The following is a 56,294-nucleotide window of genomic DNA, read 5'->3' as shown; positions in this document are numbered from 1 at the left end:
TCCCGAATTTGATTCCGTGCTTCCATATGCTCAGGCTCGCTTCCCCAATGCTGAATCAGCGGAGGCATTGCTTTTGCCATTGTCGTGTACAGGCACCATACTTTTACCATTTCTACGCGCTCAGGAGTCGCTTCTCCTGTCAACAGCTCTGTAAATTTACGAACTAGATCCTCCAGTTCAGGGACCAACGCTTCTTTTTTCTCGTCCATGTCAGTTACCTCACTTTCAGGAACATTTCTATTTGTATCCTTGGTTTATTTTACGAAAAAACACCCACGCAGAAAAGGAAGATTTTTCAGGAACGATCGGTTACGCTTAAGCTACCAAGATGATCGAGGTGAAGACTTATCAAAGACATTTGCATTCGATTGGTTCCAACGACCAGAGATAACTGGCAAGATGCATTACGCTTGCTGGTACAAAATGAGCAGCAGCGATTTGTCCCGTCTGTTGCCGTTTCATTGGCAAAGGTCCATATCCGTCCTGATGGTGACAACTGCGCATATGAACCATTCTGTTTGTATGACGCTGATGAAATGGTTGGGTTTGTCATGATTACCTATGACGCCTCAACAGATTGGTGTTTCTGGTTCAACGGTTTTTTGATCGATCACCAGTACCAAGGCAAAGGATATGGCAGAGCGGCTCTCGCAGCGATCGTAGATACGGTACGGAACCGTTTCCCGCAAAGCCGATTTGTCAACCTGACCGTATGCCCGGACAATACAGGTGCAAGACATTTATACAGTCAATCCGGTTTTGAAGAAACTGGGGACGTATACGGTGGAGAGATTGTCTACAGACTCACGTTATGAAGAGCATGAACAAAAACCGCCAGAAATTGGCGGTTTTCATGCATATAGCTATTTCGTTTCTGGTACCATGAATTGCAAAAGACCAAAAGCCACTCCTGCGGTCAATAACACACTCCAGATAATGATGCCTACCGACATCCACAACATGAGCTTTTTCGTAGGGGCTCCCAGCGAGATACCAATAGCAGCTCCCAGCGGGGCTCCCGTTAAAAGCGGCGAAGCGAGACCAAGTCCTACCACTCCGTATTTATCCCATATCTGCCACATACGCCCCTGACGCTTGCTCCGTTTCTCTACACGCTTTAAAAGCCAGGCGCGTAATGAACCTCCCAGAAAAATGACGATACCGGCGCTGATAATTGCACCCACCGCACTAAATATTCCGATCAGAACCGGTGGTAGCTGCAACATAAAACCTACAGGGATCGCTGCCCACAGCTCAAACATGCCAGATAGCGTCACCGAGCCTGCTTTCCATAATACATCCATTCTGTTTCGCCTTTCTCCTCTCGCTGTCTTTTTCATTCGTCATGGTAAAGACGAGCAGACATGTAATAAAGTAACGAAAAAATGTCAAATTAGGATGTGACATCCCTACGGATAAAGGTCGTGTACGCAATGATCAGCGCTGCGATCGCCCATACACTCAACACGGTCAATGAAAACGGCAACGTCATCCCCTTAATCGGAGGCAGTGTTCCATTGAGATAATCCGTAAGCTGCAAATTTACCACGAACAAGTATTTGGCCGATTCCCAGGAGGATGCCATCTGCGTCAGGATCGTTCCGCTAATTAGCGCTGCCATCATAATCCCCATCCCCGCAGCTGCACTCCGAACCAAAACAGAGACCATAAGTGTTACCGTTGCAACCACGACGCAAACAAACCAGCCTAGCCCATACTGCATCAGTAAAAATTGCCACTGTGGCAGCATGAAAGCGCCAGATGTCTCGAGCTCTCCTCCCGCTACTTCAAAACCAGTCAAAATGGGCAGGTCCCATCCTGAATAGCCAAACACGACCCCAGAGAGCAAATAAGCAAGAATCAGTGTCGTGAGAACCGTGAGAGAGGTAAACAGCAGCAGGGTGATGTATTTGCTGGTCAGTACCTTCCAACGCCGTACGGGTCGCGTTAATAGCAGCTTGACCGTCCCCTCGCTAAACTCAGAAGATACGAGGTCGACCGCGAGTACGACGATTATCATCGGCAAAAACATCGAAATGGCTTGGTCCATAAAACCACGGGCGAATGTAGGTCCACCCGGTGCCATCGGGTTAATGTCGTGATCCAAATAATATTGCTGCTGCGCGATCCTGACCTTGATAAAATCCCGCCACTCTTCAGGAAGACGGCTTGATGCCAGCCTGTTTTGCATATCGACGATTTGTTGGGTTAATAGTGGTCGCCAGTCGGTCGTCCCCATTCGTTCTTGTGCAGTGACAACCGAACGATACTGCGCGTATGTAAAAATCGGGATCAGAATCGCCAAGATCAGCACAACGACGAGAAAACGGCGCCGACGCAGCAATTTTATGGTTTCATTCTGTACGAGCCCCACCATGCTCTGCTCCATGACTTCCCCCTCCTCCCGTCAATGTAAGGAACAGGTCTTCCAGTGTAACCGTCTTCGTTGCAATCCCCATCACAGGTATGCCGCCATTGACCAACGCTTGGTTAGCCTCGCTCACTTTTTCTATATCCATGCGTGTTTTCAGCCGCTCTTCACTAACCATCCACACATCTGTCACTGCTGGTAGTCTTCGCAGGACTTCCTCGGCCTTTTGTATATGGGAAGACGGGATTGTCCAATCTACCTGATCAGCAAACTGTTCCATCAGTTCTTTCACTAATCCAACCGAAATGACCTTCCCTTGACTGATAATCGCCACTCGGTCGCACATCATCTCGATTTCACTGAGAAGATGACTCGAAATGAAGACAGCGAGCCCTTCTTCCTCAGCAAGCTTGCGAATAAACTGGCGCAATTCACGAATCCCCGCCGGGTCCAAACCGTTCGTCGGTTCGTCCAGAATCAATATTTTCGGCCGGTGCAAAAGTGCCTGCGCGATCCCCAGGCGCTGCCTCATTCCAAGCGAGTACGTTTTTACCTTATCATCAATCGCCCGCTCCAAATCAACGAAGCGAACGATTTCCTCAATACGCTCAGGTGTAATACCGCCACTCATTCTCGCAAACTGCTCCAGATTCTCTCTGCCCGTCAAAAACTTGTACAGCTCCGGGTTTTCGACGATACAACCAACCTGCGCAATCGCTTGTGGAAACTGTTCCTGAAGGGAGATGCCTCCGATGCGAATATTTCCCCCATCCGCTTTTGCCAATCCAACGAGCATGCGGATCGTCGTGGTTTTGCCTGCGCCATTCGGCCCGAGAAATCCAAATACCTCTCCGGCGAAAACGTCAAACGTAATATCATGAATGATCGGCTTTTTGCCAATCGCTTTTTGCAATCCTTTTACTGAGAGGACCGTTTCGGCCAATGTGCGCCCTCCTATCTGGGTCACGCCTCGTCAACTGACGATGGCGTTCTGTTTATGGTACACTGTCATAAGATGTCCATCCACATTATACCATGACCATATACTTTAAAACGAATAGGAGGATACCCGATGCGCACATCCGGCCAATTTCTTTGGCGCACGGCAGGTCTCTTGTCTTTACTCTCCTTTCTCTTATTTGCGACAGGGTTTGTCCTCGCGATGAATCCGCAGCAGTTGGCACCATCCACAGCAGCCCCACCTGTGCAAAAAGAGCAGCCACCCTCGCCTTTGCCAGAAAAGGGTGTCCATAAAGTAGTCGCACTAGGGGATTCCCTCACGCGCGGTGCCGGAGACGCAAACGGCCAAGGCTATGTCGGACTCGTTCGCCAAGCATTGGAGAAAAAATCGGGCCAGTCTATTACGTTCACAAACCTCGCAATTAATGGACAGGAATCATCTGAGCTGCTTAAACAAATGTCCCAGGAGCAAGTGAAGAAGCTGCTCGCTGAAGCCGATCTGATTCTTTTTACCATCGGCGGCAATGACTTGTTCAGGCAGACAGGCGGGCTGTATACCATTGAAAAAGAAAAAGTGACCACGGCTCTTAATAAGCTCGCGGTCAACTATGAAGAGATTCTCAAACAGATTCGCAGCGTCAACAAGACGGCGACGATCGTTTACACTTCCCTGTACAATCCTTTTGGCAACACCGAAGCTGCCGTCGACACCATTGGGCCCGTGCTCGACTGGAACAATCAGGCATCCCAAATCGCCTCACGGTACCCGCAAGTACTCGTGGTGCCGACCTACGACTTGTTCTTGCGTAAGGAACAAAACTACTTGTATACAGACCACTTCCACCCGAATGCTGATGGCTATAAACGGATGGCAGATCGTATCTTGCAAGCGTTAGAGTGATTCAGCCCTCACCTCATTCATGGACTTGCCACGGGTTGCCTCAAAGGCGCGAGCACCCGCCCATTGGAAGGCACTGCTCATCATCGAGGTAGCTGCTACCACCAGGAACAAGGTCGTACCTCCATAATGTGCCAACAGCAACCCGCCCATCCACGGACCGATGAACTGGCCGAGGTTGCTAAAGCTTTTCGCACCGTAATAGCTGCCCCGCATACTCTCTGGGGCCATTCGGTCGATCAGAACGTCCCCTGCCGTAAACGTAAGGATTTCACCTATTGTGAAAAATACCATCGCCACGATGAATATCAGCCACGAATTGGCAAAGGCATAACCCACGTCACCAACCGCATACATGGCGTTTCCCACCAAAATTGCGGTGAGAGGCGTCTTTTTTTCTGCCCAAGTCGTCAACGGAAGCTGCATCACAACGACGACAATCGCATTGACTGTCATCAGGATGGCAAACAGCTCTGTTCCATTCACGACCGTCATTTCTGCGAATTTGGCCAGCGTAGAAGACATCTGCGAGTAGCCAATCGCTCCTAAAACACCTGCGAGCATGTACAATCGAAACGCCTTGTCGTTCACGACTACGCTGAATGCACGGCTGAATGTAACGACTTCTTTCTTTTGGCCTTCAATTTGTTTAATGCCGAACCTCTTCAATAATCCTTGCAAGCTAATCACATAGATAAGATAAATCAGTGCAGTCATCAGAAATGGCAGGGCTACAGAGCTTTTCGCTAGCACTACCCCTGCGATAGGCCCAATCGCTACCCCCACGTTAATTGCCATGTAACGAATACCGAACACACGAAGCCGCTTCTCTTGCGGCGTTACATCTGCCATCAGTGCCTGTGAAACGGGTTCGTAGAAGGATCGACAGAGTCCCCCTGCTATATTGAGCAAAAGCAGAATCCACGGGTCTTTACTAAGCGCAAACCCGACGAACACGAACGTCCACACATACAACGCACCAAGCATGACTCGCCTGCGCCCGATCCTGTCTGACCATGTTCCCGCAATAAAGCCTCCGATAGTACCTGCGAGCGGCCCTGCTCCAATAGTCAATCCGATCATTGCCAAGCTCATATCTGTTTGATTGGACAAGTATAAAAACAAAAACGGCATGCTCATCGAGCTGGCGGCCCGGACGAACACGGTCCCGACGACTAATGACCAGACGATCGGGTGAAACTCCTGTAAACGCATCTTGATCCAGCTCATTGTCTCTCTCCTCACCACTGTTATGCTTTCTCACCGCTGCCAGAACAGATGCTCTGTGATGTTCCCATTGTAGAGAGGCAATGGTCGTTCGTCAATGAGCATTCAAAATTTTTTGATTATGAAACATTTCTATGAGAGTAATCAAAATTTCGATAGGGTTGGACACAGTAACCCTAGACAACGCAAAAGACCGCCAGAAATCGCTGACGGTCTTAGCCTATCCCTTTTTACAAAACAACTTCTATACGATCAACCATTTCTCCCTGCTCGTTCCATTTCACCGCACGGTAAACGCTATCGTGGTAAAACGTGAACCAAGCTCCTTGCTTGATCCCGTTGTTGATCCATTCTTCTTTGGCATAGATGGATGTCATCGGATAGTCATCATAAGCCATCACCCATAATGGATTTTGATGAGCGTGTGTAGGCATGATGTCCGCTAGATGCAAAAGCAGCTGCCCCTCTGTCTCCATCCGGACGATAGCATGTCCCTGGCTGTGACCGCCTGTATGATGAAGCGTGATTCCTGGCACAACTTCGTGCGTAGCTCCATACGTCTTCACCTGATTCTCAATCGGGCGCCAGTTTTCTTCCCAATATGTATTCTTCGAGCGAATATTCGGCTCTCTCATCTCCGCCCATTCCTGCTCCTGCACGTAGATGACAGCTTGTGAAAACGTAGAGACAAGTTGTCCATCACGAAGAGAGACAAGTCCGTTGGCATGATCGTAGTGCATATGCGTCATGATGACGATATCAATATCGGCAGGAGTCAACCCTTTTGCAGCGAGGGAGTCCACCACTTGAGACTCTTCTTCCAAGCCAAAATTGCGCTTCTGTTTTTCCGTTAGCCGATCATTTCCCATACCCGATTCAATCAAAATATGCTTGCCATGAGCTTTTACCAGGATCGGGTCAGCACGCAAAGGGATTTGATTGAGATCATTCGATGGGTATCTTTTGCTCCAGAGTGGCTTGGGCACTACACCAAACATTGCGCCTCCATCCAGCTTCGTGAGTCCACCTCTCAGCCAAGACAATTGAAACTGACCTATCTGCCATTCGTTCCCTACCATGATCCTGTCGCCTCCTCGATTGCTCGGAATGATGTTTGAAGTTCGAAAGCGAAAAGCACCCCGTTCAGGGTGCCTTACAGCTTTTCTGATACATTTACAGTTCTAGTCGCCGGGGCGATTTCTAACAGGAGATCACTCGATACAGCCTGCACAGTGACATCTGAATCACTTCGTCTATGATGAAGCACGAGTTGCGCTACCTTTTCATTTTCTCGGTAAACGCTGATTAATGTCTGTAATGGATTGGCACTCCCGCCTGCGATCATCTTAAACCCCGGGGCTATCGTAAACGTCCATCCCTCCACCTCTACTAGCGGTGCTAACGAGTACAGGAAGTAACGTTTCCCTAAGAGAATGCCATTATGGTTCATCAAGGCGAGAGCCCCCAATCAAATGAATTTGAACAGTATAACTTCATTTTGCAAGAATTAGCGGAGGTTGAAAAGCGATTCGACAAAACTTCTAAAAAGACGACATACTTTTCTTAATCATATCCGATTACCCTTGTTTTCGAAATAGAAAATCTCTTCAACGCCTTAAATCGCTCTTCCTACGGTCGCACCCTCCAAAATGGCTCGCTTGGCATCGAGCTCTCCCGCTTCTTTCGCCCCGCCTATGAGGTGCACAGGCAGCCGATCCAGCAATGCGTGGTATAGCGAATTGTTGGAGGTCGCTCCAGCCGCTACAATGACCGTATCAGCAGGTATCATACGTTCCTCTCCGTTTTGAATGAAATACACCCCTTCTTCTGCAATCCGGCTGTACTCAATTTGTGTCAGCATCTCTACGCCACGTCGCTTCAGGTTGGCGAGAACTGCCCAGCGCGTCGTTTTACCCAAGCCCGATCCGACATGCTTCCCACGCCGCAGCATGCTGATTTTTCGTTTTCGCTGTTGCAGTTGCTGTACAGCTCTTCCATCCAGAATCCGATACTCCTGCAAGTATTCCGCTGCCTTCGGTGAGATCGTTTCGTCGTGCATCAGCAAATGGGACAAATCACATGCGATTCCTCCCGCACCGACGATGACTACTTGTCTACCGACCTTGGCGCGCTTCTCAAATACCGCATCATATCCCTTCACATGTCCGAGCTCCACACCTGGAATCTCTGGACGCCGAGGGATGACTCCCGTTGCTACCACAACTTCTGCAAAGCCTTCTTCGATTAGGGCATCTGCCTCTGCCAGTGTTCCCAGCCTAATTTCGACACCAAGACGTGCAAGTTCTGTCCGATAATAGCGAAGCGTTTCATTAAATTCCTCTTTACCTGGCACCTGTCTGGCGTAGTTTAATTGTCCACCGATCTGTTTTTTGGCCTCCATGATGACCACCTGATGCCCTCGCTCTGCCAGCACACGAGCTGCCTCCAAGCCGGCTGGCCCCGCACCGATTACAGCCACCTTCTTACGGTTATCCGCCGAAACCAACCGCCACTCTGCTTCCCTGCCCACAAGAGGATTGACCAGACAGGAGGCTACCTTCCCATCAAAAATATGGTCGAGACAGGCTTGATTGCAAGCAATACATGTATTTACTTCATCAAAGCGTCCTTCTTTACTTTTTTGAACGATGTAAGGGTCCGCTAAAAATGGACGAGCCATTGAAACCATATCACTGCATTCTTCATACAAAATTTTTTCTGCCTGGCGCATGTCGTTAATTCGATTGCTGGCGATAACTGGGATGTTCACGACCTGCTTGACTTGGTGCGCCACCCATACATATGCTCCACGCGGCACCATCATGCCAATCGTCGGTACTTGTGATTCATGCCAGCCAATTCCGATATTAAGAGCATCAGCTCCTGCCTCTTCCAGCATTTTGGCAAATTGCAATGTCTCTTCCATCGTCGTACTATCTGGCATCAAGTCCAATCCCGACATCCGGTAGATGATCGGATAATCCGGTCCCACTGCTTGGCGGACACGGTTAGCCACCTCAATACCAAAACGAGCTCTACGTAAAAAGTCCCCACCCCACTCATCTTCTCGCTTATTGGTCACAGGGGACAAAAATTGATTGATCAAGTATCCTTCCGAACCCATAATTTCTACGGCATCAAAGCCAGCTTTTTTAGCACGGACGGCGCCATCAGCAAAGCATTGGATCGTTGCTTCGATCTCCTCTGCGGTTAACTCTCTCGGCTTCCAACGGTTAATCGGCGCCTGCAATGGCGATGGCGCTACCGGGTCTAATCCTGTTGCTTCCTTGTACGCATAACGGCCAGCATGGAACAGCTGCAGCGCAATTCTCCCATTGGCTTGATGAACCTCTTTCGTGATTAGTAGCAATTTCTCGATATCCTCGTCATGGTATACATTGCAATACTCGTCGCCCATGCCGCCTTCTGGATGTACAGCAGCCCCTCCTGTCACGATCAGACCTGCCTCTCCATTTGCACGCTCTGCGTAAAAGGTAGCAAGCCGCGCTACACCATTCTGAAGCTTTTCAAATCCAACGTGCATGGACCCCATCATAATCCGATTTGGTAACATCATCGAACCAATTTGAATCGGTTCCCACACTTTTGAAAGTTCCACGTTAAACACCCTCCTAACGAGTGAATGCTCATTCATTTTTCATTACCTATACGATTCTCTCTCTTCTCCTCATATTCCTCCTTCTTCATCTTTTATGCAAAAAGCTCAGGACATTACTCCTGAGCTTTCCTTATGTACAACCTATGTTTTTATTTGCCGAGTTTGACAAGCATCCCCAAATCTGCGGAAAATCTCGCGATGGTTTCTGTAAATGCGATTTCCTCAGCTTCTGTTTGCGGCATCTGCACGACAAAGTGATAATCCAGCACGACATTCGCTTCTGCCTGCTTGCCAGGCTCCACAAAGCGACGCTTTTCTGTCAGCGAGCACTCCGCTACCAAGCTTTTTGCTTGCGTCCATAATTGTTGGATCTCCTCATCTTGCAAGCTATAAGGATAGTCAATTTCCACCTCAATTTCACAGCTGTCCTCTTCCGCAAGCGAAAACAGATGGATGGTAGCCGTTGGTTGCTTCTCATCCTCCGCCTCGGAAAACGTGATCAGAACCTCTTGCCCTTCCGATTCTTCCAACAACGAATGATCGGAGCGCAAGACGATATTCGAAATCATTCCATGCGTATGTAACTGTTGATTTAGTTTTTCCACCATAAATTGTAGCACGTACTTCTTTCCTCCTGTTTCACGATATCCTCTCGTAGCAGTATAGCACGAGTTCTACAGATGCGAAAAACCCCTTCATGAGGAAGGGGTCGGTGTATTGTTCATATTTTTTTGATTCATGAATTCTGACAGCCACGCACGACGTACTTCTTTGTTAGGACAGTAACCTAAAATGTAGCTTTCTCCGCGCATATATTTTTCCTTAATCCACTCTTTATGCTTGCGGAAAAAGGCATGCTGGAAATCAATCGGCATCTGCTGATATTCTTCCAAAGCTGAAGGGTTCTGGAGGAAAAAATCTTCATCGTACACAAACTCTTCGTTTTGTTGGCGGCTGATCAGGTACACAAAAGCAATCACCAGGAACAGGTTCACCAAGAAAATCGTCATAGAAATCCCTCCAGTCAGTAATAATTATCTGATTAATCTGTCTTATCAGCATATTATTATTGTACCACGAAATTGGTGTTTTCTAAACCTTTTCCATAAACGAATTTTTAAAAATTTTTAACGAATCGACAAATAAAAACACCCGCTCGTGATGAACGGGTGTTTTTCGTACTCGTTAGGAGTTCGTGTTCGAACCTCCTGTAGGAGGACCTGCATCCTGACTCGACGGTGGGATAATATCCGGCGGCGGAGTAGAGTTGTTTCCGTTATTACCTGTCGGTACATTCGTTGCATCAGTCGCAGGCGTCTGTGCTCCCTGACCTTGATCTGTCGACTGGCCTTGCCCTTCTTGGTTTACGACATCAGGTGGCGGCATTGTGCCTTCATTTGCCGTACCGTCTTGATTGTCTGGTGAATTCGTCGGCTCTTGTTCTTTCGGAGCCTCCGTTTTTTGTTTCGCTGGTGTTGACGCAGCTGATTCTGTCGTTTTCTTCTTGACGCTCTTCTTGTTGCTTGTCGCTACCGCTTCACCGGAACCGAGTATCGGCGAATTATTGAGCGACGCTACGACGCTCTCACTCAATCCCATCTCTGATTGCAAGGAATCGCGAACCGTCTCAAGCTTTTCTTTTTCGAGATACGTGTATCCTCCCTGCCAATATGCCCCATTATCCAATGCACTGACCGTAGAGGAATTAAATCCTTTGAAATCGTAGGCCAAGCCTTTGATCTGATCCTTGGAAAGATCGGTATGTATATTCTTGGCACCTACGTCCATGACGTTAAATATCTTCGTCAAGCCTTCAAGAGAAGCCGTTTTGTCCACGACAGCCTTGATGACCTCTTGTTGGCGACGGTTACGGTCGAAGTCACTGGAGTAGTACTTCGTTCCACGGTTGTCATGACGATGTCGTACATAACCAAGTGCTTGCTCACCGTTCAATTTTTGAAGTCCTGGCTGGAGATTGATGTGTGTATCGTCAGTTGGATCATCGTATACCAGTCTGCGATCTACATTGACTTCCACACCACCTAATTCGTCAATGACCGCTTTGAAACCATCGAAATCAATGGCTACAAAATGCTCAATCGGAATTCCCAGTATTTCATTCAAAGTTTTCTTCGTTAAGGAAATACCATCTTCAGTAACTGTCTGGTTGTTGCGCTCTGCTTGTCTGCGTTCTGCTTCGCCATTGGCATAGACAGAATTGATCTTATGGTAGTCGCGATAGCCTGGGATCTTGACGCGTGTGTCCCGCGGAATCGATACCAGGGTAACTTTCTTCGTCTTCGGGTTGGCAACTGCCACGATCATTACGTCTGTATTCATGGAACCTGTTTCCGGACGGGAATCAGAACCAAGCAATACGAACGACATTGGCTTATCCGAGTGGTAAACAGGATCGACATTTTGGGATACTGGCGAAGTAAATCCGCTGTTTGCAGGGCTCGTTACTTCCGTCAGAGTGTCCTCAATTTTCCAATAAATTGCTCCAGCCACACCGCCAACCAGCAGCAAGGTGATCAATGTGAAGGATACAACGAGTTTACGTATTTTTCGACTACGGCTCGGCTGTTTCTTTCGAGAAGCTGAAGCGCGTGTTTTCACAACAGTATCTGGCATATGAATCAGTCTCCTTGTTCGCGCACGCTTTTTGACAAAGTAAAGGGAGGCACGATTTTGAATTGTGCCACTCGACAATATGCACCACTTTTTTCTTCAGTTGGCAATACTCTGATTCAGGTATTGTACCATATCGTTGTCTGCATTTGTAGAAAAATGTTCCTTTAAACGAAAAGTCCCCCATCTTTTTGTCGATAAGGGGGACTTTAGTTTCACATATAATTTTCGGCTTATTGCAAGCCGCGTGGTGCCTGACTAAACCCTTGTACAGGACCTTCAGGACGCTTGTTTTTGGAGCGGTGTGAATCTCCGCCCTGCCGAACATGGCTCTCTTGTTTTCCGTTTACATCATTCGATTTCTTTTCCATGACATACACTCCTCCTCTGTACCAACTAACGGGTAGTGTACGTCAAGCTATGTATTTTCATTCTCTGTCGAGGATCTGTCTTTCTTTTGCGGCATAGTAATCTTTTCGTGCCAAAAGGGCATCGATATCGTATCGGCCATTTCCCTTTGTTCTCATCTCGGCCAAAGCAACGCCGAAAGCAGCTTGTTCTGTAAGGGATAACGCTTTGTTTTGCGCATAAATGATACCCGCGGCAAACGCATCTCCTGCGGACTCTCGAATCGGCATAGTCGGTGCAGCAAGCCATTTTTCCTCCTGTGCGGTGCACAACCACAGCCCTGCTTCCCCACAAATGACCATGACCTGATGGATTCCTTCTGTCACCAATTTTTTCGCGCATATTTCCACATCATTATAGGAATGAAGCGATTGGCCACCTAACACTTCCAGTTCATCAATGCTCGCGACAAGTATATGAACACCTTCAAGTAACCCTTTCCACTTTTCTGCTTTTTTCACAGAAACAGGGTCTACGATGATCTTTTTGTCGAGTCTTCTTGCTTCCGCCAAAAATGCCCGCATAACCTCGACGGGAAGATTGGCATCCAGAAACAAGCCTGCGGCCTGAATCAAGCGTTTGAGACCTTGCTGGACAATCTCCGCTGGCCATTCTTCATTTAGTTCCATATCTGCAACAGCCGTGTACAATTCACCATCACGATCACGAATAGCCAAGTAGCGCCCAGTCGATTTCCCTGTGATTCGCAACATGCCATGGGTAGCCACTCCACTATTTGCTGTGACCTGTCTTAACCACTCGCCGTCTGCATCTTCTCCCACCAGAGCAAACAGTTGCACTTCTTCTCCTAGCCATCCGAGATTTTCCGCCACGTTTCGAGCTACGCCGCCTGCTGCTTGATGCACTTCACCCGGATTACTTGTTCCAGGTAACAGTCTGGCAGAAGTGACTCCCTGCACGTCAACATTGGCTCCTCCCACGCATAACCAGTATTCTGTTATACCTTCCAGCATTCCAGCATTCCCCCTAGCCTTCTGCTCATGGTCTAGTCGATTGTGCTCCTCTCTTTTTTTTCGACAGCTTCTCCCCATTTACCTACCTTTTTAAAAACTTCCTGACAGATCAAATTCTTTATTTACGACCATTATATTCCCGCCATTCATGGATGACGTCCTGTAGAATCCGTGCTACATTGAAAAAAAACTAAAAAGTAAGTTACGAAAGAAAGGTTGGGGATGAACTGACATGAGTGCCTCATCGACACCCATTCACTCTACACCCGCAGGGACTGCGGCACCGACTGTCTATCGCATGCTCTTTGCCATTAGCATTGCGCATCTGTTAAACGATAGCTTGCAAGCGGTCATCCCTGCATTGCTTCCTATTGTAGAGAAGAATCTGGCATTAACGTTTACACAAGTCGGAATGATTTTACTCGTCATGAATCTTACCTCATCTGTTTTGCAACCATTCGTCGGTTACTTCGCCGATCGCAAATCGATTCCTTTATTGCCACCACTGGCTTTGATCGTATCGGGATTGGGGATGCTGGCACTCGCTTTCTCCGGCAGTTATTATTTCGTTCTCGTAGCAGTCGCCTGTGTTGGAATTGGTTCAGCCATCTTCCACCCAGAAGCCTCACGCTTCGCCCACTTGGCATCCGGTCCTCGCCGAGGGCTTGGACAATCCATTTTTCAAGTTGGTGGAAATGCTGGGCAAGCACTCGCTCCCTTGATGACTATTCTGGTCTTTGCGAACTTGGGACAGACTGGGGCTGCCTGGTTTCTGTTGCCCGCGCTAGTAGCTAGCGGCATCTTGCTCTATGTTGCTCTCTGGTATCGTGGACAACAGCGTTTGAAAAAGGCTACTGCCGCACCAGTCACGTATACGAACCGGAACAAGCGGCTGATTGCCCTCGGCCTCCTGATTGTCATCGTCAGTGTGCGTTCCTGGATGAATGCTGGCTACCAAAGCTTTTACCAGTTTTATTTGATGTATGTGAAAGATATGGATTACGCCAATGCACAGCTCGTCATTTTTGGTTTTCTTTTCGCAGGAGCGATTGGGACATTTTTTGGCGGACCGCTGTCTGACCGATTCGGAAAAAGGAACTTGCTCATCATTTCCACACTCGGTTCACTTCCACTGACATTGCTGACGCCTTACGTCTCCGGCTTTTGGGCCTTTCCATTGCTGGTAATCAGCGGCTTTATCATGCTTTCCAGCTTCTCGGTCACAGTCGTATACGCGCAGGAGCTATTGCCTGGCAAAATCGGTACTGTATCCGGGCTGATTATCGGGCTTGCCTTTGGAATGGGAGGCATGGGCGCTCTCGTATTCGGCTATCTCGCCGATCTCTACAGTCTGAACTTTGTCATTCTGTTATGTTCGTTCCTCCCGTTGATCGGATTTATGGGCTTTTTCCTGCCGAAAGACAAGACACTCCGCGAATGGGCTCACTAATCTATACCAAAGAAAAGGCAAAACAAAAAACCCGAGGACACGAATCCTCGGGTTTTTATTTATGCTAGGGAATCTAGACCAATACTCCTGTTGGTGCGCCCAGCACTTGGGCAATGACTGGCGGATACACTTCAGGCGTACCATACAGTCTCCAAGTACCGTCCTCACCTTGACCGAACAAGCCATGGATCATCCAATCTGCTGCCAGCGTAGCACCCAATTCAGCGCCAACAGACAGCTTGATTGTCTCGCCATTCGCACGTTTTGCCGTACAACCAGATGAAGTGATCTCTTGCACGAGTATGGATTCTTCCGTGATATCTTTGATCGCCATCGGGTTGCTGTAAAGATTTTGAGTCGCTTCTTTTTCCAGCACACCACGCAAGCGATAGGATTCCGGCAATGTTTCCTTCAACTCTGCGAACAATGGCTGCATAACAGGATAAAGCGCGTATGGTCCTTGCTTATCCAGCCACTTGAAGAACGCCGTCAAAACAGACATCAGATTGGTTGCCAACGTTTTGGTCGTTGCATCCGTGCGCGTGAAAATGTCGTGTACGAGGAAGTATACCAGGTCCTCTCTACGCAACTGCTCCCATGTGAAAGATGGGCCAAACGCTCCTCTGACGAATGAACGGAAGTTGTTCATAACCTCATCGTACTTTTTGACGGTTGCTTCCGACTTGCCCTCGGTCATCTCATGCACGAAGCGATTGATGTCCGCAAGTCTGTCAGGATGTACGGTGTACACACTCTCCGGCAACCCCTCGATCAGTGGACGGCGCAGCAGGTTAAGCACATGCAGGCTGTCATTTGACAACGAGAGGCGAGGACGAAGCATGTCCATTCGGATAAAGCGAGCCAAGCCTTGTCCGATTTTATGATCCTGTTCCATTTGCTCCATCAGCTTGTGAAGTTTTTCATGCAGCTCCTTGTTTTCTGTAGCCGCAACCAAGAGTGGAGCCAAATCATCGAGCTGTTCATGGGAGGTAACCAGCCATTTTTCAGCAAAATAAGTTTGGACTGCCCACTGCAACACTTTTGGTGGCAAAGTAGGCTGACTCGTGATAAACAGAGTTCCTTTGGACAAACGAGAGCCCGTTGAAGTAAGAACGCGAATCTCCTCTTCGTTCTCAAATGCAAGCAGCAGCAAAAGCTCTGCAACTTCGTCCAACTGCGGTGCATACCCTTCTAGAATCAGGCTGTCATCCTGCAAAATCACTTCTGCCTGTACTTCGTATAGCTCCAGCAAGGCATCCTTTAAATTCGGGAACAAATGCTCTTCCTTGCGTGTCGCATATACCCATGTCTCACGAGCACCATCCCGTTTTTTCAGCTCAAATGCAGGGTTCGACTCGATTACTTTCAGCAGCTGTTTACGATCTGGCATACCATAGGTACGACGCAGAAGCGATTCTTGCTTCGGTGCTTCCGACTCGCTTGCCGCTTCACCAAATTGAACGATGAAGTGATACAGCTCTGTCGTATAGCTTCTCTTGCTCGTATCTGCCTTCGCAGCTTCTACTTCTGGATGCTGGTGTAACCACTCGAGCAGGCTTTCCTTGACATGTGGCTGCAAGATGATGCTGCCAGAGAAGAGCATATCACGCAGACCTAGATTCAGCAGGCGCCCTACGATCAATTGTCCAGGGACAACATTCAACGTATTGGCACGAAGCAGATAGTGTTTTTCTTCCGAAATCGGTTGTTGAACCGTGATGACATCACGATCCACTTCCACGATTTCATAAACATTCAGGTGCAATCCAGCAAACGCACGGCGAAGATCAGGCTCCATCCGACGTCCATGCTGTTTGATATAGTTCTCAAGCAGCGTGCTTCCACCTGTTTTGACGTCCAATACACACCAGTTGAAGAAATGGGCTGCCCATTCAGGACGTGCGACGCTCTCTTGGGTCAAGCCTACTTCTTCTGCAAAACGACTCCGCGCTTCTTGAATCGTCTCACTGGTTACATTTGCGCCGACAAAATGGTTCAGTCTTTCGACCCAGCCAGCGTATTCTTTTTGCAGCTTTTGCTCGTGGCGGCTACGCAGCTCCGTAATGGGAGTGACAACCCCACAGCATTTTTTGTATTTTTTTCCGCTCCCACAAGGGCACAGTTCGTTTCTTCCTACCGACATAGAGGGTTTGGATCTCCTTTCCATCCCACGCGGCATGCGCGGGGAATCATGCACAATCCCCCTATTTTACCGCATTATTCGTCATGTGTTCAAGTGTTCTCGCTTTGGTTCATGTGCGATACCCACATCCGTGTTGTTGCTTTCCCATTGGACAATAAATTGTTCCAGTCGATTCATCAACCTGACGATGCGCTGCTTCTCGCCCATGCATGCTGAAATAGCAGAGAGTTGGTTCGTGGCAAAAAGCTCCACCACTTCCTTCTCCATTTCTTGAAGGCGAATCCGATAGCCCGCGATAACCTCGCGCAGGATGGCAAATCTCTGCTCTAACCGGATCGTAGCCTCAAGTTTACTCATTGTTGTTCACTAGTAGCTAGCACCTGTTGAATGCCAAGTACGATCTGCTCATGCTTATGTTTCTCTTTCATCAGCACTTCTATAGCTTGCATATTGCTTTGTTGAAAATGAGCAACAACTTCTTGGGACATTTCTAGGTTTCTTGTCTCCAAGCGGTCGATAGCTTCTTGCATCAGTTTTTGTACTTCCTCGAGAACTTGCTGGTTGGTAATGGTAGACATAGTAGCTTCCTCCTTGGTAAATAATTGTTCTTGTTGTTCTTCCACCTGGTGTAAGGGATTCGCTGGTTCTTCCGATGCAATTTCTTCTGAGACGGACTCGCTGTTTCCTATCGATACAGAAGGGGCAGCAATAGCAACCTCGAGGGCCGCCTGCTCTTCCTTGGAATCTTCGCTACGAGCAATGATGTACATGGTATCACCGTCAATGCGGAAGCGGTCATCTTGCGCAGGGAGAAAAGCAGCATCTGCAGCAATCCCTACTTCCTGCTCCAGAAAATGAACTAATGTGCGAGCAGCTACCTGCGTAATGCCATTGTCGCGGCAAAACGCATACACTTGGTCATTGCCCAAAGTCCACTCTGCCAAAAACCATCTGCTGTCGCCTTGATATTGCACAAAGCGAGGATCGCGTTCCAATTGCAGCATACGAAGAATCTGATTCCAGCCAAACTGCGTTTGACGACGCAGCTCTGCGACAATTTGCTCAAGCTTTTTTGGTGTTTGGCTGTCTCGCAAATAGCGATGAGCCAAGTCGTACACTTGATGCGGCTGGTGAGTGACCTCTACGATCGCCTCTGAGCTTCCAACTCGCACTGGAGACTGCTCCATGTTCAACACTTTATCCAGTATTGTCTCGCAGTCCAGATCCAAAAAAGCATTCAGCTCATTCGCTTCCATCCGGGAGCAGATCTCCGTACGTGGAAGGGAGCGCTCACCGGGCCGGAATACCTTTTTTACAATACTTGGTAGGGTATAAGTTGGCCGTTTCATTGCACTTTCTCCTTCTCGTGATCGGCATTGTTTGCCAAATCAAATGGGAATCAAGAAGATATTCTACAAAAAGAAAAAAAATCCTACCTGCCTTGAAGTGTTTATGAATTCCGATAATGATGAAAAGGAAAACCCGACATGGCTTCTACACCATATCGGGTATTGGTTATTGGGTAGCTTTCCATTCCAGCCAGCTTTCTTCCACTGCACCCGTTGCAGCATCGATCTGCAAAGACTTGGCATCAGCCGTCGGTAAATAGGCCAGCTGCGGCAGTTTCGCTGCATGTGTACCGACCTTCGGATACCAGTATGCCAAGCGCAGATTTGCTTCTTTGACATACGCATCCTTTGCTTTCTCATCCTTGACAATACCGTCTTTACTGATGGTAGCAGGCATGGACGGCAGTTCATTCACTTGAGCAAGGACTACATTGCCCTTTTTTGCGTCCACTTCCACGTAAAACAGTGGTCTCTTGGATGGGATACCGTCAATCTCAGGATGAAACGCAAAGCTACTGATCGGCCGCACCAGATTTTGATCCGCCCAACCTGGCAGATTTTCCACAAGACTCGTCTCCTTTACGGAGAAAGATTGTTCTTTGGACAATAAGTATTTCTCCACAAATTGTATTGCGATGTCTTTTGCCTCATCATGTGTGAGCGGCTTCTCAAGCTCCTTTTCTACGGGACCGTCCAGCTTGAATTCAATTGGTGATTTGGTTTTACGGTCGAGGGTAATCCACGCACTTTGATACGAGCTCGCATTCCATTCATGGCGATCGATGTCACTGTTTTTATACTTTTTGTCTTCTTTTACATTTTTGTATGTGCGTTGATTCAGCTTCAGACCAAAATCCTTCTCGAGCATCTGCTCCATTTTTTTCGCATCTCGCCAGACACCCATGTCGGCTGTTCCTTTGATTTTCATCGTCTCACTCGTTGTTTTATACACAGACGGAACTTCTTCACCAGACAGAGCATCTATCGTTGGCAATTGGTCAGGCACGTAAATGAGCTTGCCTGCTGACTCATCATAGACCAATTCCAAGGATACCTTGTCTTGCCACTCCTTCATTGCCTTTTCAAGCGGTACTGCCTTGCTTGGGTCCGCTACCTCTGCTGTCGTAGGTAGCTTTACCTTTTCTTGCTGAAAACGGACAACCTGACCCTTTGCGTCAACCATGACCCGTGCCATCTCTTTGTCCACCCATGTATTGTTCAACTGTGGGTAGATGCTGACAACTGCCAGATGATCTAGCTCTGACACACGATCGAAAGAGAGCATCGCTTGCGTGGAAATAACATGGTCAACCGCTATGTAATTTCGAATAAAATCGACAGCCTTTTGATAGGCTTCCTTTTTATTGATTTTGGTTGTTTTGTCCCGATTCACATCATGCAGGACAAAACTGGTCATATCTCCATCTGGATTTGTGGATATATTGAGCGTCGTATTTGTGGTAATGACACTCTTTCGATCCGAAAGATTAATGACGTACCCCGAGTTGCTTGTCCCTCCATATGAGTCCACATGAAGGTCCTTCATGAGAGGCACATAGTCATCTTTCAACTCGGTTAACAAATGGACGATGTCTTCTGGCAACTCAATGGGTTCCAGACTCGATTTGCCATCATACGCATAGGAAGACAACGGATGCAGAAGTGCCACTGGTGTCGTGACCATGCTGACTGCCAATACAAACATGGCAGCTCTGTTTCGCTTTTTCACACAAATACCTCCTATTTACAAGCATTACTGTTAAGACGAGCTTCCTGCAAAAACGTTTCTGATTTATCTAAAAAAAGCCAACTGCTTCGTTTTGCTTAGCAGTTGGCTTTTTATTGCATGAATTAATACCCGCGCCAGACTTTTCTTCTAAGCACGCCAGCGTACGCCCATTCCTCTTCTTCCGTCATGTCCGCTAATGTTTGGCTCAAAGCGTTCATTTTGCTGTCGATCTGGTCCAGGTAATGGAACATGACAGCTGTAGGCGTTTTTCCAGATACAGCACTGCCCCAGCCGTTCTCTACCTCTCCATGATGACTCAAAATGCAATGCTTCAAGTGCAGAACCTCCGCGTCCCCTAAAGAAATATCTAGCTTGCGGCAAATGCCGCTTACCATCTCGACTCCCATGACCAGATGACCAATCAACTGACCTGGCGTGGTGTAATCCGGGGCGATGGGATCAGATAGCTCGTACAGTTTTCCAATATCGTGCAAGATACAAGTCGCAATCACTACATCCCTGTCTACTTGTGGATACAGTGGCAAGAGGCTCTGTGCCGCCGTCAACAGAGAGACAATATGCTCGAGCAAACCATGATAATAGTTGTGGTGCATGCGAACACCAGCCGGATAATGGCGAAGGCGATCCTGAATCTCCTCTGTTGCCAGCGCTTCTTGAATAATGGCCTTGAGCGTGGCACTCTGCAGGCTGTCGACTGCATGGGTAAGCTTTGTCCACAGTTCATCTACTGGAACTGGTGAGATCGGAATGAGCGACTCCATCTGAACTTCGTCGGATGCGGCAGCCGGTCTGATCCGTTGAATCACCAGTTGCTTTTTCCCACGATACACTTGGACGGCAGCGTCGATCTTCACGACAGCCTTGACGTTGATCCATTCCTTCATTTCTGCATTGACATCCCATAGCTTTGCCGTGATCGTTCCGGAGCGATCTCCCAGCTCCAGATTCAAGTATTCACTCTGGTTACTCGCTACGCCAGCTTCCTTGCTTTTAATCAGGCAAAAAGCGACAACACGCTCTCCCTCTTGATAATCCAATAAATATTTCATCTATTTGTCCCATCCTAGCTTATTTTTTTCGGAACAGGGTTTCTTCCAGCTTTTTCACTATTTTCTTGCCGACTAAATCATCCGCTGATCGAACCACCTTCGTAATGACAGCCAAAAGGTCTTCTTCGCCATTCCAATGCTCACGTACAATCGATTCATCGATATCCACCAAAATCTTGCGTAAAGCATAAACAGCCAAAATAACGTCGTCCAGAAGTCCGAATCCGCCGACTAATACCTCCGGAATAAAATCAATCGGGGTAATGAAGTAGGCAACCGCTACACCCGCTAACGCTTTTGATTGAACACCTACGCGCTTGTCCAGCATAAGGCGGGCCAAGAGTACAAACAAATCTGGTGCAAGCAATATAAAGTTGGCTACAGAATCATTGACTCCCTTGTCTCTAATGAACGTTTCGATTTTTTCACGCAATTTATCATAAAATCGCTGATGTTTTTCTGGTAATACTACAGGAACCAGTTCAGTTGGCTTCTGAACCACAGGCAGTAGATTTTCGTTGCGGTTTTCTTCACTCATTCTGATCCCTCCGTAATTGCTTTTTTACATTCTTCTTGTGTCTGAAATACGACCAGGTTGCGATCAATGCGAGCAACGCGATAAAGAAAATCGCGAGGTTACGAGCAATCAAATCAAACAGCTCATCCCAGCGTTCTCCTAATTGCCAGCCAAGCGTCACAAAAAGCAAGCTCCAAAATAGCCCACCCAAATAGGTATAGAGCATGAAAGTCGGAAAAGGCAATCGCGTAATCCCGGCAAAATAGGCCGTAAACTGACGAACACCAGGGATGAAATAGCCTAGCGGAAGCGCCCATTTACCGACGCGATTAAACCACTCTTCCGTTTTTTTGTAAACCGTATAGCCCATCCCCAGTCGTTTCCCATATCGTTCGAGAAAAGCATAGCCCAACGTTCTTCCGATCCAGTATGCCACCGTCATCGCTGTAACGGAACCGAGAAAGCAAACGAAAAAAGTAGGCCAAAAATCCAATTTTCCCGTTGAGACAAGGAATCCAGAAAAAACGAGCAGCGTTTCTTCAGGCAAGGGCATCCCCAAAATTCCTAGAAAGAACAATCCAAACAAGGCGCCATACCCATATTGCGCAATATAGTCACCGAAGGTTCCCATTACATCTTCCACGAATGTCACCACTTTTCCAGCAAGCTGCCCTCTTCCATTATGCCAAAAGAAAGGCGCATTCTCAAATCAGAGCTCGTATGGCAACTATTAATTTTTGCCAACTTGGAGATACTCTACAACATCAACCGAAAATCGAATCCAGCCTCACCATTCGCCTTACCCTTAAGGGATATTACAGACAAATGACTTCGGACAAACGAGGGATAGCACGGATGTGGAAAAAAACATATCGAAAGCTAAAATTCGAATACTACAAGGTGCTGAGAATGAAAGGGGCTCCAGCTTTTGTCGCCCGCGGATTTTCGCTCGGAATCTTCATCGAGTTCATTACCCTGCCTACTTTTGGCCTCGCGTTTCTGTTGCTTTTCCCGCTAAGCAAGCTGTTTCGCGCCAGTTTGCCCGCTGGTTTGGTTGCGTTTGTCATCGGAAAGCTCATCTTACCGCTTTTCATCCTTTTCAATTACAATATTGGATACGTGTTGATCGGCAAACCGTTACAAGGGCATTTGATCCACCACGAGTCTGGGATGCAATGGCTTGTCTGGGTGAAAGAAAAAGGACTTGTCTATTTTACCGGGAGTGCCATCATGGGGCTGATAGTCGCTTTTGTGAGCTACTTTCTCGTTTTAACTGGTCTTCAATTGTATCGTCGCAAGAAATTACGGCGCTCATTACCTGAAGAAAGCCCTACCCCTTAATCGTTCAAACGAAAAAGACCGGTCCGACAATCGAATGTCAGTCCGGTCTTTTTTGCTCGCAATGTTATGCAAAGTAGCCTTTATCCTGCAGGTGCTCCATGATTTCGGCAACAGTTTTCTCTTCGTTCAAGAGCTCCACGGTTACTTTCACTTGCTCTGGGGACAAACCGTTCGCTCCGAGGCTTTCCTCGATCAACACGTCGTTAGGGCGACGGAAGTACGTTTGCAACGTACGCTTCACACGTCCTTCCAGACTTGTTCTCAGCATCAATTCAGTCGTAGACATCTGTTCCACCTCTTTCCTAGAAAGATTTGCGTAACCCCTATTATCTTATAAAACCGTGGAATAATCAACCTTTCTGCGAAATAGCTTCCTTGCATAGTTGATCCCGGTTTTGGTCATGGGAGGAAAGGAGATGTTCATCGATCGATACCCCATCATACGTCAGTTGGGAAAACTGCTCTTTAAGTACGTCTTCCTCTACGTTATTGGCGATACCCTCGAAAATAACCGCACGTGTATCCAACAAGTACTGGCGATCCCGTTCAATCCGATGCAGGATTTCCTCTCGTCCTTTTGCAGGTACTCCGTGTCCAGGAATGACTTCTTCCACATCTCCTTGAAGGACCAACCGCTCGATTTTTTCCAGACTCTCCAAATAGGCACTGCTATCATCGATAAACGGGAACTCCAAATTGGATAGCATGTCACCGACAACAAGCAGCTTCTGCTCCCGGAACAAGGTCGCCATCTGGTCGTGCGTGTGTCCTGGCACAGGCAGGAAAAAGACTTCCTGCCACTCTTGTGCTTCCTCCACAAATTTCGTGAATTTCGGCATTCCTACTTCATACGATCTGACCACGTAATACGACCCGTCAAACCGTTTCGCCTTGTTCATCTTCTTCTCGATCCGTCCATCGGTCAGGATTCCCTTTTGTGCAATGACTGTGGCATCCGGAAATTTGCCAACTCCGACAACATGATCCCAATCTCCGTGAGTCAGGACAAGAACGAGCTCTCTTCCATTCCTCACACTCTGCACATAGTCAGCAATCGCCTCTATCTCATGGGGAAAATAGGCCGGATCAAACAAGTAGAGACGTTGCTCGGTTGATACGACTGCACTGGTCGTTTGCCACAAACAACTTGTAAACAGCTTGTAGGATTGTGCCATAACTATATGCCTGGCATGATATTGCGCTTATGCTCAGAGATTCGATGCAGGTAATCAATGCGTTCTTTGGCTTCCGGACGAGTTTCCCCTGTAATCAGCAAACGATCCAGATCCTCATAGGTGAAGCCCATCTCCTGTTCATCTGTCTGCCCTTCCCACAAATCAGCTGAAGGCGGCTTCGTAATGATCTCAGCAGGCACCCCGAGCTCAGCAGCGAGAATTCGCATCTCATGCTTCGTCAGGCTTGCTACTGGATTAAAGTCAGCAAGACCGTCTCCGCCTTTTGTCATATAGCCAACATGAATCTCGCTGCGGTTGCACGTATCCGCTACCAAGTATCCTTTTTGGTTAGCGATGGCGTACAACACTGTCATCCGCAAACGAGCCTTTGTATTTCCCTTTGTTTTGTCATCAAGCCCAAGTACACCTTCGATAGCAGGAACCAAAGCGTCGTAGGCAGGCCCTACATCTACCGTGTGCAAATTCAATCCAATCGCTTCAGCAAGTTGCTTGGAATCCGTTTCATGAACGGTTTGCGAGTAAGCAGGCAACCAAACGCCAATGACGCGTTCAGAGCCTAAAGCACGAACACACAGCGCTGCCGTAACGGCACTGTCAATCCCACCAGAAATACCGACGACTGCACCGCCGAGGCCATTTCCGTCAATTTGCTCACGAATAAAGGCAATACGTTTTTCCACGTCTTCTTTTACATGAATCTGGTAGTTCGCCAGATGTTCTTGAAACTTGTCCACGCTACCTACCCCCAGGGTTGATTATTTCTCCCTCATCCTACCATGCCGTTTTCGGTGTGGCAATTGGCGCAGAACGGGACTACACTATATACTATAGAGAGTTTTTGACTAACGAGGAGAAGGAGAGAGTCGATGATTATCCTCAAGACACCTGAAGAAATTGAACTCATGCATGCAGCAGGCAAAATTTTGGCCGCTTGTCATCGTGAGATTGCCAAGATGATTCGCCCAGGCATTTCTACCTGGGAGATTGATCAATTCGCAGAAGAATTTTTGGCTGAAAATGGCGCGACCCCTGAGCAAAAAGGGTTTCATGGATATCCCTATGCCACATGCGGTTCAGTAAATGATGTCATCTGCCACGGCTTCCCGAAAAAAGAGCCTCTGCGTGATGGCGATATCGTTACAATCGACATGGTTGTTCGCAAAAACGGTTGGCTGGCTGACTCCGCTTGGTCTTATGAAGTGGGAACAGTGTCCCCGGAAGCGAAAAGACTGCTGGAAGTCACTGAAAAATCGCTGTATCTCGGTATTGAGCAAGCTGTCGTAGGCAATCGAATTGGTGACATTTCCCACGCCATCCAAACGTATGCGCAAGAACAAGGCTACTCCGTCGTGCGCGATTTTACCGGACATGGTATCGGTCAGGAAATGCATGAGGAGCCGTTCGTTCCTCACTTTGGCCCTCCTGGCAGAGGACAACGCCTCAAAGAAGGCATGGTCATTACCATTGAGCCCATGCTGAACATCGGGACGTACCACGCGATGGTCGATGAAGATGGTTGGACAGCACGTACTCGCGATGGGAAGCTGTCGGCTCAATACGAGCATACCCTCGCTATTACCGCGAATGGACCTGTTATCTTAACAAAACAATAAGGATGTACGAAGAGCCCTTGCATTGTCAGGGCTTTTTCTTTTTCTCCCAATGTGCTCAGTCGCACATCCAAGCGTTGACATCCCTTCTTCTGCTCCGTATGATGCAAGTACGTTTTGTTACTACCCAGTAACAAACTTATCCGATCAGCAACCGTTAAGCACAAGGAGGGTCCATCCCATGTCCGATACAATCTCATCTAAGCAGCTTCGAGATATCCCATTGTCCGTTCTTGATTTAGCACCTATTACGGAGGGTAGCAACGCTGCTGAATCGTACAAAAACAGTCTCAATCTGGCACAACAAGTGGAAAAATGGGGATTTACACGTTATTGGCTCGCCGAACACCACGCAATGCCCAGCGTAGCCAGCTCTGCCACCTCCGTTCTCATCGGTTACATTGCCGGAGGCACAAGTAAAATCCGTGTAGGCTCAGGCGGCATTATGCTGCCCAACCATGCTCCACTCGTGATCGCCGAGCAATTCGGGACACTGGAGTCTCTCTATCCAGGTCGGATCGACTTAGGTCTTGGACGCGCACCCGGGGCGGATCAACGAACGGCACGTGCGCTACGCCGCGATTTGCGGATTGGTGGAGACGATTTCCCGGAGTTATTGGAGGAGCTGCGTGAATATCTTCGTCCGCGAACAAGCGAGTCGGCATCAGCCATCCGTGCTATCCCTGGCGAAGGTCTGAACATCCCGATCTGGCTGCTCGGTTCCAGCGATTTCTCAGCGCGACTGGCGGGCATGCTCGGTTTGCCGTTTGCTTTTGCTGGGCATTTTTCGCCGAACTTCACCTTGCCTGCATTGCAGACGTATCGCCATTGTTTCCGTCCATCGGAAGTGCTGGATCAGCCATATGCCATGGTTGGCGTCAATGTAATGGCTGCCGATACCGATGAGCTCGCGAATCGACTGGCCACCTCCCATTACCAGGCATTTTTAAATCTCGTCCGCGGCGATCTCAAGCCAATCCAACCACCTGTGGACAATATGGATGAGCTATGGAGCGAATTCGAAAAACTGTCTGTCCAAGCACAGCTGCGGTCTTCCATCATCGGCAGCCCTGTTACCGTGAAAAGAAAACTGCAAGAGTTGGTCGATGCTACAGGCGCAGATGAGCTCATGATTACGACGCAAATGTACCACCATGCCGATCGTGTGCGCTCTTTTGAAATTGTCGCCGACGTCTGGAAGTCCTAAATGGGGGATGATATATGACGGAAGCAAAACGGCCTCGCGTGCCTCGAGAAAAAGCACAAGAGATCATATTGAACGCTGCTGAAGAATTGTTTTATCAAGAAGGGGTCCATGCCGTCAGTGTAGACGCCATCGTCGAGCGTGCCGGAATGAATAAAATGAGCGTCTACCGGCAGTTTTCCTCGAAAACGGACCTGATTCTCGCCTACATGACCCGTAAGCAAGACGTATTTTGGCAAGAGTGGGAAGAGAGCATCGCCAAACATCCCAACCGGCCACGAGAGCAGCTCATTCAGTTTTTTGCTGATTTGGCTGAGCGAGCGTCCAACGAGCAATTTCGCGGCTGTTGCTTTATCAATGTAGCTGTCGAGTTTCCTGATCCGGTTCATCCTGTTCGCGAGTTGGTTTGCTCGCATCAGAAACGAATCCGCGATGCTTTTTTGGACCGCACGACTGCCCTTGGCGCTGCGCATCCATGCGAGTTGGCCTATACGCTTATTTTGTTGATGGAAGGTACTTACGCGGATAGCCAGACATACGGAACCGATAGTGCAGCGATCCGCATGGTTCCTGCCATCGTAGAAAAAGTTTTGGACCAAGCGCTTCACAATTAAAAAAGTGGCTCCCTGCCTTCTTCGGGCAGTTGCCACTTCCTCTTTTTGTCGCTCATACTGCTGTTTTAGCGCTGAGCACTGGTTGCATACTTGTCTTGTTTCGTCGTCATCGCTTCTAATTCTTTGACGTCTTGTTCCAAGTCAAGGATGTCTTCTTCAATCAGTTTTTTCAGATGTTGCTTTTCCCGCAAGATTTTGCGAGTTTGCTCCAAACGCTGATTCAAATCGAACACGCCGAGATACACTGCTTTTCCCTCCCTATGTAGGTTTTCCACCTTACATGATATGCAGCGATCTCCAGAAGTTGCTGACCAATTTTTTTTGTAGGGTCAAAATAGGTAAAAGTGAAAAGAGACTTCCCATGAGCGTAAAGCCCTGGAAGTCTCTTATTTACTTTAGAGTCCTTTGTATTTGCCCAATTCTTCACGCAGGCGATACACTTCCTGTACCAAAGCACGCTTCTCCAAACGGTCAATCTCCTGATCCAAATCGTTCATACGTGCATGTCCACTATATGGTGCATCATGCATCGGGAATCCGTCAGAAGCGTATGACCACTGCGGTTCCTTTGGCATGATCATCGCCATCAGCAGGTAAAGCAAAATCGGTACTCCTGTAAAAACAGTGAGAACGACAACTCCTACACGTACCAGCGTAGAGTCAATGCGCAGAAATTGCGCAATCCCACCACAAACTCCAAATAACCGTTTATCATGAGAACGGTATAGTCGTCTTTCCATCATTGCATTCCACCCTCTCTACAGTATCCGCTTGCCTTGTATCTACAGGATACCCGATAGGCGATTCCGGTAAAATGGTCCGTAGAGGGATTTGTCCTCCGTCGCTGGACGGAGATCAATCATTTAGCAGGCGGCTCATAAACAGGGCGGGGACGATCAAACTGTTCGCCGAGAGTCGCATACGTATGACCCGCTAATCTACTAACGGGTGCAAACGCTGCTGCATCAATCCTTCCTGCATGATACAGCTCATCCGCTACATGTACATGCACCACTTCCCCGATAATCAAATCCGAAGTCGTCGGACTACCTAATTCCACAATCTGATGCAGCTTGCACTCAAAATGGATGCGGGATGCACGCAGTCTCGGCACCTTGACGAGAACAGATGGGGCGACTTCCAGCCCCAATGCCTCTACTTCACTGATCTCTGGCGGATAATCAGCAGAAGTCTGATTGACCGCATCCACATTGTGTACGTCCACCATATTGACCACGAATTCTCCCGTTTGCATGATGTTTCGTGCCGTATCTTTTGGGACACTACCCGGCTTGCGCATGACGGCAACCGACACCATCATCGGTTCAATGCTGGCGACATTAAAATAGCTGAAAGGAGCGGCATTGACGATCGTCCCCTCCCCTAACGAGGTGACCCAAGCGATCGGCCTCGGGACGATACATCCGATCAAGAGCTTGTATTTTTCCTGCCGTTCAATCTCGTGAATAGCGATTTCCATTGCGTTTTTACACCTCTTCCTATTCCTGCGGTGGCAACCAGCTTGACATGTATGCCTCATCCTCAATTTCCAACGCTTGCTTTGTAACGTGAAGCGGGTTGAATGTGTCCAGCATCACAGCCAGCTCTTGTGTTTCTTTTTTCCCAATGCTCGCCTCTACCTTGCCTGGATGCGGCCCGTGAGGAATCCCCATTGGATGCAGAGTGATCGAACCCTCATAAATACCTTTTCTGCTCATAAAATTGCCATCAACGTAGTATAACACCTCGTCACTTTCTACATTACTGTGGTAGTAAGGCGCAGGGATTGCTTGCGGATGATAGTCGTACATCCGCGGAACGAACGAGCAGATGACAAAGTTTTGACCGGCAAAGGTTTGATGGACAGGTGGCGGTTGATGAATGCGTCCAGTAATCGGTTCAAAATCATGAACACTCAGTGCATACGGATACAAATAACCGTCCCAGCCAACGACATCGAACGGATGGAAGTCAAAGAAGTAGCTGTAGACCACAGATTGGCGTTTGACGCGCACCTCGAAGTCTCCGCTTTCCACATGTGTCACCAATTTTTCAGGCAAACGAATATCACGTTCACAAAACGGCGAATGTTCCAACAATTGACCGTGCTCGTTGCGATAACGCTTTGGTGGCACGATCTCATTCTGTGACTCGATGACGAGGAAACGACTCTGCACAGAAGGTACAATCCGATAGGTCGTGCCGATCGGAATGACGAGGTAGTCGCCGGGCTTGTAAGTGAGTGTACCGAAAATCGTTTGCAATTCTCCCTCACCTTGATGGACAAAGACGACTTCATCCCCATCCGCGTTGCGATAAAAGTAATCCATAGGCTCTGTCGGTGCGCATACTGCCATGACGACATCGTTATTCCCCAGCATGTAGCGACGTCCGAAAATCGGGTCCCCACCCGGCTGAACATCAAACGTTTTAAAATGCTGATGCTTCAAATCAATCTGCTCCACATATTCCAAGCGAACATCTGCGTATTTGCGCGTCTCCCTCACTTGGGTAGGCGGATTGTGATGATAGAGGATTGATTGAATTCCGGAAAACCCTTTGGTTCCCATCACTTGCTCGCGGTACAGTCCCCCATCCGGCTTGTAAAACGTCGTATGCCGCTTTTGTGGAACTTCCCCCATTCGTTGATAAAAAGCCATCCGTTCCTTCCTCCTTTTTTTCATCCTTATTCACAAATCGTATTGCGAAGCACACCGAGGCGTTCCACCTCTAGCTCCACTACATCACCTGGCGCAAGCCAAGCATACTGCTCTGTCCCCAGCTCTAAAATGCAGCCAGTCCCTACTGTTCCCGATCCGATAACATCTCCGGGATACAAGGAACAGTCTTCTGAGGCACGGGCAATCATTTCAGCGAATGTATAGTGAATGTCTTTGAAGTTTCCTTTTGAATACTCCCTACCATTGATGCGTGCCACCATCTCCAGATCGTAGCGGCTGCCCTTTTCGCCTGTGATACGTACATCTTCCAGCTCCTCTGGTGTAACCAGCCACGGTCCCATAGACGTTGCGAAGTCTTTGCCTTTGGCTGGCCCTAATCCGACCTTGACCTCTTCCCGTTGTATATCCCGGGCGCTCCAGTCGTTTAAGATACAATATCCTGCGATGTGCTCTTCCGCTCGTTCTACTGGAATGTTTACTCCTGCTTTTCCAATCACGCAGGCAATTTCCAGCTCATAGTCCAGCCACTCGGTTGCTTTGGGTCTGCGAATATTCGCTTGCGTCCCTGTAAAAGCTGCTGCATTTGAAAAATAAAAGACGGGGAAGTGATACCATTCAGGCACCATCGGAAGTCCGCGTTTGGCTCGCGCTGTCATCACATGGGCCTCGAAGGCGTAAAAGTCACGAAAGCTGGCGGGACGCGGGAGTGGCGAACCTAGCTCGACTTGCTCCAAATCCCAGCCATCCTGTGCCTCGTATGCTGTTTGGAGAACGGGTAGCCAGTTCGCCCACTCCTCGAGCAAACCACTCACTGTGCTCGGCGCGCCTGGGCAAGCATGTGCAATATCTTTGACTTTTCCTTCGTGCAAGAGCCCCGCTCGCCAAGCATCCCTTTCCCTTTCTCGATAGGAAACTAGCTTCATGAAACCCTCTCCTTCTCTTGGGCAAATAAGAAAACCCAGCTCACCCCCAAAGCAATTCCGGTGCATGACAAATAGAAAGGGAAACCCTCTTTGTCAAAACGATCCGAAACAGGCTTCAGGCGCAAGCTGGGTCTAGTCTGCTACTGAAAAAAATCTTTGCGGGATTTTCCCCCGCAGACAGCCAGCTATTCTCTGTTGTGTTTCCAATGTTTGTAACGAATTTCTTCTATCATATCGAAAACGCTTACAGCTTTCCAGAGGGAAATGACGAAATTTTTCGCCTAGGTCATTTCCTTGCACGGATAATCGGGAAAAAATTGTTGGACTAGCTGCTCCATATCACGTGGCAGCGGCTCCTCCAAGCTCATTGCAAGACCGCTACGCGGATGGACAAAGGATAGCGCCCATGCATGCAAAGCTTGTCTGCCGATATGCTCCCTTTCTCCCCCATACAGATCATCTCCTGCAAGTGGGTACCCTTCACTGCTCATATGTACACGAATTTGATGAGTGCGTCCCGTCTCCAGCTTCACCTCAACAAAACTCATTCCTTCCCCTCGGGCAAGCACACGATAGTGGGTAACAGCTGTCTGCCCATCCGGTCTCACCTGTCTGGTGATAAACGAATTTTCCGCTAGACCAATCGGCGAATCAATCGTACCTTCGTCTGACTCCACGATCCCTTGAACGATAGCTCGATAGGTCCGCTGCAACGTCCTGATCTGCTGCATGCGGCTGAATTGTTCATGCGCCCATTGATTCTTGGCTACGATCATCAAGCCTGATGTATCTTTATCCAAACGGTTCACCGCTCGGAACTTTCTGTGCTCACCACGCTTTTTCCAATAAGCGATCATCCCGTTTGCCAACGTTCCACTGGGATGATTTCCTGTCGGATGAACGACCAATCCCGCTGGCTTTGCGATGACCATCAAATCCTCGTCCTCGTAACGGATGGAGAGTGGCATATCCTCTGGGGCAACGGTCTCTTCCGCCTCTTCCTCCACCATGACTGCTATTTTGTCGCCGGCATGCAATTTTTCGTTCACAAAAACGAGGGCACCATTCCGAGTAATGGAACCTTTAAACTTGGCACGTATAAGCAAGCGGCGTGATACACCATAGCGCTTTTGCAGTACTTCTCGCACAGTTTGCCCTGCATCTGCCTCATCAACTGTGAAGCTAATTAATTCTTCTAGCATGTTGTCTCTCCTTTAAGTCTTCCCTCCCCCTCAGTATAGCAAAAAACGATCATGGCTGTTTGGCCATAACCGTCTGGTATGCTGATCCGATGCTGTCCTTTACTTCGATGACAAATGCATGCCCTGCATCCCCTTGCGTCCACTGACCGCGAACGTCAAACAAATACCAGCCTGGCTGTTCGGGGGCCTTCCACTGATTGCCGTTCTCTATTACTTGCTCTACTTCTTTCATGCCGTTCCATTGGGTTACCTTGAGCGTATTTGTAGTTGGCTGCTGGGCAAAAGTGACGGTCAGCGTAGCCCCTGGCCTTACTTGCAGTGGGGCAGGCTTTTGCTCTGCGACGAGTTCCGGTGGTGCCGCCGTATCCTTGCAGATCGCCTCGTTATTGTAGCTCCAGCAGGAAGATGCGGGCACCGTCGTAGCTGTTTTTCCGCTCCATTCAATGACTGGCTGTGGTGGTTCCGAAAGCTGCGAAGTCCCTTGCGCGGACGTTCCGTTCCCACACCCCGTCAGTAACAGTGTCGCTATCAGAAAAAGTTGACCAATCCATCCTACCTTTTTCATCCAATCACCTCAAACCTATGACGCGAGAAAAAGGGGATTCGTTTCATACGACTTGGTAGTCGATCATTGCCCTATGATTGCCAAACACGAGTTGGAATCGAAAAAGTAGTAGAGACCTCTTTTAAATAGTCATCAAGCTGTTCTGCCGGATTTTCGATCGGCTTGCCATGGCATACTTCCAAATGGCGTGGTCGCAATTGGCGGACGATCAAACTGCTTTTGAGTGCTTGAGCCATATCCGCCGTAAACATCGGCATGGGACGATGCAATCTGCCGCGTTTGGAAGTAAACAAGTCTCCTGCCAAAAGCACTCCGTCCTTTTCATGATAATACACTACATGCCCCGGAGAATGACCAGGTGTCAGATAAGGCTGCAGCCCGCCAATGGGAGCTATATTCCCTTCTGCATCCTCTCGCAAAGACTGAGCCAAGCCAGGCTGGACGTTTACTTCCAGCTTTTTACGACGAGGATACAGCTCTTTCCCTTCCATATACGGAATCTCGATTCGATGGGCAAAGACTGGTACAGATTCTGCCGCCGCGATTTTTTTAACGGCCCCCACGTGATCCGAATGACCATGCGTCAGCAAAATTCGCTTGAGTGGTCCTGCATTCAGCTGCTTTATAAAAGCCATAATCCGTTTCGTCATAAATGGCATCCCCGCATCGACAAGCGTAACGCCATCCTCCTCCCTGACAATCCAGACCCGCAAAGGAATCAACAACCATGCTTTGATACACCAAATGTTCGCCGAGATTTGCTCCACTCTGATCATTCTACCGTCACTCCCTGTTCATTATTTTTTGACTTCCTGCGAGAAAAACATCTACGGATAGAGCGAATGTAGGTGCCAGCCTTTCCATCAAGCTGTCCAATGGTTCTTCGGAATGTGTATACGTACCGACGATGCCATGCAACGTGTAGAAGTAAATCCGAGTATGGGCCAGCGCTTTTTCTTCCTCTATGTCACTTGGCAAGCATCGTCTTACAGCCTCACTCAGTAAACCAAACAATTGATTGCGCAGCGTTTGCAATTCTTTTTCCGGTTCCTCTACATCGATCCGAGAGGCTTTGATCATGAAGAATAAGGTATACATCGTTCGATTGCGCAAGCAAAAGTGGATGAACTGACTGCTGATTTCACGCAGATTCTCTTCTGGTGTTCGTCCTTGTTTGGACAGTGTTTCTTCCATTTGTAGAGTCAAGCTTTGCAAAGGTTCCTTGGACAGATAATGAAGCAGTGCTTCTTTGTCCTTGAAATAAATATAGAGGGTTGTATGGGAACAGCCGGCTGCTTTGGCGATTTCCCTGATGGATACCGTATCAAAGCCTCGGGTGGCGAAAAGGTCTGCTGCCGCCGTCAAAATCGCCCGTTTCGTTTCTTCTGAGCGTATTTCTTGCTTGCTTGCCATAAATAACATTCAACTCCTTGTTTCTCAAAAATAACCATAGGTTAGTAACCTGTGGTTATAACATAACCGACGGTTACTAAGTTCGTCAAGGGTGTTTTCTGGGATATGTAATCTTTAAGTGGTAAATAGTAGTAACCGAGGGCATTCTGGCTAGAACTTTAAATTAGGAGGCGCCTTATATGTCAAATATAAAACGAATTACGGATTTCTCTAAATACAATTCTATCTTGCCCTACGCAAGCGAAATGTTTGGTGTATATCAGTCTTTGATCGGTTGGAAATCAAAGCGGCTGCTAAATCGAATCAAAATTGGAGTAGATCCCTTACTACCGCAACTACGCCCGTATCTTGAAAGCAAAAAATTCACTTTCAATGCGGACGGATTCGTATCATCAAAGGAGTTACAGCTGGCTGGATTCGCAGGTCCTCATGTGATTAGCCATGACATTTCAGTTGTACTTCAGAAAATTTGCGACAATTTGCGAGAATATGGAAAGATGCCGAGTGACAGTACTGAGTGGGCGCACTTCGTGGACAGAGATATTCTTCAAAGGATTTTGGAAGAGAATGTATCAGAGCATTTCAACATTATTTTAAGGGACAACTACTACCGTATCTATAGTTTGACGCCATATCCCAATGAAACGGAGGAAACCTTTAAACAACGCCAGAGCCTACTTAAAGAACAAATCCAGGAAGAAGTACGCAGGGGCATCGCAAATGAGGAAGCCTTCGCAGGCGCCCTCACTAAACTTTTGTATAACAACCGCATTAACGAGCTCAACAGAATTTTCTTTTCTAAGCTTGACTTAAATGCGGAAGAGGGATTTCTTCGGATCCTAGAGAGAAATGACATCAATTACGATGATCCTTATCTCACCTTTGACCCCAAAAAAGATGTGAAAGACGTGACTTTGTCCCCACTTGGTATTGTCCACTTATTCCAGCAGTATTTCTTCGAATTAGATACATTTCTCGGACCACCGACTAGTCACGTTTGGCTAAGTCCCGGATCGACGGTCGAACTAATTGAAACTAGCTCTCGAAAAACGATTACAGAGCGGACTGTTGAGTTATCCAGCGAAACAGCAAGGAAAACAGAGAACAGTATGACAGATCAAGATGAGATAAGCACGGCTGTCAAGGAAGAGAACAAAAACGACCTGAAGCTAGGTATCACATCCACTGTGAATCAGTCTTGGGGAACAGGAAGCATTACTGCTACTGGAAGTCTAAACATGGATCAAACTCAACAGGTAGCTAGAGAATCAACCTATAAAAAGATGCGTCAGCAAACGAATAAATTGTCAACTGAGATTCGAGAAAATTATAAATCAACGTTTAAAACCATTACCGAGTCTACGGATACTTCCAGCAAACGCTATATGTTGTCCAATATCACAGGTAAGCTGATTAACTATGAATTACGCAGGAAAATGAGACAAGTAGGTATTCAGGTTCAAGATATCGGTACCTATCTTTGCTGGGAAACCTTTGTGGATGAGCCTGGCGAAGATCTCGGGTTGGCCAACCTGATTCACATTGCGCAACCAGCCAATTTATTGCCAGTACCTGATACGTCTGTAATTCCCTACCCTTCTGAACAATTCATTTCATGCAAAGTTAGTGGCACGTGGAATTTTGGGGATCAACGAAAGTATGGTTTTGTAGTGTTAACTGTTTTTGACCCACCGCCTGCACCTGAGGGACTTGAAGTTGAAAAGCAACAAGAAAACATCATCCTTCCAGCCTATCAGGTCTCGGGTATTGGTGAAGATTTCACGGGTTCTTGGGGGTTCGGTGCAAGGTTCTTACCTTCTGGCAAGCTTGAGATGGGTGTAATAACAGGAGATGATGGATTAGAATGGGACGAACGCGTGGACTTTGTAGTGAGTGTAGCTTTGAAATATGTTGCGAGCGCTGCTAAACGGGCGGAAATCGATGCGCTCAATAAAGCAAAGAGAACCACTGCTGATGTTGCCACCGCTGAAAATATCCGAATAACAGAGGAGGCTTTTAACAAGGCCGTCAAGGAGCGAGTCGAATATGCCCGTGATCTCTCAAAGCGTAAATACGAAGAATTACGGGACGAAGAGCGCATCATGGTCTATCGAAAGTTGATCAGCACTTTAATGACCGATTTTCAGTACAAACATACTGATAACGCGAGCCGTCACGTTCTCTCAGAGCTGATTCAATCGATCTTCGATATCGATAAAATGCTTTACTTTGTTGCCCCGGAATGGTGGAAACCTCGGAAGAAAAAGCTTGGTCTGTTCGATCTCCAGTCACAACTAAATAGTAACCTCGTGACTTGGTCCGATGGTGACCCGCGACCAGACAATTACTTGGTAACAGAAAAGAGTGTACCAGCGCCGATGGGTAGTTCACTCGGCTGGCTCCTGCAGTTAGATGGTGATAATTTACGGAATGCATTCCTTAATGCACCGTGGGTGAAGGCAATTATTCCAGTGCGGCCAGGGAAGGAACAGGCAGCGTTACATTGGTTGCAATCTTCCAATGTGGAAGGATCTGACGGACTGAACGCTGCTTATGCAGCACCATCTGATGAATTGAATAAAATCAGAACAGGTTTGGGAATGGATTTGGGAGCGACAGTGACGCTCAAAGATGCAATTGATTACCTTTGCGTTGAAGTGGCCGAGAAATACGCGGAGTCCAATCAAGTCAAGACTTATCCGAACACGGAGATCAACTTAGAAAATAAAGTAACAACGACCCCTACTCAAAAAGTATACGAGCATGGCTTCTATCCATTACAAGGCGGATTCCGTGCCAACCCGAATGATCCTAATCCTGACCCTAATAACAAGGATAAGAATTTCCAAGTTTTTGACCAGTGGATAGAAGTATTACCCACAGATCAAGTGGTACCAGTAGAAGTTGTTTATGATCCGAAGACAGGGAGACAACTGTAACTATTTAGCAGTGGCCGTTATATCCAACGCATAAATAACAAAAATTGGGTGGAAAATACATGGATTTAACAATACAAGTCAAAGATGTAACGGGAACATTGATCAGCGGGGCAAACGTCTTATGCGAATCAATAGAGGGACATCGCTCTGGAAAAACGGATACCCATGGACAGGTTATTCTAGGCACGATGCCAGCCGAAGAATTTATGATTGAAGTAACTCATCCTCTGTACTTGGAGGAATCCGTCCATGTTGTCCCACCAAAGGGAAGTGGATTTTCGGTTTGGGACAATCCCGTATGTATTTTTTCACCCCCCGCTACTGTTATTGTCTTAATGTCCCGGATTCGTACCGCATCATCTTTTCCGATTTCAAATGACGAGATGAAGCGGCGAAAATCGTTCAATCCAAATGGAGCCTTTACTTGGATTGACCATGCTGGTAATCGTACTCAACGTTACCTGGCAATGTTTAACGAAGAAGCTCTATTCGTCCCGGTGAGTCATCCTTTATTCCCCACTAAACCGACAGAAGGATGGGGGCGCTTTCATCACAATGAACCAGTTAAGATTAACCCAAGTCGAATGGGAGATCTATTTTGGTTAGAATGGGGAGTTGGCGATAAAAGCCCTCGTTTACTTGTAGCTGTATGGGTACCTCGCAGGCGTGGTGTCACTCTGAGCAAACTTGACTTCGTTATCTTCTTCACCCCCAATACTGCCATCCCTGGAAAGTTTCCTGCCCGTAAAGAAGAATATCCATACATGTCGTGGAAAATAGGAGATATACTTGTTCAGCCTTATCTAGGGCTTGGCCACCGTTATTTGTTTCGTGAAAAATGGCTTGCCTACCAATTACTCGCGGCTAAGCGTCAGGCAGTTCTAGTAGTACCTATCCAACCATATGGGGACTGGGGACCATTTGCTCATGCAGCAGGATTGGCAAGGCTTTTGGCTGAGATTACACACTTTCTTCATCGCACTGGCTATACCTCAGGTAATCAAACGAGTACCGACGAGGATCATGCTCTCACACCACGCTTTCGTATCAGTCGCAATGCCATTCATCAACCACCTCCTACGATACAGCGTGTAGTATTGAGTGGGTTTAGTGCCGGTGTCGGTCCGATCGCAACTATGCTTCCGACAACAATTGGCCAAAAATTGAATGACCGGAATTTTAGTATCAATGGGCTCGACAGTCACACTCTATTTGGCGCCGATGTTGCCCCGTTTCTTAACGTATGGAAAGAAGTTTGGGACCACGACGCACCTTCCTATATTAGAACTTTGCTAGACAAAGATCTTCCTGTATGGTTACGAAAAGATAACGAGCGAATGGCTCGATGTTATCAAACCGATGACACTGGGTCCTATGGGTGGATCGAGAAGACCCCACTGCGCGAATTTGTTAAAGGCCCGGTTTTGAAACCAACAAATGGGTTACTGGCAGCTGAACATCATGCAGACAACCGATGCTCACTCGTCTATTTTGGTTCAGGCTACTTAAAGCATTCGACAAGCACTTTAGAAATTAGCCCGGTGTTTTGGCGTTCCAAGGATGATCACCAAGCTGTCCCAATGGTCACATTTATGCATGCCGCTTCACTCAGTGGCTTGGAAAAAATTTAATGCGCGACGCAAAAAACTCCCCCTTCGCCATCAGGACAAAGAGGGAGTTTTTTGTTGCTTACTTCGCAGCTTGTGCAGCAGCAATCGCAGCTTCGTAGTTTGGATGCTCACCAGCAGCAGCCACATACTCAGCGTGTACAACCTTGTCGTTTGCATCGATTACGAATACTGCGCGAGCCAAGAGACGGAATTCTTTGATCGCTACGCCGTAAGCTGTACCGAAGGACAGGTCTTTGTGGTCAGATACTGTCTTCACTTTGTCGATGCCAGCAGCACCGCACCAGCGGTTTTGCGCGAATGGCAGGTCAACGGAAACAGTCAGCACAGTAACGCCTTCCAATTTCGCAGCCTCTTCGTTGAAACGGCGAGTTTGTGCATCGCACACGCCAGTGTCAATAGAAGGGATTACAGAGATGATGCGAACAGTTCCCTTGGAATCTTCCAAAGTTACAGGGGACAGATCGCCACCTACTACAGTAAAGTTAGGAGCAGTATCTCCTACTTTGATTTCAGGACCGAGCAGTGTTACAGGACCACCTTTGAATACAAATGCGCCTTGACGCTCAACAGCAGTTGTCATGATTTCTTCCTCCTCACCAAATCTTTCAGTATGTACCTCAATTATCATACCCTATCATTCACTTTTTTTCACTATGCCAATAGTAGAAATTACAGATTCACTTGCACTTTCCCGCTTTGCTTGGCTTGTACCTCAGCGATTCGCTTCACTTCATGCTCATACTCCCAATCCGTTTTCGCATTCAGCTCATGACAGCGCATCAGCGCGTGATAGAGGGCAAAAGCAAAGGTAACCTGCTTCATTTCGTACCGCGTTCCATGTGCTTTCGGCAATGCTGTGTTGATAATCTCAATTTGATACGTAGCTTTTTCCCGCTTGTCCCTGACTGGCACGATATACCCCATACGCTTTAAGACATGACCGTAATCGAATTCTCCTTCATCGTCAAAATCAATGGTGTCGTCCGATGTTGCTAAATACTCCAGCAAGGTCCCCATATCCAGCGTTTCGAAGCAAGCAGGCTGTGGCATGGACAAAACTGAGCCGTCATTGTTTACAAAATAAATATGGTCGCGATAATGAAAGATCAGTTCATCTTCTGGAACTTCGTCGGGAAACATCCAGTGATTTTGCGGAATCAAGTAACGCCAGATTTGTGCAGGTTCACAATGGAGTAATTCCATGGCAGGGCTCCCTCCTTTTCCCTACCAGTTTTGGCAAAACGAGCAATGGCTATTCAGACTGCTCTTGCATGTAGCGTCGCCAATTCCCATGCGGAATGTGCACGCCTGTTTGCTTGACCAGGTCTTGATCCAAATAACGATATACGTAGACGTTCACGACCTGAGCTGTTTCTTCCATCGTCGCTGACACGATGATCCGCTCGTATTCATTGCGCGGATCACCCTCGCCATAGTAGGTCTCCAGCTCGTCCAGTCCAGCTAACGCTTGCTCATACACGTCAGGGGCAAATGTGACGATCTCCCCCACGACCTCCTGCTCTCCTTTCAGCAATCCCGGATAGCCTGCCGGCAAATGATAGATCTCACCTAGGATCGTCGCAGGTGTTGCCTCATGTTTATACGTTTTCACGTAATTCCTATGATTTCCAAAGCCCGTCAAAAGTGTGCCGTACACAAATACAGGCAGCTTGTCGTTCTGATTGTTCACGTTCATCCATCCTCCTGTGATCGAAAAAAGGTGTGTCTTGTGTCGAGAAAATTTTGTATATTTGTTCTATATATAATTTTAATACGTCTTTTTTTCCGAGACGTAAGGGGGAGAGAATAATGAAAAAGAGAAAAATCAATCGCCTACTGGTAGCAAACCGCGGTGAGATCGCCATTCGGATCTTTCGCGCAGCAACGGAACTCGGCATACGTACGGTAGCCGTGTACTCCGAGCAGGACAACGTTTCTATCCATCGCTTCAAGGCCGACGAGTCTTACTTGGTCGGAGCCGGAAAAGGGCCTATTGAGGCTTACCTCGATATCGAAAGCATCATCGAGATTGCCAAGCGCAACGATATCGATGCCATTCACCCAGGCTATGGATTTCTTGCTGAGAATGCTGATTTTGCAAAGCGTTGCCAAGAGGAAGGCATCATTTTCATTGGACCATCCCCTGAGCTGATCGACAAATTCGGGGACAAGGTAGAAGCCCGTCGTCTTGCGATTGAAGCGGAAATCCCAGTGATTCCAGGCACTCCAGAACCAATCGAAACACTCCAAGAGGCGCTTCTCTTTGCCAAAGAATACGGCTACCCCATCATTATTAAAGGCGTATCTGGCGGCGGAGGCCGTGGTATGCGTATCGTCCGCAGTCAGGATGAATTGCAATATTCGTTAGATCGCGCACGTTCCGAGGCCCGCTCTTCCTTTGGCAATGCCAAGGTGTATTTGGAGCGATACTTAGAACAGCCCAAACACATCGAGGTCCAAATTCTCGGTGACAACTATGGAAACATCGTCCATCTGTATGAGCGCGATTGCTCTGTTCAACGGCGCCATCAAAAAGTGGTCGAAGTAGCACCGAGCCTATCGTTGGATGACAAACTGCGTGAAGATATTTGCCAGGCTGCTCTCACTCTCATGCAAAAAGCCGGTTATTCGAACGCTGGTACTGTCGAGTTTTTGTTAACGCCGGACAAGCGTTTTTATTTTATAGAAGTCAATCCACGCATTCAAGTAGAGCATACCATCACGGAGCTCATCACTGGAATCGACATTGTTCAGTCGCAGATTCGCGTAGCCGAGGGGCATGCGCTCTCCGATGAGGAAATTGGCATCAATGCGCAAAGTGATATCCAGATGAGTGGTTTTGCCATCCAGTGCCGTGTCACAACAGAAGACGCTGAAAACAACTTCCTGCCAGATGCTGGTCGCTTGTCCGCCTGGCGTTCCGGTGGAGGCTTCGGCGTAAGGCTGGACGGCGGCAATGGTTATCCAGGCGCGATCATTACACCGTTTTACGACTCGCTTCTGGTCAAAATCTCCACGTATGGCGCGAGCTTTGATCAAGCCGCTCGCAAAATGCTGCGCACACTGCGTGAGTTCCGTATTCGTGGCGTGAAAACGAACCTGCCGTTTTTGGAGAATGTCGTGACACATCCTGATTTTTTGAGTGGCAACTACGATACATCGTTTATTGACACCAAACCAGAGCTGTTCATCTTCCCTGGCCGTCAAGACCGTGGTACCAAATTACTATCTTATATCGGAGACACGATTGTCAACGGATATCCTGGTCTCCAGAAATCGGAGAAAAAGCCGCACTTCGACTCGCCTCGCATCCCGCGGACACCATTTACTCAGCCATATCCGAACGGCACGAAGCAAATTCTAGACAAAGAAGGTGCCGATGGTCTCGTACGCTGGATTCAGGCGCAGAAGCAGGTGCTTGTCACAGACACGACATTCCGCGATGCCCACCAGTCTTTGTTTGCTACGCGTGTGCGCACCTACGATCTCGCTACTATTGCAGAAGCGACAGGCAAGCTCGGTTCCGGGCTCTTCTCGCTGGAGATGTGGGGCGGCGCCACTTTTGACACGACGATGCGCTTTTTGCAGGAATCTCCCTGGGAACGACTGCAAATTCTCCGCCAACGCATACCGAATGTTCTGTTCCAAATGCTCTTGCGCGGAGCAAATGGCGTAGGCTACACCAATTACCCGGATAATGTGATCCATGCCTTCGTCAAAGCCTCTGCGGAAAATGGCATCGATGTCTTTCGGATCTTTGACAGCTTGAACTGGCTTCCTGGGATGCAAACAGCCATTGAAGCCGTACGCGAATCTGGCAAGGTAGCCGAAGCAGCGATTTGCTACACCGGAGATATTCTAGACCCGACCAAAACCAAATACAGCTTGGCCTACTATGTCAATCTGGCTAAAGAATTGGAAAAAGCAGGTGCCCATATTCTCGCGATCAAGGATATGGCAGGTCTTTTGAAGCCGTATGCTGCTCATTCGCTCGTCTCTGCTTTAAAACAAGAAATCAGCATTCCGATCCATCTGCATACTCACGATACGTCAGGAAACGCTGGCGCCATGCTTCTGAAAGCGATCGAAGCAGGCGTGGATATCGTCGATGCTTGCGCCAGCTCCATGTCTGGACTCACTTCCCAACCAAGCTTGAACGGGTTGATCGCGAGCCTAGCCCATACGGAGCGTGAGACTGGCTTATCTCTTGAATCGTTCAACAAGCTGTCTGATTACTGGGAGGATGTACGTCCGTCCTACCAAGGCTTTGAAAGCGGCATGAAAGCGAGTAACACTGAGGTGTACGTTCACGAAATGCCTGGAGGCCAATACACCAATCTGGAGCAGCAAGCCAAAGCGGTTGGTCTGGAAGGTCGTTGGGACGAAGTGAAGCACATGTATGCTGTCGTCAATCAAATGTGTGGCGACATCGTAAAAGTGACCCCGTCATCCAAGGTCGTCGGTGACATGGCCCTGTTCATGGTCCAAAACAATTTGAATGAGGAAAACATTTGGGAGAAAGGCACACGCCTCGACTTTCCGGATTCCGTCATTCAATTTTTCCAAGGGTATCTTGGCCAACCGCCGGGAGGATTCCCGAAGGAGTTGCAGGAGCTCGTGCTAAAAGGTCGCGATGCCTTTACTGCACGTCCAGGTGAATTGCTCGCGCCCGTTGACTTTACGCAAGTTGCCGCTGAGCTGGAAGCCAAAATCGGACGTGAGCCCAGTCATCTAGACGTCCTGTCCTATATCATGTATCCGCAAGTCTATTTGCAATTTGAACAACGCCTGAAGGAATACGGTGACCTGTCGGTATTGAATACGGGAACGTTTTTCTACGGGTTGCGTCCGGGTGAGGAAACCGCCATTACGATCGAGCGCGGTAAGACACTGATTATCAAGCTGGTCGCAGTTGGCGAGCTTCATCCAGATGGACGACGCATCATCTATTTTGAACTGAACGGACAGCCACGTGAAATCTTCATCCGTGACCAGTCTGCAAAAGTCTCTGAACTGATCCGCCGAAAAGCAGAAGCACAAAATCCTGCCCACCTCGGTGCCTCTATGCCAGGGAAAGTGCTCAAGGTGCTTGTAGCTGAAGGTGACAAGGTGCGAAAAGGTGAGCATCTTTTGGTGAGTGAAGCGATGAAAATGGAGACGACGATTCAAGCCCCGCTCGACGGAAAAATTAAAGCTGTCTACGTGAAAGCAGGCGAAGCCATTCAAACTGGCGATCTGCTCATTGAAATGGAGTAGGCATCGTCTATAATAGGAGATAGTAAATTGTTCCTGGGGATTCATTCCATTTGCTTATGAGGAGGTGATCGACATGAAAACGAATCGAGTCAGCCATGTTCCATTTACGCAGCGGGTAGGGCGCTATCATTCCCATATGCTTCAGGCAAAATTAAGCACGCCAGTCAACCCGATCTTCCGTTATAATTTGCAGCCGTACTACACTCGTCAGCAGCAATGGACAACGGAGCTTTCCGATTCCTTATCGCGTCTGTACCGGTTTTCCTCAGATTTGGAGAAGAGTGCTCGGGAATTGATTGCCGCCGGGAAAGACAGCGAGGCTGAACCTGACATTGAGCTATTGTATGAGCGAACACAGTCGTTAGTAAGTAAAAATAATCGCCTACAGCTATTTCTTGCGGAAAAAGCAGATACCTTGACGACGCAAAAGCTGGATGCATTCGCTCAAGTGGCAAAAGATGAAGAGGAAAAACTCCAAACGTTTGGAATCAAGCTGTTACCAGATGGACAACTGGAAATGGATAATGAGAAATGGTTGGAGGCCGTACAGACCCGCTATGTGGACTATAGAAATACAATGGAGCGTGTAGCCCAAGCATTCAGAGCAGGTACGTTGGGATTGCAAAGCAAGCCCCTCGGCTCCTTTTCCCGTTATTACGAGGAAGCGATGGCCCTCCATCCTTATATCGCCTCCTCCAGCTCGAGCCTTCATTATCAGCATGTTGCGAAAACAGGCTTGTATGTAAACGAACTCTGGTAATGTCATACGCCTACTATCGAAAAAACAGGTATGCCCCGTTTGTGGAGCATACCTGTTTTGTGTTTTCCTTACTTTCGATCCATAAGGTCTTCCAAATCTTGTTCTTCTGCTCTGGCAATTATCGTATTGGAATAAACAGTAGGTTCATCCGATTTGGTAAACATCCCCTGAACTTTATCCACGATTTGCGGAACAGAATCCAAAATCCGGTCATAGAGATGGGTCGTATTTTCAAGCGGAATCGAACGAATTCCTTGTTTGCCCACGACCAAAAATGCTACAGGTGTGATGGAGACACCGCCCCCACTACCCCCACCAAATGGGTGACCAGTATGTTCATGCTGTTGAGTGTGTTGGTGCCCATTATGATGGTGATCGTATTGGAACTCACTACCCCCGGCCGCGAAACCAAATCCTACCTTGGAGATCGGAAGAATGACACTACCGTCAGGTGTCTCAACAGGATCACCAATGATTGTATTCACGTCCACCATTTGCTTGAGATTTTCCATCGCTGTTCTCATGAGGCCTTGAATCGGGTGGTCTGCCATATTTGTCGCTCCTCCTTCCTATCTGTTTCATGTTTTATCATTCCCCCAACAAATCCGGAGCATGTACCCTGCACAAGGGAATAAATATATATGCTCTCACATTTGTGATTAAGCACGCGTAGGCGCAGCTTGCCATTTTCGCTGTTTATTTTTTCGAATCCGCAGAAAAACTTTTAGCGCATAGAAAACGAACTGGCCCAAATAAAAATGCAACACCGCTTGAACTTTCGTATGTAGAAGTGCTTGGTTCCAGACAGGCTGTACACTCATGGCAGGCTTCGTCTGTAAAGAGATGGAGTGGGAGAGAATCCCGACTATCAGGCTTTTTACTCCCCAGATTAGTCCTGTCAGCGCCCCTGTTTCCGCTGCCTGACCTGTGCCCAACAACGTATGCCATTCTAACTTCGTACAGCGAATTTGTTTGAACAGGTCTTTTAGCAAAGGCAGCAAGTCACGTACTCTTTCCAGCACGTCACGATAATTGCGATACCATATCTTCACTTGTCTCCGCGTAAAATCTTTGACCTTTTCCCGAAGCTTGCTTCCATGCTGGATCGTTTCCACCTTTGCAACAAGCTCAGGCCCAGCTTCTGTCATTTTCAAGAGGAGAATGGGAATTTCGTATTTCCTGCGAATGATACCCCAAGCTGCAATCGTAATCTCCAATTGATCATTATCACCTTCGCGACTGTATAAACACGTCAACTGTATTGGCGTGATCACTAGTAGGACAAATAAACCAAGCAATCCTAGCAACACCCATACCATGAAAAAATCCCACCCCTTCCACGTTAGTATGAGTGGAAAGAGCAGGAAATATGATCAGCATTTTTATTAGTCAAGCACGTATACTTTGACGCCTTTTTGCAAGCCATGATTTTCAGCTTCGTTCAACGTCGGAAGATACAGATCCACATGGCGTTGCTTTACCGCACCACCGATATCAGCTGCCACTGCATAGCCGTAGCCATCGATGTACAAGTGCGTACCAAGCGGGATGACATTTGGATCAACCGCTACAACACCTTCGCGCAGTGGATACTCCAGATACGACAGGATCTTGTCGTTCGTGTAGCTGTAAGCAGTCGTTTGTACCGTTAATTCCTGGCGAAAAGGTGTTCCGTTTGCGAGAGCTTTTGTCGTTCTCGGCTTATCCGGAAGCAAGTGAAGGGCCGCATATGTGGCTGCTTCGGCTCTCGTCATGTACTTGTTTGGCTTCAATGTACCGTCCTCATAGGCACTCATTAACCCGTTTTGCATGGCGTAAACGAGTGGGCGTTGCTCTTTCTCTTTCACGTTGTTCCCATCCGGGTATTGGTTCAATCTCTGGATCGTCGTAGACCACTTCAAGTTATTGACTACTCCGCTGTCCCCCATCGTTCTTACCAGAATAGAGGCGAGCTCTGCTCTTTTTACTGGGGCATCCGGATGTAAGTACAGGTGATTCCCCTGCTTTTGCCCATGGACAATTCCCAGTCGATAGGCCGTCTCTGCATAGGACGACAGCCAGCTGTTTGCCGGTACGTCCGCAAAGGATGATTGCTTATTGCCAAGAGGTTCAATACTTTTCGCATTCACAAACATCGTAAGAAGTTCACCCAATGTCACGTTGTCATCAGGTCGAAAATATTCGTTTTGACCAATTACGTCGGCTATGTAAAGTTGATTGATTTCTTGTTCTGCCCAATGGCCGCTAATGTCTACATAAGGTGTTTCGTTCATTTTCGTTGTTTCTGCCTCGACAACTGGTGTACCTATGAGCAAAAAGGCTGCCAGCGAGGCAAGGATCATCCGTTTCTTCATCATCAACCTCCATGGGGAAATTTGCGAATCCTTTCGTATCATTTTATCGAACTATTTTGCAAAAACAATGAACAATAGTTTCCAGTAAAAAGGAAAGCCCTCGAACAGCATCATGACGAATACTGTTTCAAGGGCTGCATGAACAGTGGTTAAATGGAAAAAATGTGTTTGCCGATCTTTTTCACTTGTGTACGAGACCAAATCCATTTGGAGGTCGCCGTAACAGGGTTAAAGTAGTAAAGAGAATGGTTAGTCGGGTCCCATCCTCGTACAGCATCCCAAGCTGCCTTGTAAGCAGTCTTGTTAGGAGTCATCCAGAATTGTCCATCATCTACAGCGGTAAACGCTAATGGCTCAAAGATGACACCCGCAAGTGTATTGGGAAAGTTTTTGGACTGGACACGGTTTAACGCAACCGCAGCCACAGCTACTTGGCCCTCATAAGGTTCTCCGCGTGCTTCGGAATAGACCAGCTGTGCCAGCATCTGCATTTCCGCTTTATTTACCGACACTTTCTTTAGAACGCGCCATGTATGTGGACCAGTGATACCGTCAATCTGTAATCCGTATGCTTTTTGAAACTGTCTGACGGCCTTTGTTGTATTCGCTCCGTAAATGCCATCCATTTTGCCATTGTAGTAGCCCAGCATCTGCAAACGATACTGCAAATCCCATACATCCCCGTTCACACTACCACGCTGAATCTGTGTGGCTGCCAGGGAGTCGGCCGGGAAAATAAACGCTACAGCCATAAAGGCAGCAAGTAAGGTTGTTACTGCTTTCTTGCTCCACCACATAAATTGTTCCCTCCTTTACCCAACTCATTCTACAAGTTGGCGAAAGTAGGTTCAATTCAAGTATTTTGGCACAAGTGGCAACATGTACCTGCTATTATCCTTTTGGACGGAACAAGACTGCCGTGATAAATCCGAAGACGATAGCAGCCGAAATCCCCGCACTCGTCACTTCAAAAATGCCAGTAATAATGCCTATTACCCCATGCTTCTCGGCCTCCGCCATTGCCCCGTGCACCAGTGCATTTCCAAAGCTCGTGATGGGTACTGTCGCTCCTGCTCCGGCAAAATTAACCAGTGGCTCGTATAGACCGAGTCCGTCTAGCACTGCCCCAGTGACAACAAGAGAGGACATCGTATGGGCAGGTGTGAGCTTGACGACATCCATGAGAAATTGACCGATTAAGCAAATCGTTCCTCCTACGAGAAACGCCCACAAAAACATCATGGTATCACTCTCCAAGTTGCTCCGACTCAACAGCCACGGCATGGGCGATGCAAGGAATGCTTTCTCCCTGCTGGAAGGTCAACGGGGATAAGAGGGCTCCCGTGGCAACCAGCAAGATTCGCTTCCATTCTCCTTCCTTCATCCGCCGAAGTAGGTGCCCGTACGTCACTGTAGCGATACAGCCGCATCCGCTTCCACCCGACCACACATTTGGATTTTCTCCATAAATGAGCTTCCCGCAATCGACATAGCGCTCTAAGGGAACTTGCATGTGATGCTTGGGCAATAGATCAGATAAAATGGCATGGCCCGTTCGTCCTAAATCGCCTGTTACGATCAAATCATAATGGTCGTGAGGGAGCTGAAAGTCTCGGAAATGCGACTCAATCGTGGATAACGCGGCAGGAGCCATCGCTGCTCCCATATTGAATGGGTCTGTCAATCCCATATCGACTATATGCCCGATGGTGGCTCCCGTAATCCGCAATCCCTTACCCTGACTGGCTACAACAGCAGCCCCTGCTCCCGTCACTGTCCATTGTGCCGTTGGGGGCTTCTGTGAGCCATACTCCGTTGGATAACGATATTGCTTTTCCGCAGCCCCATTGTGACTGGAGGTAGCAGCCAAGACGTAATCAGCAGCTTGACTATTCACCATGAGAGCAGCCAAGGCCAAGCCTTCCATCGCTGTTGAGCACGCTCCGAAAATCCCCAGAAACGGAATCGAAAGCGTTCGGGCCGAAAAGCTGGCAGAGATGATCTGGTTCATTAAATCCCCGGCAAGCATAAAGTTTATTTGCTCTTTCGTGAGCCCCGCTTTCTCCATCGCTTTCGAGCACGCTTCTTCTAGCAGGACTTTCTCCGCCTTTTCCCAACTATCTTGGCCAATCGACAAGTCACCGTGCAGGATATCAAAGTCGTCGGCTAACGGTCCCTTAGCCTCAAAAGGCCCACCAATCGCAGCGTGACCGAGAATGACAGGTTTTAAAGGAAAGACCCAAGACTGATGACCTTGGCGCATCCGTCAGCCTCCCATCGTAAACAAGGTTTTGATCAAGCCAACGACGAATGCCGCCGCCACTCCAAACACAATCACTGACCCCGCGAGTTTGAACATGTTACCGCCGACTCCCAGCACAAATCCTTCGCTGCGATGCTCAATCGCTGCAGATGCAATTGAGTTGGCAAAACCCGTAACCGGCACACTCGTACCCGCCCCAGCCCATTGGGCAATCCGGTCATATAGTCCTAGACCGGTCAAAAGAGCCGAAAGAATGATCAAGACAGCTACTGTAGGATTCCCAGCAGTTTTCTCCGTAAAATCGAAGTAGTGAATGAACATTTCTTGTATCCCTTGTCCGATCATACAAATGCCGCCCCCCACTAAAAATGCCCGGGTAAAATTGCGTAAAAGCGGTCGCGGAGGCTCGTGCGTCTTTGCCAATTGCTGATATTCCTGCTGGACGGGGGTCAGCTTTTTCTTTTTTTGATCTGCCATGTCACTTACTCCTTTTTACCGTATCAGGAACGGTTTTACTCCATCGATAATCTGTTGTAGCTGTTCCGAATCGGTTTGGTAGGTACGCTTCATTTGTTCATTTTTTGTATTGAGTGCATACAACTCGAGATCCGCCTGACATTTTTTCAATGTAGCAAAAGCCAGCTTCATCGCTTGGGCACCAGGAACCATCAGTTTATCGTCATACAGGTCGAGATAGAGCTCTCCACCTTTGTCTACTTGGCCGAGGAAAACATTTTCCAAAGCCACTCCCGCTTTTTGCAGCTCCGTGCGAACCCATCTGCGATTCAGACCTGCTGTTGCCAGAGGCTCGTCCATGATCACCCCATCCATAATGACCACTTGATTCTCTTCCGAAGGTGCCACTGTCAATTCAAGGTGTTTGGGGGTTACCGGCTGACTCTCTGATTTTAATAAGACACTGACTTCCCCACTTGTCTCCATTAACGCAAACTCTACATCGGCTACTCGGAACACGTTTTTGATTCGTAATTGTTCCATCAAGTCTTCCGCTGTCAAGCGTTCCTTTTTCAGATTGTCTTCCAAAATCTTGCCTTCCTTGATGAGAACCGTTGATTTCCCTTCAAATAGGTCACGGAGAAACTTACTCTTGAGTGAAAGCCACTCCATTAAATAAGGGAAAAGCGCAAAAACCCCCATGCCGATCAAACTATGATAGATCGGTCCATCCATTTCGGTTGCCATGAAGGCCGCAATCGAACCGATGCTGATGCCGACAATGTATTCGATGTATGTAAGTTGCTTGATTTGCCTTTTCCCAATAATCTTCGTCAATAAAAATAAGTACGCAACTGCGCCAATGGCACGCAGCATGATAGTTAACCAGTCAGGCATAAGCCACCTCCATCACCTGAGGTGATTGTTATAGATAGTAAAACCAAGAGAGAGGAAGTCCCTCTCCCTTTCCCAACACTTCCACTAGAATCCCTTAAACTGTGGTTCTTCCTTTTCCAGCTCCGTTACACGCTGCTGGAGGTTATCTACAATGGATTGCGTTTGCTCTGCTGCTTGCGAATACAGTTGCTTCGCTTTCTTGTTTTGCGTGCTCAGAGCAAACGTTTCAAAATCTGCTTGTGCGCCTTTCAAGCTGGCAAGCGTTTGTTTCACTTGTGCTCCTACTGTCATATCCACTCACCTCCTAACACATATAGAATCCGCCTCCACCCATTATTTATGCGGAGGTCTTCCCTATTTTCATCTGTAAATAATTACCTCTTATTAGAAAAATAAAAAGAGAGACACCATAGGTGCCTCCCTTCATCCAGCTTATGAGATTAGCCACGTCCAGCCAGTTGTTGCTCAGCAAAGGAGACAAGACGTTTTGTAATCTCTCCTCCAACTGAACCGTTTTGACGGGAAGTGGTGTCTGGTCCAAGCTGAACACCGAATTCGGATGCGATTTCGTATTTCAGTTGGTCCAGAGCTTGGTTTGCTTGAGGAACCACCAGATTGTTACTGGATCTGTTGTTGTTCGCCATTTATATCACCTCCTCGTCGTTTGTAAGTTTAATATGTGTGAAGTTTTGCTTGTTCATTCGTTCTTTTTTTCTTCCAATTTTAGTCTGTTAATTGGAGCAGGGCATGGGCTATTCGATGAGCTGCTTCTGGTCGCCCCAGCTTGTCCAAACCTCCTACAAAAGCATCCCTTTTTTCAGGCTGACGCCATGACCTGATGATTTCTTTGATTTCTACTGCCGTTTCAGCCAAGATCGCCGCTTGTTGCTCGAGTAAAAAGGAGCAATTATGCTTTTCTTGTCCGGGCAATGGGTGAAATAAAATGAGCGGTGTCTTAAGAGCAAGTGACTCCGCACACGAAATGCCACCTGGCTTCGTTATATAGGCGTCAGCTGCTCCAATCCACTGCCACATTTGCGGCTCAAACCCTTTCAGTATAAAACGATGGTCAGTGATCTCCGTACCTAACAGGCCCGTCAGTCGTCTGTACAGGCTTGTATTCTTCCCAGTCACGACTACGATCTGCAATGGTTGCTCTTCCAACAGCAACTCTCGTACGACCTGCTCCACTCCACCATAACCACCTTCTCCGCCACCAATCAACACGGTGAATTGATCTGGCACAAGTCCAAGCTGTTTTTTCCAAGCCGCTTTGTCGGTATGCAACGCTGTCGTAAAAGCAGGCCGAACTGGAATGCCATAAACATGGATTTTTTCAGGGGCAATCCCATAGCGTTCGATTAGAATTTGTGCAATTTGCTCATGTGCCACCATGTATGCATCAATTTCTGGATGAACCCAGAACCGATTAATATGGAAGTCCGTGGGCACACAAACGAGCTGGAAAGGCTTGGACACCCTTTTCTTCGCTTCTGCCAATGCGGACAAGCAGTATGCATGCGTAGCAATGACGACATCTGGCTTCTCTTCTTGCAACAGTTGATTGGTAAATTTTGCGGATAGCCACCATCCCAGAGCTTTGCTCAATGCACTGCTCAGCATTTCATCCTGTTCATAGATGCGTTGCCACACGGGTTGACCGTAGCGCAGCATATTGCGATAAAAAAAATGAGAGAGCACACGTAGGCCTGGACTGGCGGTTTTTAGCCCTCCCACCACTCGCGCCGATCGTGCACCCTCACTTTCCAGTAAAACTTCTTGCAGAGCTTCGGCAGCCATCCGATGACCACTCCCTGCCCATTCCTCTGTCACTAACAGAAACCGCTTTGGCATTAGTAGGACTCTCCTAGAGGCTGCTTGCCCTCAGCATATCGATTTAGTAAAAATTCCTTGGACATATAAACACGCTTTAGGGGCCTTTCATGATTCCATGATTGCAATCGTCGCTTTCCATTGGGATGCACGATTCTGAGCATGAGACGCAAGTACCATCGCTTGTATCGAAAAAACCAGGTCATGGGCACATCAGAAATGGAGAAGCCCAAAGGTGTTACCCCTTTATGTAGCATGGTCGTTCCCACTATCCCTTTTATTTGATCCTTATCTTCCATCGAATCCAGGAACGTGGCTAGCTTCGGCAGTGATTGGAGGATATGTCTTCGCAAAAGAAGTGCCACGCGCAGTTCATCCTTCACTCCTTTGCACAATGTAGCAAAGTAATAATTGTGTATATGTAGCTTTAAAATCAAATCCCCGTCATGAATGATGCAGTTATCGGTAGTAACAAGTGGCTCTCCCCGATAGCGTAAAACAACAACCCGAAATATATTGTTCCCTTTCTCAATATAGGTAAGTCTGGTGCAACGCTGGTAGATTTCATCCCAGTATCCCCATAGCATCAAGAGGCTTGTATTCATTTCGAAATAGTTCCTTTCCCGCTATGTTTTCATTAAGCTGGATGTGACCACTTACATTTTCGCAAAACGGCCATGACCTTTGTTGTAGTATGCCCAACAATGTACAATCCTCATCACCTTTTCACGTCCTTTTCATCCGCCCCCAAAACATAACTACTACGGCAGCAAATACGGGCAACCACATATGATTGAGAAGCAAAGGATTCACCCACTTCCAGACATACGGATCCTGAAGACACATTTCAACGGCTGTAAAGGTAAGAATTCCGCCGCCAATGATGACCATACTGGGAAAACGATTCATCATGCGGGCAATCCACACACTTCCCCACATTAATAGTGGAATGCTCATCGCTAACCCCAGCAAAACTAACCATAAATCGCCATGTGCTGCTCCACCAACTGCCAAAACATTGTCCAAACTCATGACAAAATCTGCTACTATGATAGTCCTGACTGCCTGACCAATTGTCTGATTATGCGATACGTTTGCGAGCTCTTCATTCTCACCCAGCATCAGCTTACATGCTATCCATAGCAATAATAATCCCCCGATTGCCTTCACGAGAGGAATATCCAACATCCAGGTAGTCATTCCCGTTAGCACAATTCGCAAGAGGATTGCACCCAATGTCCCATATAAAATCGCCCGTTTTCTCTCATTTCTTGGGAGTCCGCGGCAGGCCATACCTATGACCACAGCATTGTCGCTGCTTAATACCAGATCGATCATAAAGATGTGTACAAGACCCAGCCAAAAATACTCGCCCATCCCTGCCTCCCTGGTCCAATAAAGTTCGTCCATTCTACTTTATGCGACTGGAATCGGACTCATGATTGAATATTTTTCCGAAAAAAGGCGGTTTTCAGCGGATTTTGTAGATAAAAACTTCCGAAAAAAATACATTTTATTGCGAAATCAGGCTAATTATACCTTGTCTAAATTAGGCATTTTCCCTTACGATTTTAGTGGGGTGGATAAGAGATGGTGGAGACCGTGACGCTAAACCTTTATGACGTTTCAAGGAAGATTTTAGACTTAACACCAAGTATCACCACAATATGGCTGCAAGAAATTGTTCGCAGCATGGAAATTCCTGTAACCATTCCTCGCGATTTTGCAGAAAAACGAACAGTGCTCTTGGCTCGCTATCTGGTTGAGGATGTAGATCATGACATGCAGACTTGGGCATTAGATATGGGAGAGTGGCTTCGTTCTCAGGAATTCCCCTTCTCCTCCATTTTGCGCACGTATCAATTGTACCGGAATGTATTCTGGCGGGTTCTCCAACCGGAATTACAGAGATGGTCCCTCTCCTCACAAGAAATGCACTATTTGGAAAGCCAACTGGGCAAGGCCATGGATGAAAGTGTGTTCTGGGCTGTTTATCATTTTGAACAAATGATTAATAAAGAGCTGGTCCAGAAGGAAGAAACGATCTCCTATTTGCATAACGACAAACTGACCATGCTCGGTAAAATAGCCGCCAATATGGCTCATGAGCTGCGCAATCCGTTGTGCGCCATTGAAGGGTTCCTGAAGCTGATCGGCGAGTCTACACAGGAACAGGCCCAGCTTCAGACGTATATCCAAGTCGTCATGCATGAATTTGAGAATTTACATCGGCAACTGACCGGATTCCTCAGCTTTTCAAAAAAACCAATTCTCGATGAAATCTTTAAAACCGTTCAAGTAGAAGAACTGCTTGAAGAAGTAGAGATGCTGATTACGCCTCGCCTCGTGGGAGAAAACATACGTTTTGAAAAACAAATCCACCCCTGCTCACTCGCATGTTATGAAGAAGGCTTGAAGCAAGTTGTCGTCAATCTATTAAACAATGCCATTGACGCCGTACAAAATCGCACAGACAAGTATATTCATGTCATTTCCACTTCTTCAGATGGATGGCTCTATTTGAGTGTGGAAAACAATGGCGAAAGGATTCCACCCGAGATCGTGGAAAATCTTTTCCAACCATTCTTTACGACTAAACAAAATGGGACAGGTATCGGCTTGTCCATCTGCAAAAATATTATCGAAAAGCATCAAGGTACGATCCATTGTGATTCCAATGAAAAACGCACACGCTTTATCGTTTCTCTGCCGATTGCGAATGCCCAGGAAGTTGGTCCGCGATTGGAAGCTCTCTAGGTCGCTCTCTTTTGTATCACGCAAAAAAGCCCCCTGACAAGGCAGGAGGCAAGGCAAGAGATCCGTTACCAATTTCATCGGTAAGCGACCTTAGTTTTACTGTACACGAAAACATATGTTGCTACCATAGAAAACGTCAGACAGCTTTCGACAAAAATTTATACCTGTATTGAACAAAGGCTTATCTATTCAACTATTGGATAAGCCTTCATACTTTTGCCTCAAGTAAAAATAGTCCTGCTTTCCTAGACATAAAAAAGCAGAGAACCAATTGGCTCTCTGCTTTATGTATGGAGCGGGTGATGGGAATCGAACCCACGCGACCAGCTTGGAAGGCTGGAGTTCTACCATTGAACTACACCCGCATCAAAATAGATGCTGGTGCCGAGGACCGGACTTGAACCGGTACGGGAGAAACTCCCGACAGATTTTAAGTCTGTTGCGTCTGCCCATTCCGCCACCCCGGCAAACCTGTAAAACGTGGGCAAATCATGGTCGGGAAGACAGGATTCGAACCTGCGACCCCTTGGTCCCAAGCCAAGTACTCTACCAAGCTGAGCTACTTCCCGACATTATATCTTCTTCACTTTTGTAGTAAAGAAGCGTGCCCTGAGAGATTCGAACTCCCGACCTTTTGATTCGTAGTCAAACGCTCTATCCAGCTGAGCTAAGGGCACATGTTATGGAGCGGACGAAGGGTCTCGAACCCTCGACCTTCGCCTTGGCAAGGCGACGCTCTACCAATTGAGCTACGTCCGCATTGTAAGAAGAAGTTGATTGGTGCGGTCGAGAGGACTTGAACCTCCACGGTGTTGCCACCACTGGCACCTGAAGCCAGCGCGTCTGCCATTCCGCCACGACCGCATATTCCCATCCAAGTAGCCAGATCTGTTAATAAGCTGACTTTCACTTTTCGGGTTTGTAAAAACTGGTGAGCCATGAAGGACTCGAACCTTCGACCCTCTGATTAAAAGTCAGATGCTCTACCAACTGAGCTAATGGCTCATGAAAAATGGTGGGGAGAGACGGATTCGAACCGCCGAACCCGGAGGG

Annotated in this window: 60 protein-coding genes and 8 tRNA genes (2 of these 68 running past the window's edge); 12 read left to right on the top strand and 56 right to left on the bottom strand. The window is 47.8% G+C overall.

The genetic code is table 11. The features are described 5' to 3' along the window. On the bottom strand, positions 1-209 hold the 5' portion of the coding sequence (locus HP399_RS10575) for a YusU family protein (protein ID WP_015892299.1). The gene continues 52 nt to the left of window position 1, outside the view; only the first 209 of its 261 coding nucleotides appear in the window; the start codon lies at positions 207-209; its stop codon lies off the left edge, out of view. 147 nt (positions 210-356) lie between these two features. On the opposite strand from HP399_RS10575, the gene HP399_RS10570 reads away from it, so the two are divergent. Next, complete coding sequence (locus tag HP399_RS10570; RefSeq protein ID WP_173617495.1) at positions 357-815, top strand: GNAT family N-acetyltransferase; 459 nt, start codon at positions 357-359, stop codon at positions 813-815. 48 nt (positions 816-863) lie between these two features. On the opposite strand, the gene HP399_RS10565 is transcribed toward HP399_RS10570, so the two are convergent. From HP399_RS10565 to HP399_RS10555, 3 genes are all read right to left on the bottom strand, one after another. Continuing rightward, a complete protein-coding gene (locus tag HP399_RS10565) occupies positions 864-1,304 on the bottom strand; it encodes a small multi-drug export protein (RefSeq protein ID WP_007716989.1) in 441 nt (146 codons plus the stop codon). Between the two features lie 89 nt (positions 1,305-1,393). Further along, positions 1,394-2,389, bottom strand: a complete 996-nt coding sequence (locus HP399_RS10560; protein ID WP_173617058.1) for an ABC transporter permease — start codon at positions 2,387-2,389, stop codon at positions 1,394-1,396. Further along, positions 2,355-3,314, bottom strand: coding sequence for an ABC transporter ATP-binding protein (locus HP399_RS10555; RefSeq protein ID WP_173617057.1), 960 nt, complete (start codon positions 3,312-3,314; stop codon positions 2,355-2,357). Before HP399_RS10555 ends, HP399_RS10560 begins: the two co-directional genes overlap by 35 nt. A 129-nt stretch (positions 3,315-3,443) precedes the next feature. Between HP399_RS10555 and HP399_RS10550 the strand changes: the two genes are divergently transcribed. After that, on the top strand, positions 3,444-4,232 hold the full coding sequence (locus HP399_RS10550) for a GDSL-type esterase/lipase family protein (RefSeq protein ID WP_173617056.1): 789 nt from the start codon (positions 3,444-3,446) through the stop codon (positions 4,230-4,232). Here HP399_RS10550 and HP399_RS10545 read toward each other — a convergent pair. The 9 genes from HP399_RS10545 to HP399_RS10505 all read right to left on the bottom strand — a co-directional run bounded on the left by HP399_RS10545 (position 4,224) and on the right by HP399_RS10505 (position 13,088). Next, a complete protein-coding gene (locus HP399_RS10545) occupies positions 4,224-5,459 on the bottom strand; it encodes an MDR family MFS transporter (protein WP_173617055.1) in 1,236 nt (411 codons plus the stop codon). The genes HP399_RS10550 and HP399_RS10545 overlap by 9 nt on opposite strands. A 227-nt stretch (positions 5,460-5,686) precedes the next feature. Next, positions 5,687-6,535, bottom strand: a complete 849-nt coding sequence (locus tag HP399_RS10540; RefSeq protein ID WP_173617054.1) for a YtnP family quorum-quenching lactonase — start codon at positions 6,533-6,535, stop codon at positions 5,687-5,689. Between the two features lie 74 nt (positions 6,536-6,609). Beyond that, positions 6,610-6,906 (bottom strand): hypothetical protein, encoded by a 297-nt coding sequence (locus tag HP399_RS10535; RefSeq protein WP_173617494.1) that lies wholly within the window; start codon positions 6,904-6,906, stop codon positions 6,610-6,612. A gap of 165 nt (positions 6,907-7,071) precedes the next feature. Then, positions 7,072-9,075 (bottom strand): oxidoreductase, encoded by a 2,004-nt coding sequence (locus tag HP399_RS10530; protein WP_173617053.1) that lies wholly within the window; start codon positions 9,073-9,075, stop codon positions 7,072-7,074. A 149-nt stretch (positions 9,076-9,224) separates the two neighbouring features. Continuing rightward, positions 9,225-9,695, bottom strand: a complete 471-nt coding sequence (locus HP399_RS10525) for a hypothetical protein (RefSeq protein ID WP_173617052.1) — start codon at positions 9,693-9,695, stop codon at positions 9,225-9,227. Positions 9,696-9,770: 75 nt separating this feature from the next. Then, complete coding sequence (locus HP399_RS10520; RefSeq protein ID WP_007717017.1) at positions 9,771-10,085, bottom strand: hypothetical protein; 315 nt, start codon at positions 10,083-10,085, stop codon at positions 9,771-9,773. Between the two features lie 175 nt (positions 10,086-10,260). After that, a complete protein-coding gene (locus tag HP399_RS10515; protein WP_173617051.1) occupies positions 10,261-11,709 on the bottom strand; it encodes an LCP family protein in 1,449 nt (482 codons plus the stop codon). Positions 11,710-11,939: 230 nt separating this feature from the next. After that, on the bottom strand, positions 11,940-12,077 hold the full coding sequence (locus HP399_RS10510) for a hypothetical protein (protein WP_007717021.1): 138 nt from the start codon (positions 12,075-12,077) through the stop codon (positions 11,940-11,942). 57 nt (positions 12,078-12,134) lie between these two features. Beyond that, positions 12,135-13,088 (bottom strand): carbohydrate kinase family protein, encoded by a 954-nt coding sequence (locus HP399_RS10505; protein WP_173617050.1) that lies wholly within the window; start codon positions 13,086-13,088, stop codon positions 12,135-12,137. A gap of 232 nt (positions 13,089-13,320) precedes the next feature. On the opposite strand from HP399_RS10505, the gene HP399_RS10500 reads away from it, so the two are divergent. After that, positions 13,321-14,538, top strand: a complete 1,218-nt coding sequence (locus HP399_RS10500; protein ID WP_173617049.1) for an MFS transporter — start codon at positions 13,321-13,323, stop codon at positions 14,536-14,538. A 73-nt stretch (positions 14,539-14,611) separates the two neighbouring features. Here HP399_RS10500 and HP399_RS10495 read toward each other — a convergent pair whose 3' ends face one another. The 7 genes from HP399_RS10495 to HP399_RS10465 form a co-directional block, all read right to left on the bottom strand. After that, on the bottom strand, positions 14,612-16,681 hold the full coding sequence (locus HP399_RS10495; protein ID WP_173617048.1) for a YecA family protein: 2,070 nt from the start codon (positions 16,679-16,681) through the stop codon (positions 14,612-14,614). Positions 16,682-16,762: 81 nt separating this feature from the next. Beyond that, positions 16,763-17,038: a hypothetical protein gene (locus HP399_RS10490; protein ID WP_007717030.1), complete on the bottom strand. Its 276-nt coding sequence runs from the start codon at positions 17,036-17,038 to the stop codon at positions 16,763-16,765. After that, positions 17,035-18,030: a hypothetical protein gene (locus tag HP399_RS10485; protein ID WP_173617047.1), complete on the bottom strand. Its 996-nt coding sequence runs from the start codon at positions 18,028-18,030 to the stop codon at positions 17,035-17,037. The genes HP399_RS10490 and HP399_RS10485 overlap by 4 nt, the downstream gene beginning before the upstream one ends. Positions 18,031-18,196: 166 nt before the next feature. Next, entirely contained in the window at positions 18,197-19,759 is a 1,563-nt protein-coding gene (locus HP399_RS10480) for a YcdB/YcdC domain-containing protein (RefSeq protein WP_173617046.1), read from the bottom strand. Between the two features lie 122 nt (positions 19,760-19,881). Beyond that, entirely contained in the window at positions 19,882-20,829 is a 948-nt protein-coding gene (locus tag HP399_RS10475; protein WP_173617045.1) for a 3'-5' exoribonuclease YhaM family protein, read from the bottom strand. Positions 20,830-20,848: 19 nt separating this feature from the next. After that, entirely contained in the window at positions 20,849-21,367 is a 519-nt protein-coding gene (locus HP399_RS10470) for a YkvA family protein (protein WP_173617044.1), read from the bottom strand. Continuing rightward, positions 21,360-21,989 (bottom strand): DedA family protein, encoded by a 630-nt coding sequence (locus HP399_RS10465; RefSeq protein WP_173617043.1) that lies wholly within the window; start codon positions 21,987-21,989, stop codon positions 21,360-21,362. The genes HP399_RS10470 and HP399_RS10465 overlap by 8 nt, the downstream gene beginning before the upstream one ends. A gap of 212 nt (positions 21,990-22,201) precedes the next feature. Here HP399_RS10465 and HP399_RS10460 point away from each other — a divergent pair, with 212 nt between their 5' ends. Then, entirely contained in the window at positions 22,202-22,687 is a 486-nt protein-coding gene (locus tag HP399_RS10460) for a DUF2062 domain-containing protein (protein WP_173617042.1), read from the top strand. 64 nt (positions 22,688-22,751) lie between these two features. Here HP399_RS10460 and HP399_RS10455 read toward each other — a convergent pair whose 3' ends face one another. From HP399_RS10455 to nadE, 3 genes are all read right to left on the bottom strand, one after another. Beyond that, positions 22,752-22,973, bottom strand: coding sequence for a hypothetical protein (locus HP399_RS10455; RefSeq protein WP_173617041.1), 222 nt, complete (start codon positions 22,971-22,973; stop codon positions 22,752-22,754). 64 nt (positions 22,974-23,037) lie between these two features. Further along, complete coding sequence (locus tag HP399_RS10450; protein ID WP_173617040.1) at positions 23,038-23,862, bottom strand: MBL fold metallo-hydrolase; 825 nt, start codon at positions 23,860-23,862, stop codon at positions 23,038-23,040. 2 nt (positions 23,863-23,864) lie between these two features. Then, positions 23,865-24,617 carry an NAD(+) synthase gene (nadE, locus tag HP399_RS10445; RefSeq protein WP_173617039.1) on the bottom strand — a complete coding sequence of 251 codons (753 nt, stop codon included), beginning with the start codon at positions 24,615-24,617 and terminating at the stop codon, positions 23,865-23,867. A 132-nt stretch (positions 24,618-24,749) separates the two neighbouring features. Here nadE and map point away from each other — a divergent pair, with 132 nt between their 5' ends. The 3 genes from map to HP399_RS10430 all read left to right on the top strand — a co-directional run bounded on the left by map (position 24,750) and on the right by HP399_RS10430 (position 27,311). Further along, entirely contained in the window at positions 24,750-25,496 is a 747-nt protein-coding gene (map, locus tag HP399_RS10440; protein WP_173617038.1) for a type I methionyl aminopeptidase, read from the top strand. 178 nt (positions 25,497-25,674) lie between these two features. Further along, positions 25,675-26,700 carry an LLM class flavin-dependent oxidoreductase gene (locus HP399_RS10435; protein ID WP_173617037.1) on the top strand — a complete coding sequence of 342 codons (1,026 nt, stop codon included), beginning with the start codon at positions 25,675-25,677 and terminating at the stop codon, positions 26,698-26,700. Between the two features lie 14 nt (positions 26,701-26,714). Then, positions 26,715-27,311: a TetR/AcrR family transcriptional regulator gene (locus HP399_RS10430; RefSeq protein WP_173617036.1), complete on the top strand. Its 597-nt coding sequence runs from the start codon at positions 26,715-26,717 to the stop codon at positions 27,309-27,311. A 65-nt stretch (positions 27,312-27,376) separates the two neighbouring features. Here the strand turns inward: HP399_RS10430 and HP399_RS10425 are convergent, their stop codons facing one another. From HP399_RS10425 to HP399_RS10385, 9 genes are all read right to left on the bottom strand, one after another. Beyond that, positions 27,377-27,556 carry a hypothetical protein gene (locus tag HP399_RS10425; RefSeq protein ID WP_007717080.1) on the bottom strand — a complete coding sequence of 60 codons (180 nt, stop codon included), beginning with the start codon at positions 27,554-27,556 and terminating at the stop codon, positions 27,377-27,379. A gap of 150 nt (positions 27,557-27,706) precedes the next feature. Then, positions 27,707-28,054 carry a PspC domain-containing protein gene (locus HP399_RS10420; protein WP_017250375.1) on the bottom strand — a complete coding sequence of 116 codons (348 nt, stop codon included), beginning with the start codon at positions 28,052-28,054 and terminating at the stop codon, positions 27,707-27,709. A gap of 116 nt (positions 28,055-28,170) precedes the next feature. Then, the gene (locus HP399_RS10415; RefSeq protein WP_007717087.1) at positions 28,171-28,791 is read right to left on the bottom strand and encodes a flavin reductase family protein; all 621 of its coding nucleotides are present in this window, start codon (positions 28,789-28,791) and stop codon (positions 28,171-28,173) included. Positions 28,792-28,810: 19 nt separating this feature from the next. Next, a complete protein-coding gene (locus HP399_RS10410) occupies positions 28,811-29,971 on the bottom strand; it encodes a homogentisate 1,2-dioxygenase (RefSeq protein ID WP_173617035.1) in 1,161 nt (386 codons plus the stop codon). A 26-nt stretch (positions 29,972-29,997) separates the two neighbouring features. Then, positions 29,998-30,915, bottom strand: a complete 918-nt coding sequence (locus tag HP399_RS10405; protein ID WP_173617034.1) for a fumarylacetoacetate hydrolase family protein — start codon at positions 30,913-30,915, stop codon at positions 29,998-30,000. A 281-nt stretch (positions 30,916-31,196) separates the two neighbouring features. Further along, positions 31,197-32,117 (bottom strand): RluA family pseudouridine synthase, encoded by a 921-nt coding sequence (locus tag HP399_RS10400; protein WP_173617033.1) that lies wholly within the window; start codon positions 32,115-32,117, stop codon positions 31,197-31,199. Between the two features lie 49 nt (positions 32,118-32,166). After that, positions 32,167-32,682 (bottom strand): hypothetical protein, encoded by a 516-nt coding sequence (locus tag HP399_RS10395; protein WP_173617032.1) that lies wholly within the window; start codon positions 32,680-32,682, stop codon positions 32,167-32,169. Between the two features lie 71 nt (positions 32,683-32,753). After that, the gene (locus tag HP399_RS10390; RefSeq protein WP_173617031.1) at positions 32,754-33,458 is read right to left on the bottom strand and encodes an MBL fold metallo-hydrolase; all 705 of its coding nucleotides are present in this window, start codon (positions 33,456-33,458) and stop codon (positions 32,754-32,756) included. 7 nt (positions 33,459-33,465) lie between these two features. Continuing rightward, positions 33,466-34,095: a TetR/AcrR family transcriptional regulator gene (locus HP399_RS10385; RefSeq protein WP_173617030.1), complete on the bottom strand. Its 630-nt coding sequence runs from the start codon at positions 34,093-34,095 to the stop codon at positions 33,466-33,468. Positions 34,096-34,274: 179 nt separating this feature from the next. On the opposite strand from HP399_RS10385, the gene HP399_RS10380 reads away from it, so the two are divergent. Together HP399_RS10380 and HP399_RS10375 are read left to right on the top strand one after the other, a co-directional pair. After that, entirely contained in the window at positions 34,275-37,034 is a 2,760-nt protein-coding gene (locus HP399_RS10380) for a peptidoglycan-binding protein (protein ID WP_217367477.1), read from the top strand. 59 nt (positions 37,035-37,093) lie between these two features. Continuing rightward, positions 37,094-38,665 carry a hypothetical protein gene (locus HP399_RS10375; RefSeq protein WP_173617029.1) on the top strand — a complete coding sequence of 524 codons (1,572 nt, stop codon included), beginning with the start codon at positions 37,094-37,096 and terminating at the stop codon, positions 38,663-38,665. Between the two features lie 58 nt (positions 38,666-38,723). Here the strand turns inward: HP399_RS10375 and tpx are convergent, their stop codons facing one another. The 3 genes from tpx to HP399_RS10360 all read right to left on the bottom strand — a co-directional run bounded on the left by tpx (position 38,724) and on the right by HP399_RS10360 (position 40,361). Beyond that, positions 38,724-39,245 carry a thiol peroxidase gene (tpx, locus tag HP399_RS10370; protein ID WP_007717107.1) on the bottom strand — a complete coding sequence of 174 codons (522 nt, stop codon included), beginning with the start codon at positions 39,243-39,245 and terminating at the stop codon, positions 38,724-38,726. Between the two features lie 89 nt (positions 39,246-39,334). Continuing rightward, the gene (locus tag HP399_RS10365) at positions 39,335-39,868 is read right to left on the bottom strand and encodes a hypothetical protein (protein WP_173617028.1); all 534 of its coding nucleotides are present in this window, start codon (positions 39,866-39,868) and stop codon (positions 39,335-39,337) included. 49 nt (positions 39,869-39,917) lie between these two features. Then, on the bottom strand, positions 39,918-40,361 hold the full coding sequence (locus tag HP399_RS10360; RefSeq protein ID WP_173617027.1) for a gamma-glutamylcyclotransferase family protein: 444 nt from the start codon (positions 40,359-40,361) through the stop codon (positions 39,918-39,920). Positions 40,362-40,474: 113 nt separating this feature from the next. Here HP399_RS10360 and HP399_RS10355 point away from each other — a divergent pair, with 113 nt between their 5' ends. Together HP399_RS10355 and HP399_RS10350 are read left to right on the top strand one after the other, a co-directional pair. Beyond that, on the top strand, positions 40,475-43,921 hold the full coding sequence (locus HP399_RS10355) for a pyruvate carboxylase (protein ID WP_173617026.1): 3,447 nt from the start codon (positions 40,475-40,477) through the stop codon (positions 43,919-43,921). A 73-nt stretch (positions 43,922-43,994) separates the two neighbouring features. Continuing rightward, positions 43,995-44,681: a hypothetical protein gene (locus tag HP399_RS10350; RefSeq protein WP_173617025.1), complete on the top strand. Its 687-nt coding sequence runs from the start codon at positions 43,995-43,997 to the stop codon at positions 44,679-44,681. Positions 44,682-44,749: 68 nt separating this feature from the next. Here HP399_RS10350 and ytfJ read toward each other — a convergent pair whose 3' ends face one another. From ytfJ to HP399_RS10285, 13 genes are all read right to left on the bottom strand, one after another. Further along, positions 44,750-45,232 (bottom strand): GerW family sporulation protein, encoded by a 483-nt coding sequence (gene ytfJ, locus HP399_RS10345; protein WP_173617024.1) that lies wholly within the window; start codon positions 45,230-45,232, stop codon positions 44,750-44,752. Positions 45,233-45,340: 108 nt separating this feature from the next. Then, on the bottom strand, positions 45,341-46,000 hold the full coding sequence (locus tag HP399_RS10340) for a DUF2953 domain-containing protein (RefSeq protein ID WP_173617023.1): 660 nt from the start codon (positions 45,998-46,000) through the stop codon (positions 45,341-45,343). A 66-nt stretch (positions 46,001-46,066) separates the two neighbouring features. Beyond that, positions 46,067-47,038: an S-layer homology domain-containing protein gene (locus tag HP399_RS10335; RefSeq protein ID WP_228088491.1), complete on the bottom strand. Its 972-nt coding sequence runs from the start codon at positions 47,036-47,038 to the stop codon at positions 46,067-46,069. 146 nt (positions 47,039-47,184) lie between these two features. Continuing rightward, on the bottom strand, positions 47,185-47,832 hold the full coding sequence (gene sleB, locus HP399_RS10330; protein WP_173617022.1) for a spore cortex-lytic enzyme: 648 nt from the start codon (positions 47,830-47,832) through the stop codon (positions 47,185-47,187). A 94-nt stretch (positions 47,833-47,926) separates the two neighbouring features. After that, positions 47,927-48,277, bottom strand: coding sequence for a stage V sporulation protein AE (spoVAE, locus tag HP399_RS10325; protein WP_007717126.1), 351 nt, complete (start codon positions 48,275-48,277; stop codon positions 47,927-47,929). Positions 48,278-48,281: 4 nt separating this feature from the next. After that, the gene (gene spoVAD / locus HP399_RS10320; RefSeq protein ID WP_173617021.1) at positions 48,282-49,298 is read right to left on the bottom strand and encodes a stage V sporulation protein AD; all 1,017 of its coding nucleotides are present in this window, start codon (positions 49,296-49,298) and stop codon (positions 48,282-48,284) included. 3 nt (positions 49,299-49,301) lie between these two features. Then, on the bottom strand, positions 49,302-49,775 hold the full coding sequence (gene spoVAC, locus HP399_RS10315) for a stage V sporulation protein AC (RefSeq protein WP_088908679.1): 474 nt from the start codon (positions 49,773-49,775) through the stop codon (positions 49,302-49,304). 15 nt (positions 49,776-49,790) lie between these two features. Further along, positions 49,791-50,651 (bottom strand): DUF421 domain-containing protein, encoded by an 861-nt coding sequence (locus tag HP399_RS10310; RefSeq protein ID WP_173617020.1) that lies wholly within the window; start codon positions 50,649-50,651, stop codon positions 49,791-49,793. Between the two features lie 84 nt (positions 50,652-50,735). Further along, complete coding sequence (locus HP399_RS10305; RefSeq protein ID WP_007717150.1) at positions 50,736-50,942, bottom strand: DUF1657 domain-containing protein; 207 nt, start codon at positions 50,940-50,942, stop codon at positions 50,736-50,738. A 149-nt stretch (positions 50,943-51,091) separates the two neighbouring features. After that, positions 51,092-51,295, bottom strand: a complete 204-nt coding sequence (locus HP399_RS10300) for an alpha/beta-type small acid-soluble spore protein (protein WP_007717155.1) — start codon at positions 51,293-51,295, stop codon at positions 51,092-51,094. A gap of 79 nt (positions 51,296-51,374) precedes the next feature. Further along, a complete protein-coding gene (locus HP399_RS10295; protein ID WP_173617019.1) occupies positions 51,375-52,505 on the bottom strand; it encodes an MGDG synthase family glycosyltransferase in 1,131 nt (376 codons plus the stop codon). Then, on the bottom strand, positions 52,505-53,089 hold the full coding sequence (locus tag HP399_RS10290; RefSeq protein ID WP_173617018.1) for a YkoP family protein: 585 nt from the start codon (positions 53,087-53,089) through the stop codon (positions 52,505-52,507). Before HP399_RS10290 ends, HP399_RS10295 begins: the two co-directional genes overlap by 1 nt. 121 nt (positions 53,090-53,210) lie before the next feature. Next, the gene (locus HP399_RS10285) at positions 53,211-53,861 is read right to left on the bottom strand and encodes a TerC family protein (protein ID WP_173617017.1); all 651 of its coding nucleotides are present in this window, start codon (positions 53,859-53,861) and stop codon (positions 53,211-53,213) included. Positions 53,862-54,074: 213 nt separating this feature from the next. Between HP399_RS10285 and HP399_RS10280 the strand changes: the two genes are divergently transcribed. Further along, positions 54,075-55,241, top strand: a complete 1,167-nt coding sequence (locus tag HP399_RS10280) for a sensor histidine kinase (RefSeq protein ID WP_173617016.1) — start codon at positions 54,075-54,077, stop codon at positions 55,239-55,241. 291 nt (positions 55,242-55,532) lie between these two features. On the opposite strand, the gene HP399_RS10275 is transcribed toward HP399_RS10280, so the two are convergent. The 8 genes from HP399_RS10275 to HP399_RS10240 form a co-directional block, all read right to left on the bottom strand. Continuing rightward, positions 55,533-55,606 (bottom strand) — tRNA-Gly (locus HP399_RS10275). A 14-nt stretch (positions 55,607-55,620) separates the two neighbouring features. Further along, a tRNA-Leu gene (locus HP399_RS10270) sits at positions 55,621-55,708 on the bottom strand. A gap of 25 nt (positions 55,709-55,733) precedes the next feature. Beyond that, positions 55,734-55,810, bottom strand: a tRNA-Pro gene (locus HP399_RS10265). 34 nt (positions 55,811-55,844) lie between these two features. Continuing rightward, positions 55,845-55,918, bottom strand: a tRNA-Arg gene (locus tag HP399_RS10260). A gap of 6 nt (positions 55,919-55,924) precedes the next feature. Next, positions 55,925-56,000: transfer RNA gene (locus tag HP399_RS10255), tRNA-Gly, on the bottom strand. A gap of 19 nt (positions 56,001-56,019) precedes the next feature. Continuing rightward, positions 56,020-56,105: transfer RNA gene (locus tag HP399_RS10250), tRNA-Leu, on the bottom strand. A 65-nt stretch (positions 56,106-56,170) separates the two neighbouring features. Next, a tRNA-Lys gene (locus HP399_RS10245) sits at positions 56,171-56,246 on the bottom strand. A gap of 8 nt (positions 56,247-56,254) precedes the next feature. Further along, positions 56,255-56,294, bottom strand: a tRNA-Tyr gene (locus tag HP399_RS10240) (it continues 45 nt past the right edge of the window).

The organism is Brevibacillus sp. DP1.3A (genome assembly GCF_013284245.2).
Lineage (GTDB): Bacteria > Bacillota > Bacilli > Brevibacillales > Brevibacillaceae > Brevibacillus.
The sequence above is the reverse complement of the archived record's forward strand: the minus strand, read 5'-3'. Positions and strand labels throughout refer to the sequence as shown.

Bases quoted from the DNA above. Each gene is read 5' to 3' on its own strand.
- HP399_RS10565 (WP_007716989.1), bottom strand. From the start codon at position 1,304: ATGGATGTATTATGGAAAGCAGGCTCGGTGACGCTATCTGGCATGTTT.
- HP399_RS10560 (WP_173617058.1), bottom strand. From the start codon at position 2,389: ATGGAGCAGAGCATGGTGGGGCTCGTACAGAATGAAACCATAAAATTG.
- HP399_RS10550 (WP_173617056.1), top strand. From the start codon at position 3,444: ATGCGCACATCCGGCCAATTTCTTTGGCGCACGGCAGGTCTCTTGTCT.
- HP399_RS10545 (WP_173617055.1), bottom strand. From the start codon at position 5,459: ATGAGCTGGATCAAGATGCGTTTACAGGAGTTTCACCCGATCGTCTGG.
- HP399_RS10540 (WP_173617054.1), bottom strand. From the start codon at position 6,535: ATGGTAGGGAACGAATGGCAGATAGGTCAGTTTCAATTGTCTTGGCTG.
- HP399_RS10535 (WP_173617494.1), bottom strand. From the start codon at position 6,906: ATGAACCATAATGGCATTCTCTTAGGGAAACGTTACTTCCTGTACTCG.
- HP399_RS10520 (WP_007717017.1), bottom strand. From the start codon at position 10,085: ATGACGATTTTCTTGGTGAACCTGTTCCTGGTGATTGCTTTTGTGTAC.
- HP399_RS10515 (WP_173617051.1), bottom strand. From the start codon at position 11,709: ATGCCAGATACTGTTGTGAAAACACGCGCTTCAGCTTCTCGAAAGAAA.
- HP399_RS10510 (WP_007717021.1), bottom strand. From the start codon at position 12,077: ATGGAAAAGAAATCGAATGATGTAAACGGAAAACAAGAGAGCCATGTT.
- HP399_RS10505 (WP_173617050.1), bottom strand. From the start codon at position 13,088: ATGCTGGAAGGTATAACAGAATACTGGTTATGCGTGGGAGGAGCCAAT.
- HP399_RS10500 (WP_173617049.1), top strand. From the start codon at position 13,321: ATGAGTGCCTCATCGACACCCATTCACTCTACACCCGCAGGGACTGCG.
- HP399_RS10495 (WP_173617048.1), bottom strand. From the start codon at position 16,681: ATGTCGGTAGGAAGAAACGAACTGTGCCCTTGTGGGAGCGGAAAAAAA.
- HP399_RS10490 (WP_007717030.1), bottom strand. From the start codon at position 17,038: ATGAGTAAACTTGAGGCTACGATCCGGTTAGAGCAGAGATTTGCCATC.
- HP399_RS10485 (WP_173617047.1), bottom strand. From the start codon at position 18,030: ATGAAACGGCCAACTTATACCCTACCAAGTATTGTAAAAAAGGTATTC.
- HP399_RS10475 (WP_173617045.1), bottom strand. From the start codon at position 20,829: ATGAAATATTTATTGGATTATCAAGAGGGAGAGCGTGTTGTCGCTTTT.
- HP399_RS10470 (WP_173617044.1), bottom strand. From the start codon at position 21,367: ATGAGTGAAGAAAACCGCAACGAAAATCTACTGCCTGTGGTTCAGAAG.
- HP399_RS10460 (WP_173617042.1), top strand. From the start codon at position 22,202: ATGTGGAAAAAAACATATCGAAAGCTAAAATTCGAATACTACAAGGTG.
- HP399_RS10455 (WP_173617041.1), bottom strand. From the start codon at position 22,973: ATGTCTACGACTGAATTGATGCTGAGAACAAGTCTGGAAGGACGTGTG.
- HP399_RS10450 (WP_173617040.1), bottom strand. From the start codon at position 23,862: ATGGCACAATCCTACAAGCTGTTTACAAGTTGTTTGTGGCAAACGACC.
- map (WP_173617038.1), top strand. From the start codon at position 24,750: ATGATTATCCTCAAGACACCTGAAGAAATTGAACTCATGCATGCAGCA.
- HP399_RS10435 (WP_173617037.1), top strand. From the start codon at position 25,675: ATGTCCGATACAATCTCATCTAAGCAGCTTCGAGATATCCCATTGTCC.
- HP399_RS10430 (WP_173617036.1), top strand. From the start codon at position 26,715: ATGACGGAAGCAAAACGGCCTCGCGTGCCTCGAGAAAAAGCACAAGAG.
- HP399_RS10420 (WP_017250375.1), bottom strand. From the start codon at position 28,054: ATGATGGAAAGACGACTATACCGTTCTCATGATAAACGGTTATTTGGA.
- HP399_RS10415 (WP_007717087.1), bottom strand. From the start codon at position 28,791: ATGGAAATCGCTATTCACGAGATTGAACGGCAGGAAAAATACAAGCTC.
- HP399_RS10410 (WP_173617035.1), bottom strand. From the start codon at position 29,971: ATGGCTTTTTATCAACGAATGGGGGAAGTTCCACAAAAGCGGCATACG.
- HP399_RS10405 (WP_173617034.1), bottom strand. From the start codon at position 30,915: ATGAAGCTAGTTTCCTATCGAGAAAGGGAAAGGGATGCTTGGCGAGCG.
- HP399_RS10400 (WP_173617033.1), bottom strand. From the start codon at position 32,117: ATGCTAGAAGAATTAATTAGCTTCACAGTTGATGAGGCAGATGCAGGG.
- HP399_RS10395 (WP_173617032.1), bottom strand. From the start codon at position 32,682: ATGAAAAAGGTAGGATGGATTGGTCAACTTTTTCTGATAGCGACACTG.
- HP399_RS10390 (WP_173617031.1), bottom strand. From the start codon at position 33,458: ATGATCAGAGTGGAGCAAATCTCGGCGAACATTTGGTGTATCAAAGCA.
- HP399_RS10385 (WP_173617030.1), bottom strand. From the start codon at position 34,095: ATGGCAAGCAAGCAAGAAATACGCTCAGAAGAAACGAAACGGGCGATT.
- HP399_RS10380 (WP_217367477.1), top strand. From the start codon at position 34,275: ATGTCAAATATAAAACGAATTACGGATTTCTCTAAATACAATTCTATC.
- HP399_RS10375 (WP_173617029.1), top strand. From the start codon at position 37,094: ATGGATTTAACAATACAAGTCAAAGATGTAACGGGAACATTGATCAGC.
- tpx (WP_007717107.1), bottom strand. From the start codon at position 39,245: ATGACAACTGCTGTTGAGCGTCAAGGCGCATTTGTATTCAAAGGTGGT.
- HP399_RS10365 (WP_173617028.1), bottom strand. From the start codon at position 39,868: ATGGAATTACTCCATTGTGAACCTGCACAAATCTGGCGTTACTTGATT.
- HP399_RS10360 (WP_173617027.1), bottom strand. From the start codon at position 40,361: ATGAACGTGAACAATCAGAACGACAAGCTGCCTGTATTTGTGTACGGC.
- HP399_RS10355 (WP_173617026.1), top strand. From the start codon at position 40,475: ATGAAAAAGAGAAAAATCAATCGCCTACTGGTAGCAAACCGCGGTGAG.
- HP399_RS10350 (WP_173617025.1), top strand. From the start codon at position 43,995: ATGAAAACGAATCGAGTCAGCCATGTTCCATTTACGCAGCGGGTAGGG.
- ytfJ (WP_173617024.1), bottom strand. From the start codon at position 45,232: ATGGCAGACCACCCGATTCAAGGCCTCATGAGAACAGCGATGGAAAAT.
- HP399_RS10340 (WP_173617023.1), bottom strand. From the start codon at position 46,000: ATGGTATGGGTGTTGCTAGGATTGCTTGGTTTATTTGTCCTACTAGTG.
- HP399_RS10335 (WP_228088491.1), bottom strand. From the start codon at position 47,038: ATGATGAAGAAACGGATGATCCTTGCCTCGCTGGCAGCCTTTTTGCTC.
- sleB (WP_173617022.1), bottom strand. From the start codon at position 47,832: ATGTGGTGGAGCAAGAAAGCAGTAACAACCTTACTTGCTGCCTTTATG.
- spoVAE (WP_007717126.1), bottom strand. From the start codon at position 48,277: ATGATGTTTTTGTGGGCGTTTCTCGTAGGAGGAACGATTTGCTTAATC.
- spoVAD (WP_173617021.1), bottom strand. From the start codon at position 49,298: ATGCGCCAAGGTCATCAGTCTTGGGTCTTTCCTTTAAAACCTGTCATT.
- spoVAC (WP_088908679.1), bottom strand. From the start codon at position 49,775: ATGGCAGATCAAAAAAAGAAAAAGCTGACCCCCGTCCAGCAGGAATAT.
- HP399_RS10310 (WP_173617020.1), bottom strand. From the start codon at position 50,651: ATGCCTGACTGGTTAACTATCATGCTGCGTGCCATTGGCGCAGTTGCG.
- HP399_RS10305 (WP_007717150.1), bottom strand. From the start codon at position 50,942: ATGACAGTAGGAGCACAAGTGAAACAAACGCTTGCCAGCTTGAAAGGC.
- HP399_RS10300 (WP_007717155.1), bottom strand. From the start codon at position 51,295: ATGGCGAACAACAACAGATCCAGTAACAATCTGGTGGTTCCTCAAGCA.
- HP399_RS10295 (WP_173617019.1), bottom strand. From the start codon at position 52,505: ATGCCAAAGCGGTTTCTGTTAGTGACAGAGGAATGGGCAGGGAGTGGT.
- HP399_RS10290 (WP_173617018.1), bottom strand. From the start codon at position 53,089: ATGAATACAAGCCTCTTGATGCTATGGGGATACTGGGATGAAATCTAC.
- HP399_RS10285 (WP_173617017.1), bottom strand. From the start codon at position 53,861: ATGGGCGAGTATTTTTGGCTGGGTCTTGTACACATCTTTATGATCGAT.
- HP399_RS10280 (WP_173617016.1), top strand. From the start codon at position 54,075: ATGGTGGAGACCGTGACGCTAAACCTTTATGACGTTTCAAGGAAGATT.